Source organism: Clostridium sp. C8-1-8 (assembly GCF_009928445.1).
Classification (GTDB): Bacteria; Bacillota; Clostridia; order Clostridiales; family Clostridiaceae; genus Clostridium_AR.
This window is the reverse complement of sequence record NZ_JAABNO010000034.1, coordinates 1-54,623: the sequence shown is the minus strand read 5'-3', so window position 1 is coordinate 54,623 and position 54,623 is coordinate 1. Positions and strand designations below refer to the sequence as shown.

50 protein-coding genes are annotated in these 54,623 nt (G+C 31.5%); 12 read left to right on the top strand and 38 right to left on the bottom strand.

Annotation, left to right across the window (positions count from 1 at the left end; all coding sequences use genetic code 11):
• Positions 1-549: 549 nt before the first annotated feature.
• Positions 550-720 carry a hypothetical protein gene (locus GXK57_RS22950; RefSeq protein WP_160680340.1) on the bottom strand — a complete coding sequence of 57 codons (171 nt, stop codon included), beginning with the start codon at positions 718-720 and terminating at the stop codon, positions 550-552.
• 232 nt (positions 721-952) lie between these two features.
• Positions 953-1,318 carry a CoA-binding protein gene (locus tag GXK57_RS22945; RefSeq protein ID WP_160680339.1) on the bottom strand — a complete coding sequence of 122 codons (366 nt, stop codon included), beginning with the start codon at positions 1,316-1,318 and terminating at the stop codon, positions 953-955.
• Positions 1,319-1,963: 645 nt separating this feature from the next.
• Here GXK57_RS22945 and GXK57_RS22940 point away from each other — a divergent pair.
• Positions 1,964-3,223 (top strand): NAD(P)/FAD-dependent oxidoreductase, encoded by a 1,260-nt coding sequence (locus GXK57_RS22940; protein ID WP_160680338.1) that lies wholly within the window; start codon positions 1,964-1,966, stop codon positions 3,221-3,223.
• Positions 3,224-3,486: 263 nt separating this feature from the next.
• Here the strand turns inward: GXK57_RS22940 and GXK57_RS22935 are convergent, their stop codons facing one another.
• From GXK57_RS22935 to glpK, 8 genes are all read right to left on the bottom strand, one after another.
• Entirely contained in the window at positions 3,487-4,227 is a 741-nt protein-coding gene (locus GXK57_RS22935; RefSeq protein ID WP_160680337.1) for an acyl-ACP thioesterase domain-containing protein, read from the bottom strand.
• A gap of 238 nt (positions 4,228-4,465) precedes the next feature.
• Positions 4,466-4,648, bottom strand: a complete 183-nt coding sequence (locus GXK57_RS22930; protein WP_128210889.1) for a DUF1858 domain-containing protein — start codon at positions 4,646-4,648, stop codon at positions 4,466-4,468.
• A gap of 427 nt (positions 4,649-5,075) precedes the next feature.
• Positions 5,076-6,362: an adenylosuccinate synthase gene (locus tag GXK57_RS22925; RefSeq protein ID WP_160680336.1), complete on the bottom strand. Its 1,287-nt coding sequence runs from the start codon at positions 6,360-6,362 to the stop codon at positions 5,076-5,078.
• Positions 6,363-7,015: 653 nt separating this feature from the next.
• Positions 7,016-7,522, bottom strand: coding sequence for a hypothetical protein (locus GXK57_RS22920; RefSeq protein WP_160680335.1), 507 nt, complete (start codon positions 7,520-7,522; stop codon positions 7,016-7,018).
• 113 nt (positions 7,523-7,635) lie between these two features.
• Positions 7,636-7,776, bottom strand: a complete 141-nt coding sequence (locus tag GXK57_RS26420; RefSeq protein WP_202127773.1) for a hypothetical protein — start codon at positions 7,774-7,776, stop codon at positions 7,636-7,638.
• A 1,020-nt stretch (positions 7,777-8,796) separates the two neighbouring features.
• The gene (locus GXK57_RS22915; RefSeq protein WP_202127772.1) at positions 8,797-9,798 is read right to left on the bottom strand and encodes a rhodanese-related sulfurtransferase; all 1,002 of its coding nucleotides are present in this window, start codon (positions 9,796-9,798) and stop codon (positions 8,797-8,799) included.
• A 650-nt stretch (positions 9,799-10,448) separates the two neighbouring features.
• Positions 10,449-11,249 carry a pyrroline-5-carboxylate reductase gene (proC, locus tag GXK57_RS22910; RefSeq protein WP_160680334.1) on the bottom strand — a complete coding sequence of 267 codons (801 nt, stop codon included), beginning with the start codon at positions 11,247-11,249 and terminating at the stop codon, positions 10,449-10,451.
• A gap of 99 nt (positions 11,250-11,348) precedes the next feature.
• Positions 11,349-12,845: a glycerol kinase GlpK gene (glpK, locus tag GXK57_RS22905; protein WP_160680333.1), complete on the bottom strand. Its 1,497-nt coding sequence runs from the start codon at positions 12,843-12,845 to the stop codon at positions 11,349-11,351.
• A gap of 638 nt (positions 12,846-13,483) precedes the next feature.
• Here glpK and GXK57_RS22900 point away from each other — a divergent pair.
• Positions 13,484-13,882, top strand: coding sequence for an Hsp20/alpha crystallin family protein (locus tag GXK57_RS22900; RefSeq protein ID WP_160680332.1), 399 nt, complete (start codon positions 13,484-13,486; stop codon positions 13,880-13,882).
• 141 nt (positions 13,883-14,023) lie between these two features.
• Here GXK57_RS22900 and mgtE read toward each other — a convergent pair whose 3' ends face one another.
• From mgtE to GXK57_RS22825, 15 genes are all read right to left on the bottom strand, one after another.
• Complete coding sequence (gene mgtE, locus GXK57_RS22895) at positions 14,024-15,364, bottom strand: magnesium transporter (RefSeq protein WP_160680331.1); 1,341 nt, start codon at positions 15,362-15,364, stop codon at positions 14,024-14,026.
• A gap of 246 nt (positions 15,365-15,610) precedes the next feature.
• On the bottom strand, positions 15,611-16,948 hold the full coding sequence (locus GXK57_RS22890) for a replicative DNA helicase (RefSeq protein WP_160680330.1): 1,338 nt from the start codon (positions 16,946-16,948) through the stop codon (positions 15,611-15,613).
• A 161-nt stretch (positions 16,949-17,109) separates the two neighbouring features.
• On the bottom strand, positions 17,110-19,011 hold the full coding sequence (gene lonC, locus GXK57_RS22885) for a Lon family ATP-dependent protease (protein ID WP_160680329.1): 1,902 nt from the start codon (positions 19,009-19,011) through the stop codon (positions 17,110-17,112).
• A 14-nt stretch (positions 19,012-19,025) separates the two neighbouring features.
• Entirely contained in the window at positions 19,026-19,472 is a 447-nt protein-coding gene (gene rplI, locus GXK57_RS22880) for a 50S ribosomal protein L9 (RefSeq protein ID WP_128210880.1), read from the bottom strand.
• A gap of 1 nt (position 19,473) precedes the next feature.
• Complete coding sequence (locus GXK57_RS22875) at positions 19,474-21,432, bottom strand: DHH family phosphoesterase (RefSeq protein ID WP_243156494.1); 1,959 nt, start codon at positions 21,430-21,432, stop codon at positions 19,474-19,476.
• 33 nt (positions 21,433-21,465) lie between these two features.
• Entirely contained in the window at positions 21,466-22,461 is a 996-nt protein-coding gene (locus GXK57_RS22870) for a YybS family protein (RefSeq protein ID WP_160680328.1), read from the bottom strand.
• 15 nt (positions 22,462-22,476) lie between these two features.
• A complete protein-coding gene (locus GXK57_RS22865) occupies positions 22,477-22,794 on the bottom strand; it encodes a MazG-like family protein (RefSeq protein WP_128215879.1) in 318 nt (105 codons plus the stop codon).
• 526 nt (positions 22,795-23,320) lie between these two features.
• Positions 23,321-25,126, bottom strand: a complete 1,806-nt coding sequence (locus GXK57_RS22860; protein ID WP_160680327.1) for an LTA synthase family protein — start codon at positions 25,124-25,126, stop codon at positions 23,321-23,323.
• A complete protein-coding gene (locus GXK57_RS22855) occupies positions 25,089-26,909 on the bottom strand; it encodes a GtrA family protein (RefSeq protein WP_160680326.1) in 1,821 nt (606 codons plus the stop codon). The genes GXK57_RS22860 and GXK57_RS22855 overlap by 38 nt, the downstream gene beginning before the upstream one ends.
• Before the next feature lie 340 nt (positions 26,910-27,249).
• Positions 27,250-27,486 carry a 30S ribosomal protein S18 gene (rpsR, locus tag GXK57_RS22850; protein WP_202127775.1) on the bottom strand — a complete coding sequence of 79 codons (237 nt, stop codon included), beginning with the start codon at positions 27,484-27,486 and terminating at the stop codon, positions 27,250-27,252.
• Positions 27,487-27,538: 52 nt separating this feature from the next.
• Positions 27,539-27,988 carry a single-stranded DNA-binding protein gene (gene ssb, locus GXK57_RS22845; protein ID WP_160680325.1) on the bottom strand — a complete coding sequence of 150 codons (450 nt, stop codon included), beginning with the start codon at positions 27,986-27,988 and terminating at the stop codon, positions 27,539-27,541.
• A 15-nt stretch (positions 27,989-28,003) separates the two neighbouring features.
• Positions 28,004-28,291, bottom strand: a complete 288-nt coding sequence (gene rpsF, locus GXK57_RS22840; protein ID WP_160680324.1) for a 30S ribosomal protein S6 — start codon at positions 28,289-28,291, stop codon at positions 28,004-28,006.
• Between the two features lie 108 nt (positions 28,292-28,399).
• Positions 28,400-28,594 (bottom strand): DUF951 domain-containing protein, encoded by a 195-nt coding sequence (locus GXK57_RS22835; RefSeq protein ID WP_128210873.1) that lies wholly within the window; start codon positions 28,592-28,594, stop codon positions 28,400-28,402.
• Between the two features lie 40 nt (positions 28,595-28,634).
• On the bottom strand, positions 28,635-29,531 hold the full coding sequence (locus GXK57_RS22830; protein ID WP_160680323.1) for a mechanosensitive ion channel family protein: 897 nt from the start codon (positions 29,529-29,531) through the stop codon (positions 28,635-28,637).
• A gap of 13 nt (positions 29,532-29,544) precedes the next feature.
• Entirely contained in the window at positions 29,545-29,787 is a 243-nt protein-coding gene (locus tag GXK57_RS22825; RefSeq protein WP_160680322.1) for a DUF3343 domain-containing protein, read from the bottom strand.
• Between the two features lie 583 nt (positions 29,788-30,370).
• On the opposite strand from GXK57_RS22825, the gene GXK57_RS22820 reads away from it, so the two are divergent.
• From GXK57_RS22820 to yyaC, 3 genes are read left to right on the top strand one after another with little or no spacing between them, the layout of a single operon-like run.
• The gene (locus GXK57_RS22820; protein ID WP_160680321.1) at positions 30,371-31,528 is read left to right on the top strand and encodes an aminotransferase class V-fold PLP-dependent enzyme; all 1,158 of its coding nucleotides are present in this window, start codon (positions 30,371-30,373) and stop codon (positions 31,526-31,528) included.
• Positions 31,528-32,586, top strand: coding sequence for a sporulation integral membrane protein YtvI (gene ytvI / locus GXK57_RS22815; RefSeq protein ID WP_160680320.1), 1,059 nt, complete (start codon positions 31,528-31,530; stop codon positions 32,584-32,586). Before GXK57_RS22820 ends, ytvI begins: the two co-directional genes overlap by 1 nt.
• Positions 32,587-32,635: 49 nt before the next feature.
• The gene (yyaC, locus tag GXK57_RS22810) at positions 32,636-33,232 is read left to right on the top strand and encodes a spore protease YyaC (protein WP_160680319.1); all 597 of its coding nucleotides are present in this window, start codon (positions 32,636-32,638) and stop codon (positions 33,230-33,232) included.
• A gap of 4 nt (positions 33,233-33,236) precedes the next feature.
• Here the strand turns inward: yyaC and GXK57_RS22805 are convergent, their stop codons facing one another.
• The 13 genes from GXK57_RS22805 to rpmH form a co-directional block, all read right to left on the bottom strand.
• Positions 33,237-33,485, bottom strand: a complete 249-nt coding sequence (locus GXK57_RS22805; RefSeq protein WP_128210867.1) for a YkuS family protein — start codon at positions 33,483-33,485, stop codon at positions 33,237-33,239.
• Positions 33,486-33,849: 364 nt separating this feature from the next.
• Positions 33,850-34,359, bottom strand: coding sequence for a DUF4446 family protein (locus tag GXK57_RS22800; protein WP_160680318.1), 510 nt, complete (start codon positions 34,357-34,359; stop codon positions 33,850-33,852).
• Between the two features lie 50 nt (positions 34,360-34,409).
• A complete protein-coding gene (locus tag GXK57_RS22795; RefSeq protein ID WP_160680317.1) occupies positions 34,410-35,276 on the bottom strand; it encodes a ParB/RepB/Spo0J family partition protein in 867 nt (288 codons plus the stop codon).
• 4 nt (positions 35,277-35,280) lie between these two features.
• On the bottom strand, positions 35,281-36,048 hold the full coding sequence (locus GXK57_RS22790; RefSeq protein WP_160680316.1) for a ParA family protein: 768 nt from the start codon (positions 36,046-36,048) through the stop codon (positions 35,281-35,283).
• Between the two features lie 794 nt (positions 36,049-36,842).
• Positions 36,843-37,628 (bottom strand): nucleoid occlusion protein, encoded by a 786-nt coding sequence (noc, locus tag GXK57_RS22785; RefSeq protein ID WP_160680315.1) that lies wholly within the window; start codon positions 37,626-37,628, stop codon positions 36,843-36,845.
• A gap of 156 nt (positions 37,629-37,784) precedes the next feature.
• Entirely contained in the window at positions 37,785-38,504 is a 720-nt protein-coding gene (gene rsmG / locus GXK57_RS22780; RefSeq protein ID WP_160680314.1) for a 16S rRNA (guanine(527)-N(7))-methyltransferase RsmG, read from the bottom strand.
• A 2-nt stretch (positions 38,505-38,506) separates the two neighbouring features.
• The gene (gene mnmG, locus GXK57_RS22775; RefSeq protein WP_160680313.1) at positions 38,507-40,405 is read right to left on the bottom strand and encodes a tRNA uridine-5-carboxymethylaminomethyl(34) synthesis enzyme MnmG; all 1,899 of its coding nucleotides are present in this window, start codon (positions 40,403-40,405) and stop codon (positions 38,507-38,509) included.
• 10 nt (positions 40,406-40,415) lie between these two features.
• Positions 40,416-41,792, bottom strand: a complete 1,377-nt coding sequence (gene mnmE, locus GXK57_RS22770) for a tRNA uridine-5-carboxymethylaminomethyl(34) synthesis GTPase MnmE (protein WP_160680312.1) — start codon at positions 41,790-41,792, stop codon at positions 40,416-40,418.
• Between the two features lie 560 nt (positions 41,793-42,352).
• Positions 42,353-42,985, bottom strand: coding sequence for an RNA-binding cell elongation regulator Jag/EloR (jag, locus tag GXK57_RS22765; RefSeq protein WP_128210859.1), 633 nt, complete (start codon positions 42,983-42,985; stop codon positions 42,353-42,355).
• Between the two features lie 58 nt (positions 42,986-43,043).
• Positions 43,044-43,724, bottom strand: coding sequence for a membrane protein insertase YidC (gene yidC / locus GXK57_RS22760; protein ID WP_160680311.1), 681 nt, complete (start codon positions 43,722-43,724; stop codon positions 43,044-43,046).
• 22 nt (positions 43,725-43,746) lie between these two features.
• Entirely contained in the window at positions 43,747-43,956 is a 210-nt protein-coding gene (gene yidD, locus GXK57_RS22755; RefSeq protein WP_160680310.1) for a membrane protein insertion efficiency factor YidD, read from the bottom strand.
• Positions 43,919-44,308, bottom strand: coding sequence for a ribonuclease P protein component (gene rnpA, locus GXK57_RS22750; protein ID WP_128210856.1), 390 nt, complete (start codon positions 44,306-44,308; stop codon positions 43,919-43,921). The genes yidD and rnpA overlap by 38 nt, the downstream gene beginning before the upstream one ends.
• Before the next feature lie 57 nt (positions 44,309-44,365).
• Positions 44,366-44,500, bottom strand: a complete 135-nt coding sequence (gene rpmH / locus GXK57_RS22745) for a 50S ribosomal protein L34 (protein ID WP_128210855.1) — start codon at positions 44,498-44,500, stop codon at positions 44,366-44,368.
• Positions 44,501-45,040: 540 nt separating this feature from the next.
• On the opposite strand from rpmH, the gene dnaA reads away from it, so the two are divergent.
• From dnaA to gyrA, 7 genes are all read left to right on the top strand, one after another.
• A complete protein-coding gene (gene dnaA / locus GXK57_RS22740; RefSeq protein ID WP_160680309.1) occupies positions 45,041-46,402 on the top strand; it encodes a chromosomal replication initiator protein DnaA in 1,362 nt (453 codons plus the stop codon).
• 271 nt (positions 46,403-46,673) lie between these two features.
• Positions 46,674-47,774, top strand: a complete 1,101-nt coding sequence (gene dnaN / locus GXK57_RS22735; RefSeq protein ID WP_160680308.1) for a DNA polymerase III subunit beta — start codon at positions 46,674-46,676, stop codon at positions 47,772-47,774.
• 80 nt (positions 47,775-47,854) lie between these two features.
• On the top strand, positions 47,855-48,061 hold the full coding sequence (gene yaaA / locus GXK57_RS22730) for a S4 domain-containing protein YaaA (protein ID WP_160680307.1): 207 nt from the start codon (positions 47,855-47,857) through the stop codon (positions 48,059-48,061).
• Positions 48,062-48,118: 57 nt separating this feature from the next.
• Positions 48,119-49,204 (top strand): DNA replication/repair protein RecF, encoded by a 1,086-nt coding sequence (recF, locus tag GXK57_RS22725; protein ID WP_160680306.1) that lies wholly within the window; start codon positions 48,119-48,121, stop codon positions 49,202-49,204.
• Positions 49,205-49,219: 15 nt separating this feature from the next.
• A complete protein-coding gene (locus tag GXK57_RS22720) occupies positions 49,220-49,480 on the top strand; it encodes an extracellular matrix/biofilm biosynthesis regulator RemA family protein (RefSeq protein WP_128210850.1) in 261 nt (86 codons plus the stop codon).
• Between the two features lie 58 nt (positions 49,481-49,538).
• Positions 49,539-51,449: a DNA topoisomerase (ATP-hydrolyzing) subunit B gene (gyrB, locus tag GXK57_RS22715; RefSeq protein WP_160680305.1), complete on the top strand. Its 1,911-nt coding sequence runs from the start codon at positions 49,539-49,541 to the stop codon at positions 51,447-51,449.
• Positions 51,450-51,469: 20 nt separating this feature from the next.
• Complete coding sequence (gene gyrA / locus GXK57_RS22710; RefSeq protein WP_160680304.1) at positions 51,470-54,037, top strand: DNA gyrase subunit A; 2,568 nt, start codon at positions 51,470-51,472, stop codon at positions 54,035-54,037.
• Positions 54,038-54,623 lie beyond the last annotated feature (586 nt).

Genomic DNA, 54,623 nt, shown 5'->3' with positions numbered 1-54,623 from the left:
GAACCCCTGTTACCACCGTGAAAGGGTGGTGTCTTGACCGCTTGACCAAGGAGCCATATTAAGTTTTAATCATTAATTTATTTGTCGTTTTCACGACCCAACAATAGATATATTACAAAAAATAAGACTAAGTGTCAACACTTTTTTAAAAAAATTTAAATTTATCTTTTAAATTTAATTACGCATATTTATCAAATGATTGCTTAGGATTACTTTTTATAGCTTTATTTTTATAGTCAAATTGCTGTTTTACAGCCACTTTATACCATATTAAATCAGTTTAATTTATGAAAACATCAACTTCAGTATCTAATTTGTATTTTAAAAATTTTAGTTTTATGTCTTTAAGTTTCACTCTCCAAATATAGAAGAGTTTTAAAGTAGTTTTCAGATTAAAGTGGTCCATCTTTATATAGACGTACCACTTCATATTAAAATTTACATTTTTAATTCTCCTCTCAGAATCCAGAGGAGCTTTAAAAATACTTTTCAAGTTGAAGTGGTTCATCTTTAGACGTACCACTTCATATTAAAATCTATATATTAAAATTAATATTGACCACTATGATCTTTATGTCTATCCTGGAAGTCTCCCTTGCCCTTATTTTTCTCCCCTATATATGCTCCTTCTTTTGGAAACATTTTTCTTAGCTCTGCATTGCTTTTTGGTCTATCTTTTTGTCTGTGCTTATTATCATCCATAAATATACCGTTATGCAAAACTTATAGAGCTCCATAAGAGCTTTGTTTGCTTCCTTCTTCACTGTGCCCGATAATTAATTAGTAATTCTTATCGTTTGGCCCGGCACTCCAAAGGCGTAAATTCGGATATGCTTTACCCTACATATTAACATCATTCTCTTAAAGAAATCAGTTAATCAACGGTTATTCAACTCCTTATTTTTTATTTGGCCATTTTAAGAGTATATTGCCCTGGATATGCTTTTATATACTAGCTTAAAGCTACCAACGCACATCCCTCAACTGCTTCGATACCATTATCCTTGCAATAATTTAATATTTCAGGACTTTCTGCTCCTGGTTGAATTAAAACATGCTTTATACCAAGGTCTTTTGCCTCTTTTATTACCTCAATTCCACTCTTAGGATTTATGCACAAATCAATAGCCTCAACTTCATAAGGAACTTCTTTTATACTCTTATAGCCATATTCAACTGTAGATCTAGGATTTACACCGCTGACATTATATCCATGGTCGCTAAACTTAGCTAAGATCTTAGATGCATACTTATCATTATTTTCAACATCCCCAACTACTACCCAGTTATCATAATCCATAAAATCCTTTGCATCCATTTTATCCACTCCTTATCTCATATAGTATATAATATATAAATATTCACACTAAGTCCCTTAGGACTATATAAAAATAATCAATAAGCTTTTAAAGACTTTTAATATATATCTGCTATTAGCCATAAATAAGACTACAAAACTAATGACTTTATAGTAAGCTTATTAATCTAGTAACATATATAGGTTATCCTCAACTCTTAATTTTTATAATTAATCAAAATAGTAAAAGTAGTTTAAAAATGATTTAATAACCTATAATTAAAATAAAATCTTTTTTTGATTACAGTATGAAAAACTTTAAAATATATATTACTATGGTAGAATTTATTTATGTCCTAATGTTACCTTAATATGAGGTTAAACTTTAGTCAGTATATATTTTTTCACTGCATATGAAATTATAATCTATTACATATGCAAAATTATTCATTTCAAGGTTTTAGTAGAAACTTATAGGATATGAAAAAATAAAACTTAGTTGCATGACGGCTTTTCCTCATATGGATTTATGAAAGGCTTCAGGGGCTTTTTGTATTTAAAATTTATAAGTATTTTTTACTTAAGCAATATTAAAGTGCATGTTGAAACATAGCATATATTTAAAAATAGTACGGCTTAATAATCATAAACAAAGGAGATAATAAAATGACTCAAAAGCATCATGAAGTAGTTGTAATAGGTGGTGGCGCATCTGGTCTTATAGCTGCTATAGCTGCAAAGGATTATGGAGCTGATGTAGCTATTGTTGAAGGTACTGATAGAGTTGGAAAGAAAATCTTAACTACTGGAAATGGACGTTGTAATATAACAAACTCACTCATCGGTTTTCCATTTGAAAATTATCATAGTGAAAATCCTGGTTTCTTTAATTATTGCCTCAATAACTTTTCTATAGAGGAAACAAAGAATCTTTTTCTTTCATTAGGCCTTCCTATTGTGGAACTAGAAAAAGGAAAAATGTATCCACAGTCACTTCAAGCCTCATCGGTTGTGGATATTTTAAGATTTGCAGTTGAAGATAGAAATATCCCTGTGTATAACTCATTTAAAGTAAAAAAAATTATCCACAGTGGAAACATCTTTAAGTTATCCACACAAGATGCTTCTTTAGATAATATAAGCTGTGGAAAAGTTATTTTAGCCTGTGGAGGAAAATCAGCGCAAAAAACTGGATCTGATGGTTCAGGTTATAACTTAGCCGCTAACTTAGGTCACAAAATAATTGAACCTATTCCTGCATTAATTCAACTTAAGTTAGAACATAAAAGCTTAAAAGGACTTTCTGGTATCAAGTTTGACGGCTTTGGCGAAGTTATAGTAAACGGCACTTCTATGAGAAAGGAATTTGGAGAGATATTGTTCACTGACTATGGCATATCTGGTCCTCCTATTCTACAATTATCAAGGATAGCTTCTTATGAATTATCTAAATATAAAAATGTAGCTATATCCATTGATATGATGCCTGGAAGATCAATTGATGATTTACATAATTTCTTTGAAGCTCATTGGGCCATGGTATCACATAGAACTGTACTAGAATCCTTTATAGGGGTTATAAACAAGAAGCTAGCTCCTATTTTACTAAAGGAAGCAGGCATACAAGATATTCATAAACCTTGTTATAGCTTAGAATGGAAAGAAAAAAGTAATATAATCAATCTTCTAAAAAATTGGACCTTCAAATGCGTAGGTACTAATGGCTTCGACGGTGCTCAAGTAACTGCAGGCGGTGTCAATACTAAGGATGTAGATCATAAGACTCTCCAATCTAATCTAGTTAAGAACTTATACTTCTGTGGAGAAATATTAGACGTAGATGGAGATTGTGGAGGCTATAATCTTCAATGGGCATGGAGTTCTGGCTTTTTAGCAGGTAAGAGCGCAGCCTCAGCTGATAGATAATTATTGTTTTTTGGACCTATGCACTTTTTATTAATATAAGGAAAATCCATCAGGAGATGTAATTTTTCTTTTTTATCGCCTGTCCCATATACACATTTAAAACATCAAAACATAGTTATAAAAAACTTTATCTAAAATATACTTGCCAAAAAACAAAAAATGTTCGCTGAATAAACCTTCTCCAGCGAACTTTTTTTACTGTAACTATTCCTCTCAAAGCTCAGAATAGTTTGCAGAATAAACTTCAATTTTAGCTCCCAACCTTAATCCCATATACATTTAACTGTAGCTAGAACCTTCCCCTCTTCATCAGATATCTTATGTGAAGTTTCTATTTCATTGCTATTATTATTTATACTACTTGATGATGTTATCTCATGTCCAAATGTGGTTTCCTTAAGGAAGTTTACAATAATTCTTTTCATTGTTCGACTCTTTATCACTTCCATTGGTAAGCTTTCTACTGCCCACTCTATATATTTAACATTATTCACATGAAGATTAGAGTCTATATCCCCATATCTTACTCTAAAGGTTTTATCAAATTCATACTCCTTAAGAGGTTTTATATCTTCAATATCTACAGAATATTTTAGATCTTCTTCTACACCATATAGCTTATATTGCTCTTCAGGTATTCTAATTGCACGCCTTCTTTCTAGATCAATAAAGAAAAATATGCTCTTTCCTTCAATTATCACATTTCCTTCACTATCTAATACAATATACTTTCTATATGCATAAAACTTTCTAAACCCTATAGGTTCTGTAATTACCTTTATTTTTTCTTCTATATCAGGATATCTGTAAACCTCTATATCGTATTTGTAAAAGACCCAGGACTGCTTATCTTCCATCATGTCCTTAATGCCAGATCCTAAGCTCTGAGACTGTCTAAATCCTATATCACATAATAAGTTTACAATAGTTGAAATAGATGCTTTTAGATTCCATGCTACATCATGATAGTTTATTTCGTATTCCTTCTCAAATTTCTCCAGCATAAACTCCTCCTGTTACGTAAATATTTATATAACGATTTTCACTTAGTATAATTTTACCACTTCATTGTATGTTTGAAATATAACAATTTTGTTAACAGTGAAAAAGTCACTAAATCTCCCCTACATTTGAATATTCATAGACAATAAAAAATTCGATGAAGCGGACTTCTTATTTCCTAAACAATAAAAAATAAAGACGCCACAAAATCCGGCGTCTTTTCAAAGTTTCTAAAATATATTACTTATTTAAAGCAACAACTAATTCGTCAAGGTTTAATCCATGTACTAAAGCAGCTTCTTCAATAGTTTCTGCTTGAGCTGATGGGCATCCTACACAACCCATTCCGAAGCTCATTAAAACTTCTGCTTTTTCTGGATATGTTCTAACAACTTCACCTATAGTCATGTCCTTAGTAACCATTACTATCACCCTCACTTTTTTAATTATTTTATGTTACAAGCTTACTTTAATTATTATACTAAATTATTTATATAAATTCAACCAAAATGGTCGGATTTAAATGTAAGCTTAGCCAATTCATTACTTAAAGTGATTTTTTAATCACCCTGTAACTACATTTTATAATAAAAAATTTATAAATTCAGTAACCAATGTTACCATCTATAAATTAATAATATTTTATAATTTTTTTACTATAACTAGCAAACTCACTGATATATAACCATGTTAGATAGCTGTTTACCGCTTCAATAATATTGCTACAAAAATATGTTTACTAGAAGCTAACCTAAACAATCAGTTGATATATTGCATAGAGAAATAGAGGACTATAAAACCATTATTCAATGGATTTACACTCCTCTTACTATTATATATAATTCTAATCTTATAGTTCAGCGATTCTCATTGTTTGATCTCTTCTAGGACCAACAGAAACTATTGATATCTTAGTATCAGTTATTTCTTCTATTCTCTTAAGATATTTCTTTGCATTTTCAGGTATTTCGTCGTAGCTTCTAGCATCAGCAACAGATTCATCCCATCCATCAAACTCTTCATAAACTGGCTCACACTTAGCTAAGTCTTCAAGGCTAGCTGGGAAGTAATCAATGATTGTGCCATTGAATTTATAACCAACACAAACCTTTATTTTTTCTAAACCTGCTAAAGTATCTATCTTTGTTACTGCTAAAGATGTTAAACCACAAACTCTTACTGTTGTCTTTAGGATGACTAAGTCTAACCAACCACATCTTCTAGCTCTACCAGTAGTTACTCCAAACTCACGGCCTTTTTCTCTTATCCAATCACCAGTTTCATTTTCCAACTCAGTTGGGAATGGTCCCTTACCAACTCTTGTTGTGTAAGCCTTAGCAATACCTACAGCATTAGTTATCATTGTAGGCCCTACACCAACTCCGTTTGATACTCCTCCTGCAGTTGTATTTGATGATGTAACATATGGATATGTTCCATAATCAATATCAAGAAGCATACCTTGTGCACCTTCAAATAGTACTTGCTTATTGCTCTTTATAGCCTCATACACCTTTACTGATGTATCTTGTACATAAGGTCTTAACCTTTCTTCATAAGCAATATAATCATTGTATATTTCTTCAAAACTTAAAGCTTCGCCATGAAGTACATTTGTAATATACTCATTCTTTGCTTCAACATTTACCTTTAGCTTTTCTATAAATACTTCTTTATGAAGAAGATCGCAAACTCTTATTCCACTTCTCTCAAATTTATCTGTATAGCAAGGTCCTATACCCTTACCAGTTGTACCTATATCATTCTTACCTCTTGCTTGTTCCTTTAACTTATCTAAAACTCTATGATATGGCATTATAAGATGAGCTCTATCACTTATCATAAGCTTTTCTGGAGTCACTTTTACGCCTAAACCTTCAAGATAATCTATTTCTTCAAATAAAGCCTTTGGATCAACAACAACACCATTACCAATTATATTTAACTTTGTATCATAAAGCACACCTGATGGTATTAGATGTAACTTATATTGTTTATCTTCAACCTCAACTGTATGACCTGCGTTATTTCCACCTTGAAATCTAACTACAACATCAGCTTCTTCAGCCAAATAATCAGTCATCTTTCCTTTTCCTTCATCGCCCCATTGAGCTCCTAAAACTATAAATGCTGACATAACCCTTCCTCCTTAAATACATCAGTTTACTTGGTTACACTCATTCATTATTGTCATGTCTTATATGTCTAAAACTTAATTTAACTTCAAACATAGGAAATTAAATATAATTTAAATTCCCACCTAACATAGTATCAAAGTAAATATGCTAGGTCAATGGAAGTTACGAATATTTTAAAATATTATAATTTTATAATTCGTATTTATTGCTTTAATATTTTTATATTATCTATAAAAAATTATAAAACTAAACTCATAATCTTTGATGATAGACTCACAGCTTACTAATAAAATTATATTTATCAAAATCTATCTCTCTATATATTGGTCAATAATATAAGCTAATATAATAAAAAACTTTTTATAAAGTAAAAAAGTCTCTGATGCCACCTTGCCCATTAGCCTTTTTAATCATCTATCTTTGCCAATCCATATGAGAAAAATGTGGCCGGCTAATACTACTTCTCTTTTACTATGCCACTAAATAACTGTGATAAACTCTTGATATTAGTAGGTTTAGCTATCAAGAAAATCCTCACTTTTTTAGAAATAAAAAATAGGCCTATTCATAATCTGCATTTAGCAATTATGAACAAACCTATAATTAATATCCAATAATAAAATAAATCAAATACTTATTTATAAAATTATAGCTACTTGGTCACAACTATATCCTTAAGACTCATGTCCAAATTCTTTGCAAGGTCATTGAGCTTTTTCCCCTCTTCACCTGCTTGTTTAGCTGTGCTATATCCCTTACACCCAAGTATGATTCCATCAAAAGTATTTATATATCTTTCATGGAACCCATTTAACTCACTGCTATGATTTAGTGTACTAGCCTTAGTCTTTAATTCTGATAGCTTGTTTATATTTTGATCAATATTTTTATTTGCTTCAATATCATTAATTGCTTGCTTTGCCTCAGATGATATATCTTTGACATTATTAAAATACGAATAATCTGTTTTATATCTGTTTACCTCATCAGCAACAGATTTCTTTGCTATAAATATGTTGTAGGCACTTACTCCCAAGGTAAGAATTAAAATAATAACGATAATAGTTTTTATTACGCCCTTTATAAACTTGAATACTAAATACAAAAGTACTACTGCAACCAATAACAATATTATATTATCAGCAGTAATTCCACCCATAATAACACCTCCTGTTTTTTATATTATAGCATAAATATGGATTTATAGAAGGCATAGTAAAAAAGTCACTGAAGTTACCTTCAGTGACTTTTCTGTCCATATTCCTTAGTATACTATCTTTTATTTTTAGTATTCTGATTTTCCTGATTTAACCCGCTATTTCCTCTATTCAAAAATCCTGTTTGAGAGGATCTAGATTGCTCACTTTTATCAGCCATACTTTGATTTTTAGACTTTTGACTGTTTTTACTCATATTATCAGCTCCTTTAATATTAGTTTAATAATAGTTTTTTTGAGGATCTTCAAAAAGGTTCAGACAGTATACTACTTTTTGCTATCTTACTCTTGATTAAAACCGTCCAAACCTTTTACTTTAATCTTAAGCAGCTCATGTTAAATATAATCTGCTAGCTAATAAAAAAATATTCATAAGCAATCCACTAAATCAAATTACTTTATTCCATTGCCTATACATCTGCCTCTTCTGAGATATGATTATAAAACAGCTAAAAACTTAATAAATATAAGAAACGCAAAAGAGGCTATCCAATTAAGGATAGCCTCTCCGCAGTCATCAAATAATATTAAGAGGAGTCTATTTGGTTAATGCTATGTGTGTGTTTGCCTTCGAAAACCAGTCTCAACTAATTTGTAACTTTGATGCAATTATTTTGCCCAGTAAATGCATCTATCTTACTAAGAAGTTTTCTTTGAGAATGATTATCACTATCTATAGTTTATATCTTAAAACAGCTTTTGTCAATATAGTTTTTAAACTTTTTTAAGCTTTTTATATTTTAATATTCTATATAAAATTATTAACACAAATTTTAATATAATTTCTTAATAAGGAGTCCCTATATCCAAACTTAATTTGTACCTGCTAGAAAATCGTGGCTTTTGCTGATTTTCGCGCATGTATAAATTAATAGTTGAGTTAAAAACTCTATATAGGATTACAATATCAAGCTTTAAGTTATGATTTTTTACTTACAATAGATTTTACAAGACTTTATCGATGAGTATAACTTAAACTTCGAGCTGTGAACCCTATATACTCCTTAAAACTATAATTTTAAGCTATTCTTAAATCTGAAACTTTATAAGAGCTACTGCTCTGCCACCTTATGCAGTCTTGATACCCGGTAGTTTAATGTAGACTAAAAAAACTGCTTATAACAAATCCTACAAGTTAAGTTTTACTTTTCTCCCCCTATAATAAAGTACTAAAGCCCTACCCATACAAATGGATAAGGCTTTAATAGTATTCTTTTTATATTATATTATTTTTCTGAAGCTTATTTATAACTTCTTTTGACTTTTCGTGATTTTGATTATATCTTTCATACATCTTAGCTTTTTCCTTAAGTCTAAGTCTTGCATCTCTTTCAGGGTGCTCTATTATATACTGTCTGCAACTATCAGAACAGAATCCTTCCTGCTCAACTTCACACTTCTCACAACATATATGCTGCTTATGACAGTCGTCATTTGTACAATTTATATATCTATAAGACTCTTCTCCACAGTGATCACATTTAGATATAACAGTATCCTCTTCTGTATTATTTATCTTAACAGAAATTCTCTCATCAAACACATAGCATCTACCATCCCAAAGTCTTCCCTTTACTTCAGGATCCTTACCGTAAGTTACAATACCACCTTCAAGATGATATACATCATCAAAGCCATGCTCTAAAAATACACCAGTAAGCTTTTCACATCTTATTCCACCTGTACAGTAAGTAAGGATCTTCTTGTCCTTATACTCTGATAGATTTTCATCTATCCACTCTGGGAATTCCTTGAAATTATTTACTTCTGGTCTTATAGCTCCTCTAAAGTGTCCGATATCATATTCATAATCATTTCTTCCATCCACAACTATAACGTCATCTCTTTGAAGCATTTCATAGAATTCCTTTGGCTTTAAGTACTTTCCTACCTTCTCATTAGGATTAACATCATCTTCAGGAAGTAATGTTATTATGCTGTTTTTATGTCTAACATACATCTTCTTAAAGGCATGTTCATCTACTTCGTCTATCTTGTACACCATATCTTCAAATCTAGGGTCAGCTTTTAAAGCATTCATGTATGCTTCTGTCTGCCCTACCGTTCCTGAAACAGTACCATTGATTCCCTCGTCAGCAATAAGTATTCTTCCCTTAAGCCCAATGCTTTTACATAGCTTCAGATGCTCTTTAGTATAATCCTCACTATTTTCGATATTTACAAATTTATAATATAGAAGAACTCTATACTTACTCAAATAAATCACCTCATTATAATTAAAACTTTTGACTGTCTTTAAAAGAGCCAAACCTTTTCAACAAACACATATTTTTTACTTGATCTTATATGTAAGTGTAGGAGTTATTTTCATATTGATAACCACCTATACTGAATAAACTAATTTTTTAGTTGTTTTTCTCTAATTATGATATATCAAAATTCACTTATTGTAAATGATAATTTATATCAACTAATACTATTTATTAACTTATTCCTATAATAACTACCAAGGTAGCACTTTTTAATGATGCCTCACAGTTTATCCTCAAGTTTTACAGATTAATAGTTTTTACTTTTTACTGCATATAATAAAAAGCTGACCTACAATCTTAAGGTTACCTGGGATAGCCAGAAAAAATTGTACTTTCTTAAAGAGTCAGGAACACACCCTTAGCAGGTGATTTTCTTTAAATGCTAAAGTAATAAAAAAGCCCGAAGTACAAAATAGCATACTTCAGGCTTTTCAAATATTAATCATTATTTTTCGATTATGTTTAATAATATTGTTGAAATTAAGTGGTCATGAAAGAGGTGCTATATGAGTGAGTAATTAGCGCAAGCTCATCTAAGCATCAGATGACTGACCACTTAATTTCAACACAGTACTTTAACAGAGCTTTTTTAATATTACATATTCTTAGACTTTTCTTCACACTTTTCCATAGCTTTTATTATAGACGATCTCATCCCACTCTTTTCAAGCTCTATTACCGCCTCTATTGTCGTACCTCTTGGTGAACAAACCATATCTTTAAGTTCCCCAGGATGTTTTTCTGTCTCTAATACCATCTTAGCTGAACCTAAAACCGCTTGAGCTGCAAGCCTATAGGCCTTCTTTCTTGGTATTCCCATCTTAACTGCAGCATCCCCCATGGCTTCTATAAACATAAATACATAGGCTGGAGATGATCCACAAAGAGCTATGAATCCATGAAAATCACTTTCTCCTAGAATTTCAGTTTTTCCAAAGGAATTGAATATGCTTATTATGTATTCAAGTTCCTCCTGTGGTACATTATCAGATGGGCATATAGCACTCATTCCTTCTCCTACCAAAGCAGGTGTATTAGGCATAGTTTTTATAAGCTTTATGTCTCTGTTAAACCAAGCTTTAACCTTATCTATCTCGATTCCTGCAGCAATTGTAACTACTATAGCATCCTTTTTAATTAAATCTCTTATTTCTTCAATTACAGCCTCATACATGAATGGCTTTACAGCTAAGAATATTATATCTGCCTCTTCAGCTATTTTCTTATTATCAGTGGTAGTTCTTATACCAAACTTACTTTCTAGAGCTTCAGAGGAGCTCTTAGTTTTAGTTGAAGCTATTATATTCTCCTTTGAGACAATTCCAGAATTAATAATGCCACCAACCATTGCTGCTCCCATGTTGCCACAACCAATAAATCCTAACTTTTTATCCATATGCCTTCACCTCATTAAATATAAATTAAACCTTATTTTATCACTCAATGCTTCATTGTAGTTGAAATTAAATCATAGCTTATGCTTATAATCAATTAGCTATTCGCCACAATTTTCAGTTAAGGCCTTCTTAACCGCTTTATTCCAGCCCTTTAAAAAGCTTTCTCTTCTTTCTTCACTCATACATGGATTGAATTCCTTGCCTACCTTCCAATTAGTTTTTATATCTTCTATATCTCTCCAGTAGCCAACGGAAAGTCCTGCTAAGTATGCAGCGCCTAAGGCTGTAGTTTCTATTACCTTTGGTCTATATACCTTAGTATCTATTAAATCAGCTTGGAACTGCATTAAAAAGTTATTAGAAGATGCACCTCCATCAACCTTTAAAGCTCTTAGTTTTATATTTGAGTCTTCTTCCATTGCTTTTAGTATATCATAGGTTTGATAAGCTATAGACTCTAATACTGATCGTATTATATGCTCCTTTTTAGCGCCTCTAGTCAAGCCTGTTATCATACCTCTAGCATACTGATCCCAATATGGAGCTCCTAAGCCCACAAAGGCAGGAATAAAATAAACTCCATTTGTATCCTCTACTACCCATGCATAGTCCTCAGATTCCTTAGATGAATTTATAAGCTTCATCTCATCCCTAAGCCATTGCACTGCCGCTCCAGCTACAAAAACGCTTCCTTCTAAAGCATAGGTTACCTCTCCGTCAATTCCCCAAGCTATGGTAGTAAGCAGTCCCTTCTGTGACTTCACTGGCTTCTTTCCAGTGTTCATAAGCATAAAGCACCCTGTTCCATAAGTATTCTTTACTGTTCCTTCTTCATAGCAAGTTTGTCCAAATAAAGCTGATTGCTGATCTCCTGCTACTCCGCATATTGGAATCTCACCACCAAACAGTCTCTCACTTGTAGTGGCAAACAATCCACTTGAGCTTCTTACCTCAGGCATCATACTTTTAGGGATATTAAACAACTCTAGAAGCTCCTTATCCCAACATAAGTCATATATATTATATAGTAAGGTTCTTGATGCATTTGAATAGTCTGTTACGTGTACAGCTCCATTTGTAAGCTTCCATATAAGCCAAGAATCCACTGTTCCAAAAAGTAAATTGCCCTCTTCAGCCTTTTCTCTAGCGCCTTCTACATTGTCCAGTATCCATGCAATCTTAGAAGCTGAAAAGTAGGAATCCACCTTGAGACCAGTTTTACTTATTATCTTATCTTCGTAACCTCTAAACTTAATTTCATCGCAATACTCTGCAGTTCTTTTACACTGCCATACTATGGCATTATATATAGGAACTCCAGTATTTTTATCCCATACTATAGTCGTCTCTCTTTGATTCGTTATCCCTATCGCAGCAACTTGAGAAGCCTGTATACCTATTTTAGCCATAGCCTCAATAGCCACTCCATATTGGGTAGACCATATTTCCATAGGATCATGTTCCACCCATCCAGCCTTGGGATATATTTGCTTAAACTCTTTCTGACCTATTGATTGTATATTTCCTTCTTTATCAAATATGATGCACCTAGAACTAGTAGTTCCTTGATCTAATGACATAATATATTTATCCACTTTATCACCTCTCATATTTCTAATGTAGTTATCCAACTTCAACTATTAAGTTTTAATAAAGTATTCCTATCGAAAGTTAAAGCTCAATTGAAACTTCTATACATTACATAAAAGCATAATCACATATATACAAAATTTCTTAAGTAACTTCTTCACTGAATCCTATAGTTATGGATCTTTACCCTTGAATATTAGTAAAATCTAAGCTTTATTATTTTATAAGAATAGCACAGTTGCTTATATATAATTTTATATAAAATTTTAGTTTTGAAAAAATATTTTATAATTCTTATTATACTAATTATACCCAATAACAAAATTATAATAAATCTCTATAATTCTATATTTATAAGTTGAAATCAACTTAATCTATACTACCCATATTAGAAATATTATGCTCGGCTTATATTATCTATATACTTGCCCAACAATCCTTCAATATATAATTTTATATTAATCATAAACTAATCAAAGATGAATCCCTTGCTTTATAAACAATATACATTTTCAGAATTTACTTTTAAAAAATCTGGCAGGTGATATAATTTATCTTTTTTATACTTTGTATGCTTTTAAGAAGTCCATAGCTCAATGTAAACCACATTTTTTTACACAACAAAAATAAGGAGGCGAGCTCTTTGACAAGTTTGAACTTTATAGACTCCGGTCAGTTCATGGAAAGCAACACCTTCTTTAAAATTCTCTTTGATGAAGTTTTTAATAAAAATTCTATTAATTTAGTACCTACAAGTCACTGTATTGATTTAGACGTATATGAGAATGGTGAATTCTATTTTGTTTCTGCTTATCTGCCCGGTGTAAAAAAGAAAAATATAAAATTGGAGTATATAGCAAATGTGCTTACTATAAATGTGAAGAAACTTAAATTTATTCCTAAAGAGCTCAGGACCAATTGCAATAATAGTCATTGGGATTATTTTAGACGAGGCGTTTACATACGAGAGGCTAGTGCTAATATAAGTTTTATGGATTTTTCAAAATCCTGTTTGAAAATTAAAATATCTAAATATCAATAATTTAATAATGAGGCTCTGTAAAGCAGCATTTCTAAACATAGTAAAAAGACACCCTACTTTATCTAAAATAGGATGTCTTTTTTATAAATCTATATAATATAAAGTTTTACTATAAACAACATTCTTAAATATATCTAAAAACTACATCAAGTACTTAAGGAACATTGTAGCCAATCCTAAGAAGAAGAAGAATCCGCAAACATCAGTAAAGGTTGTAACAAATACAGCTGAAGCAAGTGCTGGATCTACATTTAGCTTCTTTAGCGTAACAGGAACTAAATATCCTACTATGGTTGCTAAAGACATATTTAATATCATAGCTACTCCCACAACTAAACCGAATATTGGCTTGTTAGCCCAGATTAAACCAAGTATAGCTACTACAACTCCAATAGCAATACCATTGATCAAGCCTGCTATAACTTCTTTCAAAAATACTCGCTTAGCATTTTCCTTACTAAGTTCTCCTAAAGCTATACCTCTAACTATAAGAGTAAGACTCTGAGTTCCCGCATTACCACCCATACCTGCTATTATTGGATTAAAGGTAGCTAGTATTACTAACTTGTCAATAGTAGAACTGAATAGTCCTACTGTAGCACCTGCTATTATAGCGGTAACTAGGTTTACTAGAAGCCATGGAAGTCTGCTCTTTACTGAGTCAATTACTGGACCATCTACTGCTTCCCCTTCACTAAGACCTCCTAGACGATAAATATCTTCATTATCCTCTTCTCTTACTATATCTATGATATCATCAAAGGTTATTACTCCAAGCATCTCTCCTAGGCTATCAACAACTGGCATAGCTTGGAATCCGTACTTTTGAAATATATTAGCAACTTCCTCCTGGTCCATATTAACCGGTATGCTCTTTACACTGGTTGTCATTATATCGCTTATCCTTGTGTCAAAGGTAGCTGTAACTAAGTCTCTTAAAGATAATATCCCAGTCAATACTTCATTACTGTCTAATACATATAAATAATAAACAGTCTCAGCATCCAGTCCAGTGGTTTGTAGATAGCCTAAGGTATCTATTACTGTCATTCCTTCTTTTATTGCTATAAACTCTGTGGCCATGATACCACCAGCGGTATCTTCTTCATAGGTAAGTAGTTCCTTAACCTCTTCAGCCTCTTCTTTGTCTATATTACCTAAGAATCTATCTACCCTATCTGGCTCTAGATTACCAAGAAGGTCCGTTATTTCATCGGAGCTCATCTCATTTATTATCTTAAACTGATCTATTTCCGAGAAAATATTTAAGGCTTCTTGTTGTTCATCCTCATCCATTTCCTCAAATATATCTGCAACAAGCCAGTTTGGAAGCTTTTTTAATATAATATATTTATCATCCTCTAAGTCTCTTAAGGCATCTAATATATCTACTGGATGTATTTCTTCAAATATTTCCTCTAAAGTATTAGGTTCTTGTGTTAATAATAATTCCTTTAATTCTTCCTTGTTGAAAGTCTTCATTTTTACCTTTCCTCCTCATGTAGAAGGAAGGCATATAAGTTAATAACATTTATTAGTGACTTATAGCTGTACCACTGCATATTTGAAACCTTAATTGTTCAAACAGAAGTTGTACACCTTTAGTTGCTTCCTTCTACTTCTTAGTATTTAGTTTTTTAATGTGTTTTAAGCAACTATGCCCGTCACATTCCATAATTGTTATTCACCTCTCGTTTTTATTTACCATAAAACTCTTCATATTTCTCATTAATGTACCACATCAAGATTACCAAACTTACTGTATTGTCCTAACCATGCTAGCTTAACTGTACCAACTTCACCATTTCTGTGCTTAGCAATTATACATTCACCAATATTTTTATCTTCAGTCTCCTTGTTATAGTATTCATCTCTATACAAGAACATAACTAAGTCAGCATCCTGCTCTATAGAACCTGATTCTCTAAGGTCAGATAGCATAGGTCTATGGTCAGCTCTTTGCTCAGGGGCACGGGACAACTGAGATAATGCTATAACAGGACATTGCATTTCCTTTGCTAAAGCCTTTATACTTCTAGATATTTCAGAAACTTCTTGTTGTCTGTTTCCATCTGATGAACTGCTACCACTCATAAGTTGAAGGTAATCTATCATTATTAAGTCTATACCATATTCCATCTTAAGTCTTCTACACTTAGATCTCATTTCCATTACAGTTACACCAGCAGTATCATCTATATATATCTTAGCTGCAGACAATGGACCAGCTGCTCTAGCGATGTTCTCCCAGTCCTTATCTTCTAGATTACCTGTTCTAAGACTAACCATATCTACGTTTGCTTCAGAACATAAAAGCTTATAAGCTAACTGCTCCTTAGGCATTTCTAGAGAAAATATTACTACACTTTTACCTTCTCTAAGCGCAGCATTTTCACAGATGTTAAGTGCAAAGGTAGTCTTTCCCATTGATGGTCTTGCTGCTATTAGAACCATGTCTCCTCTTTGGAAACCTGAAGTTTTAGTATCTAGATCTACGAAGCCTGATGGAACTCCAGTTAAAGAGCCCTTATTGTTGAAAAGTCTTTCAATCTCTGCGAAACCTCTTTCAAGAATTGCACTTAACGATTCAAAGTCTCCAGTATTTCTTTTTTCCCCTATTTCAAATACTCTCTTTTCAGCGGAATCTACTACTTTTTCCACATCATCTTGGCTGTTATAGCAGTCTTCTATTATTTCAGTAGAAGATCTTATTAATTTTCTTAAAGTAGCCTTCTCTGATACTATCTTTATATAAGAGCTCAGATTAGCAGTAGTCGGAACAGACCCACTTATTTCAGTTACATAAGTCATTCCTCCTGCTTTTTCTAATCTATCTGTTGCCTTCAAATATTCTAACAGAGTCACCAAATCAACAGGTTGATCTTTTTGAATCATCTCAGATATGCTTAAAAATATAACCTTATGAGCTTCTCTATAAAAGTCATCTGGTGTCAATGCTTCTGCTGCCTGAGCAATTGCTTGCCTATCGATTATCATAGAGCCAAGAACTGATTGTTCAGCTTCTATACTCTGTGGTAAACTCCTCATGATAGGTGTATTTTCCATATGATTCGCTCCTTCTCCATTATATTTGCATATAATATTATGAAATCTTTTTTATAATTAATCAATAGATTTATGAAAAAAACAAAAACCTGTTTTCATAAACTAAAATGAGGCTGACCATAATGCATTCTTATATACATTATGGACAGCCTCTTGGCTTCTTATGCTTCAAACACTATTTCCATAAGTGATTCAATAGTTTCTACAGCTTTAACCTCTATATCAGTTAATCCCATAGGAACTTCTTTTTCATTATCCTTAGGAACTACAACTAGCTTAATACCTTTTCTTCTAGCTCCATATACCTTTTCAAAGATTCCTCCTACAGGCTTTACCTTTCCTCTAAGAGATATTTCTCCAGTAACGGCTACATCTTGTCTAATAGGCTTATTTAAAAGAGCACTTATTATACATACTGTTATAGCTGCACCTGCTGAAGGTCCATCAATGTTTCCTCCACCAATTACATTAACATGTATGTCATAATCTTTAATGTCTTTATCAGTTAGCTTTCTTATTACAGAAGCTGCATTAAATACTGAATCCTTAGCCATTGAACCAGCAGTTTCGTTAAATCTAACCTGTCCAGCTCCTTTATCCTTAGCTTCAAAAACAGTGGCTTCTATTTCTAAAGTTGAGCCTAGGAATCCAGAAACCCCTAGTCCATAAATATGACCTACTTCTGCTTTTAATTGATTGTCTACTCTTTCATAAGGTATGTATCTACCTATTGAGATTACCTCTTCCACATCTTTCAGTGAAACAGTTACTCTCTCAGGTACATTATCCTTGAAGTTGTACAATGCATATCCATAAGCGTCTGCAAGTATGTTTACAGCTTTTCTACCTTCTATAGTATATCTTGATATTAATTCCTCTACTCCAGCTTCAAGCTCAACCTGAAGCTTTTCAGCAGCATCTAATATTATCTTCTTTATATCAGTTACAGTAAGAGGTTCAAAATATACCTCTGTACATCTTGATCTAAGTGCAGGATTAATCTCACCTGGATCTCTTGTAGTTGCACCAATAAGAACAAAATCTGCTGGAGCTCCATTCTCAAACAAGTACTTTATATACTTTGGTGTGTTTTCATCATCAGGATCATAGTATGAAGAAGAGAACTCTACTCTCTTATCTTCTAGTACCTTCAAAAGCTTATTCTGAAGTATATCATCTAGTTCTCCTATTTCGTCGATGAACAATACTCCACCGTGTGCATCAGTAACTAAACCTGGTTTTGGTTCTGGAACACCAACCTCAGCTAAGTCTCTTTTGCTTCCTTGATATATTGGGTCATGAACTGATCCAAGCAAAGGATTAGTTATTTCTCTAGGATCCCATCTTAAGGTTGTACCATCAACTTCTATGAAATTAGACTTATCATTGAATGGTGTAAAACTAAGCTTCTTAGCTTCTTCTAGAGCTAATCTAGCAGCAGTAGTTTTACCTACACCTGGAGGTCCATATAGAATTATGTGTTGAGGATATGGTGATGCTAACTTAGAAATTAGTGATTTTATAGCTCTTTCCTGTCCTATAACCTCTTCAAAAGAAGAAGGTCTAACTAAACTCATTATGTTTTTATTAGGAACCTTAGCATCTAACATTTCAAACTGAGCATATTTTTTTAAGGTCTTTGCATTTTCAGGACCCTTTTGCTTTCTGATTATTCCTAGCTTCATTTCATCTATATATTTATCTTGCTTTTCCATTATAGCATCTTGGACTTGCTCCTCGATCCTATTTTGTATATACTTTCTTGCTAGCTCTTCTGATAACCAACCATAAGTATCTTCCAAGGCTTCATGAAGATTAGCTTCAGATGGTACAGCCTTTAAGCCTTTACCATCTGAAACTATTTTATTAAGTGCGTATAGTCTTTCATAAACATTATTAGACTTAACATACTTATTTAACTTATGTCTTACAGTTCTAGCTCTAACAGCACCTTCATCAAGGACATTTTTAGCAACCTCAAAAAGTACACTGACTTGAGAATCTAAAGTCATTCCACTTTTAAAAATATCTTCTAAAACATCTATATTATTTTGTGATTTCAAACTATGACTCCTCCTTATTCTTGTGGAGCAATAACAACCTTCATCTTAGTGCTAACTTCTGGATACAACTTAACTTCTATATCATAAGATCCTGCTAGCTTCAATGTATCCATTACAATCTTTTTCTTATCGATTGTCACATTGTATTGTTTCTTTATAAGCTCAGCTACGTCTTTACTAGTTATAGCTCCAAATAATCTACCACTATCACCTGTTTTTGCTACTATTTTTATTTCTTTATTTTTAAGCTCATCTGCTAACTTTTGAGCTTCCTCTATCTCAGCTAGTTTTTTTCTTCTCTCAGTTTCTTTTTTAGCATTTAATACATGTAGATTTGAATCATTTGCTTGTTCTGCTAGATTCCTAGGAAATAAATAATTTCTAGCATATCCATCTGATGCCTCTATAACATCACCCTTCTTACCTAACTTCTTAACATCTTGTAATAAAATAACTTTCATTCTATTCACCTTCCCTTAAATTTTCTGATATAGCTTTCTGTAATAGGTTTTTAGCGTCTTCTATAGCTACATCTGTTAGTTTAGCTCCTGCCATAGTCATATGACCACCGCCTCCAAGGGATTCTAAAATAATTTGGACATTGACTTCACCTAAGGATCTTCCGCTTATGTGAATGTCTCTATCTATTTTAACAAAAACAAAGGAGGCTTGAATACCTGTAATATTTAGTAGATCATCCGCAACCTGTGCAGCTATGACAGTTTGTGTTACATTTGGTGGACATACGGCAATAGCTATATTATTTACCACCTCAGCAGATCTTATAGTTTCTGCTTTTTGTATATGACTTTCTAGATCATTACTAAAGAATCTTTTTATATCTACTGTGTCTGCCCCAACCCTTCTCAAGAACGAGGCAGCTTCAAAGGTTCTTACACCTGTTTTAAACACAAAGTTTTTCGTATCCATAGCTATTCCAGCAAGAAGTGATTCAGATTCAAGCTGATATAGCTTTGGTTTATCCAGCATATACTGAACCATTTCAGTTACAAGTTCTGATGTAGATGAAGCATATACCTCTATATAGGTTAGCAGCGCCCCCTCTATAAAGTCAGGACTTCTTCTATGATGATCAATTATAACAATCTTTTTACTTTTCTCAAATACATTCTTATCTAAAACATATCCATTACTATGGACATCAACTATTATAAGTAAAGTATCATCATCTATATTTTCAGCAGCTTCTTCCGAATCTATGAACACACCTTCATACTCTTTAATCAATTTTATTTTATCTAAAAAGCCATCTATAGCTCTAGTATCATTGTTAAGTACTATATTGCACTGCTTTCCTAGCTGCCTTACAACCGCTGCTATACCTACTGCTGCACCAAAGCAATCCATATCCGGGTTCTTATGCCCCATTATATATACCTTACTGCTCTCGTATATCAAGTCTTTAAGTGCATGACTAACAACTCTAGCTCTTACTCTTGTTCTTTTCTCAAGCTCTTTCTTGTTACCACCAAAGAAGAATATCTTTTCTCCTTTTTTCACTACCGCCTGATCACCGCCTCTTCCAAGAGCCAGTTCTTTAGCAGTAATTGCATAGCCATGGTTTTGAGACGGAGAACTTCCACCTCTTCCAACTCCTATGCTTAGGGTAACTTCCATCTTATTGCCTAAGTTTATTTCTCTAACCTTATCTAGTATATCAAATTTAGTTGAGATTTGAGAGTCTATACCATAATCAGGAACAGAAAGCACATATTTATTGTTATCATACTTTCTTATCATTGCATTCAAAGCTTGTGCATATAAGTTAATAGTTTTCTCAACTTCTGCGATAAGGAATGGACCATTGTTTTCTTCTGTCATTTTTACCACTTCGCTGAGATTATCAACTTCTATAAGCATTATACTTTCTTTTGTAGCTTCTGTTATGTTAGTTATATCATTAAAATAAACTAAATGTATATCATCAAAATCTCTTATTTTTATATTTCTCGAATAAACCTCATAAATCCTCTTATTTAACTTTAATTTATGAGATATCTTACTTGAAGACCTTATTACCTCTTCTACTTCTAACCCTCTAACTATTGAGGATATTAGTTCACCGTTATAGTTAATGGATTCAAAGGTATCCTCAAACATCTTATTATGCCAGATCAGTTCTCCATCTTCTTTTATTATAGCTAGAGCATATATCTGAATCAGCATAGTTTCCCTTACAAAGTCTTCAATTAAATAAGTTATATCTATGTTTTTAGGCTTTGTATTTTCATCATTGCTATTTTTTTCAGTATCATATAGGTAAACTATAATAGCTATAGGTATCAATAATATTAGATATGCAATATCTTTATATCCCTGAAATAACATAATCAATGATATTATTATACAAATAATTATTATAATCATATAAGTCGATTTTTTTGTCTTAGAATTTTTCATACTATGGGCTCCCCCTTAAAGCTACTCTCAAGGCTATTTATTAAAAAACTTTCTCCTCAAGGCATTTCCAAGACTATTTGGGTCCAATCCTCTAATATCAATCAATAAGTCTATTAAGCCAACATAAAGGAGGAAGACTTGAAATCCTGAAATAACAAAGAAACCACATATAACACCAGCCAGCGCCTTTTTCACATTAAACTTCTCAGTTAGATAGTAAAAAGTCACAGCGGCCCCCACTATAACGAAGGCATAATTAAATATATACATAGAACTTGAATAGATATAATTGCCTATGTATATTTTTTTAGATTGCAATACTATTCCAATACAAACAAAAACAATTATTAATGCTCCAACTCTATTATCCAAATACCACTCTTTAAAGCCTCTTATTGGACTAAGTTTAATATTGAAGTTCTTTAGAAGCTTCTGCGCTACTATATAGTTTAATATCGCCGTAATTATAGCTACCATTATAACAGTACCAGGAATGATAAACAGAAAGAAGTTTACATCTAAGTTTTTAATCTGATCATATAATGGATTATTAGCAGAGTTCACTCCCATACTCTTAGACATCTCAGCACTTTGCTTAAAAAGATCTATAATTTGTTGAATCATCTTTGTCAAATTTATATTCATAATAACATATATGGTTATATACCAACTTATAAGATATCCTATTAAGTTAGTTATACTTGTTATTACCATAGTAAAGGTAGCTTTAAATCCCCTAGACACAGAGAATCCTAATGCTAATCCTGATAGGCCATAAACCGCTACTGATGATATAGCACTCATAGGATCAACAAACATGCTTATCAATATAGTACTTACTACTATACACAATATAGCAACAACTCTGTTATGTCTTATATACAGTAAAGCTATAGGTATTGGAAGTATGAAGCTTCCTAGAGATCCTATACCAGGAATGTATGCTGTAATTAGAAACAATATAAATACTAATACAGACATTAGTCCAGCTTCTACCGTAGATCTTGCAGTATGTTTATTATTATTCATCTTTTCCTCCAAATGTTAGGTTCTTTCTTTAAGATGACTATGCAGCCTACTTAAATTTTTACCATCCCGTTCTATATTATCCCCCTCTACGATGCCAATTTTTATTTTTTTCTTCATATCCTCATCTACTTCGATAAAAGAATAGCCTAATTTATCTGCTAGTAGATACAAAATTATTATTGCCCCGGAAATACACTCCAATATAGCATCATGTGCCACATTGCTTCCTTTAGTCAATAATCTAAAGAATTCAGCTATTACTCCTAAGAGCTGAGCTTTTAGATCTTCTATAATTTTTATATCAGACATAATATTGAAATTATCCTTTTTCATCATATCAACCTCATATCCCTTTAATATATTATATATTTTAGTTTTTTTCCGATGGTATTTCAACCAAATATATCTAAAATACTTTATTTATATGCTATTTTCTAAATTATTTTTATATTTCAACTAAATACGTTAATTTACTTCATTAATAATACTACATTTCCTACTTTTATTATATCTTATAAATTCTTTAACTGCATAAGTATTTATTATATAAAGAAAAAGCATTCATATTAGGAATATTAATTCCTTTCTATAAATGCTTTCTATATGTTTCCCAGATCAACTTTTAATTTATACTTGCCTAGTAATCATCATAAGCCATGATTATGAAACAAGTATAAATTTAGTTTCCATACGTTAACCCTATTTACATATACCAGTTCAAAGTAAAATATATAAATCAATAAAGCTACACTTAATAGTTAAAACTATTTCTAGTATTTTTCAAGACTGTAGAACTTCAATATCTATTCCACTGAAAAGGAATAGTAATTCATACTAAATTTTATATTCTCAAATTCTCCTACTTAACTTTACTCTGACTCTTATAATATTCATTCAATATATATTTTCTACCTATGGAGTAGCTATCTTCTACATGCTTCTTTTCTGCATCATTTGATGGCGTTCCTTTTATATCACCAGTCTTAACAATAGTTGAATTTCTATTAGTGTTAACCAGTACTCTGCCCATTGCATAATCCATATAGGATTTATCTTCATTTCCTATAAGGTATGATATTGTTGGCATAAAATCAACCTGTCCCCCATAAGAATGTATTACATTTCCTGACATGCCTTTGGAATAGATTATAAGAGGAATTCTTCTATCATATCCCTGCCACCAGTTACCATCGTAATTTAAGTCCTTTATCTTATCATTATAGTACTTATGAACACCACAATGATCTCCATAAATAACAAGTACAGTGTTGTCTAGTAGCCCTTCGTTTTGTAACTTATCTACAAACATACCTATTTGTTTATCTGAATAATTAAGGCTCTGAAAATATCCACCCAAAAAGTTTTTATCTATGTTTTCAGGCAAACTCAAATATCTATGATCCTTATCAATATTAAAAGGTCCATGACTAGACTCTGTAGCAGCCATGAGATAGAATGGTTTAGGTAATGACTTTATCTTATCAGAAAGCTGAGTTAAAAAGGTTTTATCCGACAATCCAAATCCAACATACTCATCATGTTTGAATTTTGTATAATCCCATTTCTGATCAAAACCTAAAAGCTTGTGTGTCTCTCCCCAGTTCCAATCTCCACCTTGATCCACCTTCGCAGAAACTGTATAATATCCGTTTTTCTTTAAAAGCCTTGGTAAAGAGTAGTAGTTTACTTGTCCTTCATCTAAAAAGGTAATTCTATCTCCTAAGGTGAATACAGATGTATTTACAAGCATATCGCAATCTATACTATTGCCTCCATTATTTTGCTCAAAAATATTATCAAAATACAAACTATTATTAAGCATCTTATTTAAATTAGGAGTAATCTCCTGTCCACCAGCTTTTTTGTTAACAACAAAGTTTTCCATAGACTCGATCTGAAGGAAAATAATATTTTTGCCCTTAAATATTCCCTTATAATCATTGTCTGGTAGACTCTCCTTATTATCCTTTATCCATTGCTTAACTTGATTAATTTCTTTATCATCTTTTTTTCTTTCTAACTTATTAATAGTGTCATAAGCTTCAAAAACATGGTAGCCTACAGGCCCTAAACTCATCATATTAATCTTATAGGACCATTGCCTCTTAAAAAGCTTTATATCCCCATTGGTTATATCTTTTACATCAACCAAATACTCTATAGTAATGATTGATAAAAGACTCACTAGTAACATTCCCAAAAAAACTTTCTTTCTGCTTTGTATATTTGAAGAACTTCCTCTCAATAGGAACATTACTATAAATATAACAATATCAACAATGAATATTAAGTCTATAGGTTTAAAGTTTATTAAGGCACTGCCATATGGGTTAAATAGATCCTTATAAAATATAAACCTTATTCCCCAAAAAGAGAAGTTTCCCCTATAATACCATAAGTCCAATATCATAATTAATGTATATATTATATTTAAAGAAAAGCAGTAAACAACTGCTTTTCTTTCTTTCATAACGTATGATATAGAAATCAGTAAGGTTATGATGCATATCTTGTAAATAAGTATTATGTAGTCACGATTAAAGCCACCTATGCTAGATGCATCCTGGGAATAAAATAAAGATGTAAATAATATGGTTTTTATAATTATTGATATTATATTTAACTCTCTAAACCAATTCTTTAGGTTTATCAACCTGCTTTTCATGCTTTTCTTCTCTCCTTTTCATCCAGAATTGCTGCACTAGATAGTTTATTAATGCCGCTAATATAATGATCGGTATAGGCGCAGCCTTTTTACTTGCAATACCATTGTATACAACTACATATACAACTAGTATTCCTGCTACTATAGAAAAAATAGAGCTTATAGAAAGCTTTATCAAAACCCCAAAATTAACCTTGTTCTTGAATATATCTTTTCTATAAAGTATGAAAGTTATTATTGCCGCTATTATATAGCCTATAAATATACTAATAACATAATTCACTTTAAAGGCAGTCAACGAATAATAGCAAATTGTAGGAACAATTACATTTGCTACTCCTATAGATATATCCTCTCGTCTATCTTTTATGTTAATAGTTTCTTCCGAGTTATTTAAAGCCATAAATATCATAAGCCAGCAGGCTATAAAAGAATATCTATCCTGTGATTCAGTTATAAGGTATAACATTGAATAGCCACAGAAAATTATATAAAACATCATTACTAAAGGATTCTTTAAAACACCCTTCTTATTATATAAGCTTAGATAGCTTAATATAAGAAGTATTACATAGAATAATTGGAATGATAAAGCTCCTCTATCCTCTACGTTTACTACCATCTTATCTGGATCTGTACCTCTAACAGCCCAATAAGAAGCACTGAAATCCCCTTCTCTCCATTGGAAGGAAAACTTTCTAAGATAGAAAACTACCAATCTACTTACAGGAGTGTTTGTAAGCCTCTTTTTAATCTCTTCCTTGCAAGCTCTTGCTAAAGCTTCATTATCGTTTTCATACTTATCAAACATCACCGCATCTTCATGATTCCATCTTCCCCAACTATTCTGATTAGTGCCCTTCAAAACTGATGTCCACGCACTTTCACTGCCCTTCCATAGATCAAACTGGGTTATCCCAACAGCCTTTAGTGTACTGTTTATTCCTACAAAAGGAATTATAAATGCCAATAGTATGCAAATGCTTTTCTTCACCTTTATTACTAAACTATCCTTACTATAAATAAATAAAGTCATAAGATAAGCTATAAGCATGACTTGTCCAACAGCCCTAAATAGGTGTCCCATCATCAATATAAATCCCGCTGCAACCATATACTTCTTACTTTTACTAAGTCCTGATATAAATAAATACACACTCAATAAATAGAAAGGTATAGCCAGGTTTTCTGTGCAGTATACCCCTGTATAGATTAATAGCGGAGGGTATAAAGCAGTTATAAAAGCTCCATAATAAGCTTTCTTAACATTATCCTTAAATATCTTCCTACATGTTCCATATACAATTAATATATTTGAAGAGGATAAAATAACATTAATTATTTTTAAAACTATTAGTGGATATGAAAAGAATTTTCTTATAAAAGCAAAATATAATACTAAGCCTGTTAGATGTGGAAATCTAGCTATATAGCTTGTACCTCTAAATCCAGATAAATCTCCATTTAGGAAATCTCCAGCAACTATATATGCTCTATTAAAATCAGAAATAGGTCTATTGTCTATGGAAAGCACCCATACCAATCTCAATAAAAAACCTACAGTTAATAAAAATAACAAAACATTTTTACTGCTGCACTGTTTTTTAATCATATAGTAAAGCGTTATTCCAATACCTATTATTAGAAAAATAGCTATTATGGTGAATAAGAACATGTCCTTCGTCATATACATCGCAAGTTCTACAGATGATACTACTAGTATTGTAAAAAACAACACCCTAAGAACATATAATACAAAATTATTAAATTTGTTACTATTCATCAATTATATACCTCATGTTATATTATTTTACAGATGTATATAATATTATCACATATTTGAACACTTGTTTACATTTTTAAGTTTTTTTAATCTTATTGTAATATATTTTTAACACATTTGTTTAAGTTATTCAATTTATTACCTATATATCTCATTACTTAAAATATTAAGTATTAATTCATAACCTAGATAAATTAATATTTAACATTTCAAAACGAAAGTCTCTTTAATATACTTGATTATTTGTAATCTTAATTCCATTAAATAAAGTTTTTTCCTTTTAAGACCTCTTTTGTAGCAAAATTAAAATCCCACAATATAAATTGTGGGATTTGACTACTTATTCTGTAGTGAATGGTAATAATGCTATGTTTCTTGATCTCTTTATAGCATCTGTTAATTGTCTTTGATGCTTAGCGCATGTTCCTGAAATTCTTCTTGGAAGTATCTTTCCTCTTTCAGTAACATACTTTCTTAGCTTATTTATATCTTTGTAATCGATAGAAGTAGCTTTTTCAACACAAAATGCGCAAACCTTTCTCTTAGATCTTCTCATTTTGCCGCCGTTTCTCTTCATTCCACCGTTGTTATTATCTCTGCTCACTTTTTTCCCTCCTTACCTTTTAGAATTAGAATGGGATATCTCCATCATCTACAGGAGTCATATCCTCATCAAAGCTCATACCACCAAATGGATCATTTGACGGAGCTCCATATTCAGAACCGCCACCAAAACTGTTATTTCCAGCTTGTGAGTTTCCAGCTCCTTTTCCAAGGAATTGAACCTCATCAGCCACTACTTCAGTGACATATCTTTTTGAACCATCTTTGGCGTCATAAGTTCTAGTTTGAATTCTACCGCTTATAGCCATTTGGCTACCTTTACTCATGTAATTAGCTGTAGATTCAGCTTGCTTTCCCCATACCACTACTGATATGAAGTCTGCTTCTCTTTGACCTGATTGACGATTAAACTTGTCAACGGCAAGAGTAAGAGTAGTAACCGCAGTTCCTGCTCCTGGAGTAAATCTTAGTTCAGGATCTTTTGTAAGTCTACCTATAAGAATAACTCTATTCATTTCTTATACCACCTCTTACTTTTCTTCCTTTACTATTATGTGTCTTAATACGCCATCAGTAATTCTGAATATTCTGTCTAACTCTCTTGGTAATTCTGGACCAGCAGTAAAGTTTATTAAAGTGTAGTAACCATCATTAACCTTTGATATTTCGTAAGCAAGCTTTCTCTTACCCCAAAAATCAACGTTATCTATAGTTCCTCCACCATTTTCGATTACACCTTTAAATTTTTCGATTGAAGACTTAACAACCTCTTCTTCAAGTGTTGGATGTAATATAAATATAGTTTCGTACTTTCTCATCACATTCACCTCCTCCCTTTGGACTAGCGGCAATGCATCGCATTGCAGGGATCCACAATGAGTTATTATATCATTTTAAATCAAATTATGCAAGTTTTATATTCTGTCTTAAGATATTTCATTTGACTTAACTATTTTCTTTATTCCTTTTTGAAACTTTTGTCTCGAAAGCATAACTATTCTTTCGCACCCTACACACTTTATCTTTATGTCAGCTCCTAGCCTTATGATCTCCCATTCGTAACTTCCACAAGGATGCTGTTTCCTCATCTCAACAATATCTCCTAAATTAAATACCTGCATATATATATTTCCTCCATATATCTATCATTAATGTATAATACTATGCTTCTTTGTTTTTATTGATAGTAGTAGCTTGAGGGGTCACATGTGGAATCCTTATTTGATATTTATCAAACTCAACTTTAATCTTCTTCCTCAAGTCCCTCTCAATAGCCCATTGCATCATAGGCTTTGCCGATCCTGATAACCTTATGACTATTCCAGTTTGACTAAAGGAGGTCACCCCTACTACTTGAGGCTTATCAATTATATCATTATTATCCTCTGAGTAACTATCACAAACTCTATTTATTAAATCAATTGCTTTATCTACATTTTCTTCATAGTCTATTTCAATATCAATCATAACCCTCATATTTCCTCTTGAATGGTTAGTAACTGTAACTATACTTCCATTAGGAATTAGGTGTATATCTCCGGAGAAATCTCTAAGCTTAGTAGTCCTTATTCCTATACTCTCCACAATGCCGCTAAACTGCCCTATAGTCACATAATCACTTACAGCGTATTGATCCTCAAATAATATAAACACACCGTTTATAAGGTCTTTAACGATGCTCTGAGCACCAAATCCAACAGCTACTCCGCCTATACTTGCAAAAGTAAGAGATATTCCATTAAACAATCCAGACAGTATGCCAACTATACCAAAGAAATATACTGTATACCTTAGTATACTCTTAAGCAATTCACCAATAGTGCTAGCTTTTTTTTCATCCATGGTAAATCTATGTTCGCTTTCAATCTGCTTCTTAACAAACTTATCTATTATGGAATTACCTATTCTTATAGCTAAATACATAATAAAAACTATAACTAAGATAATAAATAATCTCCATAAGATATCATTAATAGTTTGAAACTTTATTGGTATGCTTCCAATAATCAATTGTTCCTTGTCAAAATCTATAGAGAAAATCTTATTAATTTCTGCCATTTACTATCCCCCATTACTTATAAATTGTCAATCCAGTTTGGCCAATTAGATATATATTTTTGAAGTTTATGTCTTTATCAAAATTCTCTTCAATATTATTTAAAACCTCATCGTTAAATCTTATACATATACCACAGCTCTGAGTTATGTATGTTGGTGTAGGCATAACCATTATATTTAATCCCTTGTTTTTTATAAACTTCTCTGTACCTATAGCATCATGTGTATTCTTAAAAACCATTATGTATTCTTTCATAAAAATTAGCTTTATATAAGCCTTTCCCTCCTATTATATATAATTATAATTCTCTAAAGAGTAAAATATATTAATATTAATGCACTAATATTACTTAGCTGTGGACTTTTCATTAGTGAATTTAATATTACAATCAATTATAATAAATATTATAACCAATTGAGTACTAGTTTTCCTTATTTTTATTAAAGATTACTAGCTGTGTAATACTAATTTTATCACAGTATTAACTTAATTCTTAACAATAGTTTTCATACACTTACTTAATTTGCATTAATTATATATATATTGTCTAGAATTATATTAGGATCTACTAGCTACTCATCTAAGAAATATATACAATTTCATAAAAAGTGCTCATTTTTAGTTTATATTTTATTCATTATATATGGTTAAACTTAGATATATAAATTAATTTATATACAAATATTTTTCCATTTTATTACAATTAATATTTTAGTATATAATTTATTTTCAATATATTACCATATGAGTTAATGTCAAATATTATAATTATTATGAGCATTGATAAAATAAAGCAACATCTTCAACATACAATTGTTTAGAGTAAAGGATGATTTTTATGAGTATTTATTTAGATAACGCTTCTACTAGCTTTCCAAAACCATTGTCAGTAAGCCAATCGGTTTATGACTTTATGATTAATAATGGTGGCAATGCCGGAAGAGGTGCATCTGCATCATCACTTAAGAGCAGTGAGTTAGTATATGAATGCAGAGAAGCTTTATGTAACTTCTTCAATTTTGATAAAACAGAAAATGTTATATTTACACAGAACATAACCCATTCTTTAAATATACTTCTACTTAGTATCATAAAAGATGGTTGGCATGTTATAACATCATCTATGGAACATAATTCTGTTTTGAGACCGCTGACCTTATTAAAAAATCAAGGAAAGATAGAGCTTGATATTGTACAATGCAATTCAGAGGGTCTTATAGATGTGCACTCTGTTGAAAAGCTAATAAGACCTAATACTAAGCTTGTAGTTTTATCTCATGCATCTAATGTGGTTGGCACTATTCAACCATTGGAACAGATAGGAGACCTGTGTAAACAAAATAACCTATTTTTTATCGTGGATACTGCTCAGTCAGCTGGTAGCACCTTAGTAGACTTTAAAAAATTAAACTGTGACGCTCTTGCTTTTACTGGACACAAAAGTCTCTTAGGACCTCAAGGCATTGGCGGTTTTTTAATAAATGATAAGCTGAATGAAATAGCATCTGTGATATTTTCCGGAGGAAGCGGAAGCATGTCGAGCTCTCTTATTCATCCAGATTATCTTCCGGATAAATTTGAATATGGAACCCTTAACTTGCCAGGCATAGTTGGACTCAAAGCCGGTATAGAATTTATAAATAAAGAAGGTCTATCTTCAATCAGTTCAAAAGAAAGACTCTTGACTAATAAAATCTTAGATATTTTTTCTGACTTTAAAGAAATTGATGTGCTAGGCTATAAATCAACAGATCAAAAAAGAACTTCAGTTATATCCTTTAACGTTATAAATAGAGATCCATCTGAAATTGCTTATTTATTAGACAACCAGTATGGAGTAATCACAAGAACTGGCTTACACTGTGCACCTCTAGCTCATAAAACTATTGGAACATATCCAACAGGCACTATTAGATTAAGTCCTGGATACTTTAATAGCTTAGATGAGGTAGATATCCTATTTAAAGCACTAATAAATATTATAGGAGGTAATTGATGGACAAATTGCAACAACGGATTGAACGACTAGGTGTATTCTTTATTATTTACACCTTATTTTTCTACCTATTTTTTTCTACACTAAAATATACTATTCCCTTTGTATTAGCTATCTTATCAGCTTTACTACTAAGGTATCCTACAAGACTTATGATCGAAAAATTAAAATTTAATGATTGGCTAGCATCTCTATTGAGTACTCTAGTGTTCTTTGGTTTTTTTATCTCATTAAACATAATCATATGGACATCTATAGTTAATGAATTAATAGGACTTATAAGGTATCTCCAAAAGCTTATAGCTAATAATTCATCAGATATATATAACTATTTTATGTCCTTACAAGATTATCTTTCTCACTTGAATATTGATCCTAGTATAGTTGATACAGTTCAGAAGAATCTTTCATCTTCAGCAACTAGGATTATAAATCTAACCATAGGAGCTGGCTCATCTTTAGTTCAATCTATATTAACAGTCTTGAGTTATGTACCTTATATTGGTATGGTTGTAATATTCACTCTTATTACGACTTACTTCTTTACTAAAAAGGTAGCCATATCCACAACCTCAACCTTATTAAGTTTTATACCAATTGGAAATGAAAAAATATTACTAGTAATAAATCATGTAAGGAAAATGTTAAAGAATTATATATTATCCTATCTGTTAATAATATTTATAACATTCATTTTTACCTTTATTGGTTTTACCATATTTAGAGTAAAGTATAGTTTAATCCTAAGTATTTTATGTGCTGTGTTAGATTTACTTCCTGTACTAGGAATTCCATTGGTATATATACCATTAGCTATAATGAATGTTTTATCAAAAAATTATGTAACTGGTTTTGGAATATTAATACTATATGCAATTGTTTTTTTTGTTAGGCAAATAATTGAACCTAAGATTATGTCTACTTCCTTAGGGCTAAATCCATTAGCCGTTCTTGCTGCAATCTTTATAGGAATACAAGCAGGTGGAATAATAGGAATGTTATTTTGCATGTTCCTAGTAGTATTCTATGAAATCTTTAGAAAAGTTGATGTGCTATAGTATAAACGCCTCCTCTATTGGTAATAATTCCATTAGAGGAGGTGTCTTTATGTCAAAAAGATTTACAACAGACTCAACAAATATTAGTTCTCCATTTCTAATAAGAGATTATTTATATGATGAACTTACTCCTATTTTAAAGCAAAAAAGACCTGTTGTATGTATATGTATAGGGACTGATAGATCCACTGGAGATGCTCTTGGCCCCTTAGTTGGAGAAAAATTAAAATATATGATTCAAAGTGAAGTATATATTTATGGAAATCTTAAAGATCCGGTACACGCGAAAAATCTTAGTTCTGTTTTAGATGAAATTCAATGCAAGTTTAATAATCCCTTTATTATCGCTATAGACGCTTGTCTTGGTGATATTGATAACGTAGGTAAAATTTATATTGAAAAGAAGCCACTTTTACCTGGAATGGCTGTAAATAAAAATCTTCCTCCTGTAGGAGATATAAGCATATTAGGTGTTGTAAACATCTCAGGTAACTTAGAGTTCATGGTACTTCAGAATACTAGATTGTATACCGTTATGACTATTGCAGATGCTATATCTAGGGGTATATATCATTGTATTCTAAAATCTATAGGTTTCAAGAAAAATCCTGTTGAAGCGAAAATAGAGAGTATACTTTCCAAGTAATACTTCAAATTATAGTTGAGTATACTCTATTTATTAATATATTTTCTATATCATCTATGTCTTTACTTCCACTATCTATAATAAGTACACCTTCTGATTTATAGCTTTTACACGAAGGCAGGTGTGAAATATCTTCCTCTTTTAGATTACATATAATCGCATCATATTGCTCGTTACAAGATACAATGTTGTAACCTCTTTCTTCTAGTCCATTTTTAATATTTTTTAATTCATCAGAGACGTATAAATTCATATTTATTCCTCCTTTGAATACTAGTTTACCTTTATATAAGTATTTTATTCTATGTATACCTAAAAGTCGCTAATGTTTTCTACATTAGTGATTTTTAAAGCCCTTCTATCTGAAACAAATCATTTAATCCTACTTCATCACTCATATAACCTATTCTCCATAACCACTTAATTTCAATAATATCATTAAAAACAGCCTTTTCTTTATAATTAATGTAGATTTAGTGCTATATGTTTTTAAATATAAAAAGATGGCATCACTTATATGCCATCTTTTTATATTTAATTATTATATTAACCTTCATTTAATAATGTTATTAAAATGGTGTGGAAATATTATTCCGATCTTAGGATTAAGATATTAATTAATGTATATTTACTTTATTTATAGCCTGATTTAATACAGTAATTTCTTCTTCAGATAGGTCATATCTTGATATTCCCTTATCAATTGGTTTAGCATATGTAGTACTATCATTTCTACTATAGATACCCGTTAAAATAACTCCATCATTGTTGTCATCTAATATAGCTACTGAGAAGCTTAAATCACTTCCTACGTCTTCAAATGCTTTATATCTTACCATCGATATCTTTTGAACACAGCCCTTCATTTTTTCTTCTATAGTAGCACAATTATCTAATGCAGCTTGTGAGTTTTTATTAGCTTCATCTATTTTATCTAAGTAACTTGAAACCAATTCTTCTAAATTCTTATTATTTACGCCTCTCATCATTCTTCTATACTTCTTTTCAACCTTACCTAATGAATTAAAAAGAACAATAATTAATATAAAAAACAGTATAACTATTGCTGCAAGTGCTATTACTATATATGGCATAAGACTTTGTATGATACTAATTATATCCTCCATATTTACGTCCCTTTCTAAGATAAAATTATAAATGTTTCACGTGGAACATTTTAAGGCTTCATTATTTCAATTATTCTCTGTAAATCTTCTTCTGAATAATACTCAATTTCAATCTTTCCTTTGTTTTTCTTAGAGTTTATGTTCACCTTGGTACCGAAAAAGTTTTGAAGTTGATTTTGTATATCTTTATAATATGGATTCTGTATTTCAACTTCTTTCTTATCATCGGTAACTTTATCATTACTTAAGTATGATTTTATTATTCTTTCTATGTCTCTTACAGATAAGTTCTCATCAATAACCTTTTGGGCAAACTCATATTGTTTGTCTTTGTCACTAACAGCTAAAATAGCTCTTCCGTGCCCTTCACTAATTATCCCTTCAATAATATAGCTCTGCACTCTTTTATCTAAATTAAGTAATCTTATTGTGTTTGAAATAGCTGTTCTTGACTTACCAATTCTCTCACTTAACTTTTCTTGAGTAAGCGAAAATTCTCCAAGTAGCTTTTCATATGCTTGAGCTTCTTCTATTGCATTTAAATCTTCTCTTTGTATATTCTCAATTAAGGATATCTCTAATACTTCTTTATCATCTATATCCATTATGATTGCAGGCACTTCCTTTAGTGCAACTTGTTTCGCTGCTCTCCATCTTCTTTCACCGGCAATTATAATATAACTATCATTTTCTTTTTTTAAAATTAATGGTTGTATAATCCCATGATTTCTTATAGATTCAGATAGTTCGTTTATCTTATCATTGTCAAAATATCTTCTTGGCTGTTTATCATTAGCCTTTATACTATTCAGCGGAATCATAGTAGTTGATTTATTGTTGACTTCATCATTGTCTACATTATCATCTTCAGGAATTAAAGCTCCTAATCCTTTTCCTAATCCAAACTTCTTACTCACCTAATCACCCCTTCTGACGATCGATAAATTCATTAGTTAATTGCTCATAAGCCTCTGCACCTTTACACTTTTCATCATAAAGCATTATTGGTAAACCAAATGAAGGAGCTTCCGCTAATCTTATATTTCTCGGTATTGTAGTTTTGTATACTTTATCTTTAAAATATTTTTCTACTTCTTTATAAACCTCATTACTAAGATTTGTTCTCGAATCATACATGGTCATTATAACACCCTCTATATCGAGATCCTTATTCAATGATTTTTTCACTAATTGTATCGTATTGATAAGTTGTCCAACACCTTCTAGTGCATAGAACTCACATTGTATTGGTATCAAAACAGAATCACATGATGTTAGCGCATTTATAGTTAGAAATCCTAACGAAGGAGGACAATCTATAAAAATAAAATCAAAATCATTTTCAACTTCTTTAATCTTTTCCTGCAGTATTAATTCTCTTTTCTCTTTATTAATTATTTCAACTTCTGCACCTGCTAGTTCCATTTTCGCTGGAGCTATATACAAATTAGATACTAATTCGCTTTGTTTAATTATCTCACTTAATGCTATGTCGTTTGTTATAACATCATACATAGACTTTTCTAATTTTCTCTTATCAATTCCTAATCCGCTTGTAGTATTTCCCTGTGGATCTATATCAATAGCTAAAACCTTATATCCAAGCATTGATATATACGAACACAAATTAATATTTGTGGTTGTTTTTCCAACTCCGCCTTTTTGGTTAAATATACATATCTTTTTCATATTCAACTCCAAGTTATAATAACTTTGAGTCATCCACCTCCTTTCGTCATATATAAATATTATATATTTATATATGAAATATTTAAAGTGATTAATTATTAATTTTACTGTTTCACGTGAAACAATTAATACTTTTTTCTGGAATTCTTACATTCTTAGCTTATTTACTATTTTTTTATAATAAACATGCTTTATTATATTACTTTCCATGGAAACTTATATCTGTATAAAACAATTTATTTTACTTTAAAAAATATCACAGCGCTGTTGAATAATAAATGTTTTTCTCATATTACCTTTTTATTTATATAAAATAATTCTGTTAAACTATTCTATTGAAATTAAGTAGTAAGTTATTCAATACTTTAATGATCAATAAACCACTTTAAACCTTAAACACAAAATGACACTTTATATGAATTTATAAAGTGTCATTTTGATAAATTCCAATATGAGTAGTTTATTATAACTTGAGCAATTAATTAATATAGCTTAAGTATAATTACTAGCTCATATAGTATCTCTTTCTTAACCTCTTAATTTTAACAATATTATTAAACTAATGCAAACCTTACAGGTTCTTATATAGGAAAGGTGACTGAAGCAACCTTCTTCAATGACTTTTTGTCCATCTACCTTTCCTGTCCCATATGAGGAAGATCTTAAAGACGAATAAGGGCCTTTTTGTGTTTATCCGAAATAGCTGTTATAACCACTTGATATAACTAAACTTAGATCAAAAGAAATTAATTTTCTAGACGAAAAAAAGGCTACTACTAGAGTAACCTTTCTATCTACTTTGCCGCGTTCTTAGGTATATTAACTGTTATTTGAACATACTCACCACAGTCTTTTGACTTATATTCAGCTGGTATCTTAAACTTATCAAATACTTGCTTTATAGAATTAACATAAATCTTTGCTGAGAAAACTCCTGTTATTCTTTTCTTGCCTTCTTTAGATAGACTTTCCCCAGCTAGTTTTAAAAGTTCTTTGTTTATCAAGTCTTCAGTATTCTTTACATTAAGACCTTGTTTTATAACTTTATTAATAACCTTCAACTGCAATTCTTCGTTAGGTAAAGAAAGTAATGCTCTTGCATGTCTTTCAGTTAAATTATTTGATATGCAAATATTTCTTACTTCATCTCCTAGCTTAAGAAGTCTTAATTTATTTGCTATTGTAGATTGCTTTTTTCCTAATCTTTCTGCCAATTGTTCCTGTGTAAAATGATGATCCTGAATTAGATTATAGTAAGCTTCAGCCTCTTCCATAAAGTTCAAGTCTTCTCTTTGTAGGTTTTCCAGTAAAGCAATCTCTGCTGACTCAGAATCAGTTATGTCCACAATGGTACAAGGTACCTCTTCTAGATTGGCAAGTCTAGCTGCTCTCCATCTACGCTCTCCTGCAACTAGCTCAAATATCTCTCCTCTTACCCTTACAGTAAGTGGTTGAATTATCCCATGTTCTTTTATAGATTGAGATAGTTCATCAAGAGCCTCTTCATTAAAAAATTTTCTTGGTTGATAAGTATTAGGAATTATTTTATCAATATTGACATGAACAATTTCTTTATGCATTTCCCATCCATCCTTACGAAAAAAGTTAAAACACATCTTATTCCATTATTTAACAAATTCTTTATAAAATAGAATTTTCCTTCTTTTTACATCGAAAAATATTACGACAATATATATTATATTACTTATATTTCTATTATAAAACTACATATACTTCTATTTTATAGGTTTTTTTGTAATACTTCCAGCTTTTCTTGGATAAGTTTTTGGTGTTTCTTTCATTTTTTTGACAACAACTAAATTATGCTTTAAATCAGTATCTTCTATATTAACCTGGATTACTTCTAAAAGTCTTCCTCCTAAAGTGGCCACCGCATTTTTAGACTCTTCTAGTTCTTCCTCTATAGCCGGCCCCTTGAGAGCTATAAAGTGACCATTTACTTTCACGTACGGTATACAAAGTTCTGATAACACACACATATTAGCAACAGCTCTTGAAGTAGCAATATCAAAACCTTCTCTTAACTCACTTGTCCTTGCACCATCCTCGGCTCTTGAGTGAATTGTCTTTACATTGTTCAATCCTAACTTATTTATAACTTCGTTCAAAAAGTTGACTCTTTTATTAAGCGAATCTAGCAAAGTAACCTTTAAATCTTCTCTTATTATAGCTATAGGTATGCCTGGAAATCCAGCTCCAGTTCCTACATCTATTAGATTGTTTGCAGATTTAAATAATGGGGAATTAAACGCCTTTATTGAATCTACAAAATGTTTTTTTATTATTTGTTCATCTTCAGTAATAGCTGTAAGGTTAATCTTCTCATTCCATTCCTTAAGCAGCTCCATATATGTAATAAACTTATTATACTTATCTTCATTAAATTCTACATCAACAGAGCTACAAGCTTCTTCTAGTATATCATAATATTTCATTACTACACTTCCTCCATCGTATTACTATTTTTTCTGAAATAACCTTCTAGATATATAAGTAATACTGAAATATCTGCTGGCGAAACTCCAGATATTCTAGATGCCTGCCCTATACTTATAGGACGGATCTTTGACAACTTTTGTACAGCTTCAATTCTTAAACTATTAACATTACTATATTCAATGTCCTCAGGAATACGTCTATTCTCAAACTTCTTAAACTGAGCTACTTGTTCTAGTTGCTTTTCTATATATCCTTCATACTTAGCAACTATATCAACTTGTTCACCTATATCATATGGCAATTCTGGTCTATCTTTATCTAATTCTGCTACTGAGAAATAACTTAACTCAGGTCTCTTTATAAGCTCATACATGCTAATAGGTTTTCTAAGCTCTGCTGATCCTAATGATTCTAAGAATTGATTAACTTCTTGCTTGTTAGTAATCTGGAGATTTTTAAGTCTCTCTAACTCTGAATCTATATTGTTCTTTCTTGTCATGAATCTTTCATATCTTTCTTCAGTAACTAATCCAGATTTGTAACCAATAGGTGTTAGTCTTAAGTCAGCGTTGTCTTGTCTTAATAACAGTCTATATTCAGCTCTAGAAGTCATCATTCTATAAGGTTCATTAGTTCCTTTTGTAACTAAGTCATCAATTAGAACGCCTATATATCCATCACTTCTAGTTAATATCATAGGTTCTCTTTCCTTAACCTTTAAAGCAGCATTAATTCCTGCAACAATTCCTTGTGCAGCAGCTTCCTCATATCCTGAGCTACCATTTAATTGTCCTGCTCCGAATAATCCTTCAATGTTCTTAAACTCTAATGAAGGTTTAAGTTGAGTAGGATCTATACAGTCATATTCAATAGCATAAGCTGTTCTCATCATTTCAACATCTTCAAGGCCAGCTATTGTCTTAAGCATCTCAACCTGAACATCTTCTGGTAATGATGAACTCATGCCCCCAACATACATTTCAGAAGTATCTTCTCCTTCTGGTTCTATGAAAATTTGATGTTGGTTCTTATCTTGGAATCTCATAACTTTATCTTCAATAGATGGACAATATCTAGGTCCTACACCTTCTATTGATCCGTTGTACATAGGTGATCTATGTATGTTCTGTTTTATTATGTCATGAGTTTTATCATTAGTATAGGTTAGCCAACAAGAAACCTGTTCTCTATCTATGTTATCACTCATAAATGAGAATGGTATTATTCTTACATCTCCAGGCTGTTCAACCATTTTGGTGAAATCTACAGATCTTTTATTTATTCTAGCTGGAGTCCCTGTCTTAAATCTTCTAAGCGAGATTCCTAAATCCAAAAGACTTTTTGAGAACTCATTCGCAGGGAATAACCCATTTGGCCCTCCATTATAACTTACATCACCAATTATAATTCTGGACTTAAGATATGTTCCTGTACAAACAACGACAGCCTTAGTCTTAAAGTAAGCTCCATTTTTTGTTTGAACCCCTACTACTTTTCCGTCCTCTACATCTAATTCTATAACCTCAATCTGTCTTATATATAGGTTTTCTTGATTTTCAAGTACCCTCTTCATCCTTTGTTGATATTTCTTTTTATCAGCTTGTGCTCTAAGTGAGTGAACAGCTGGCCCCTTGGATGTATTAAGCATTCTTGATTGAATAAAAGTATTATCTATATTAATACCCATTTCTCCACCAAGTGCATCAACTTCTCTAACTAAGTGTCCTTTTGCTGTACCACCTATATTAGGATTACAAGGCATTAAAGCTATACTATCAAGATTCATAGTACATACCAGTGTCTTACACCCTATTCTAGCAGAAGCTAGTGCTGCTTCACAGCCAGCATGCCCAGCCCCTATAACAATTACATCATATTCTCCCGCTAAGTATTTCATATTAATTCTCCTATTTTCCAACACAGAATTCTGAAAATAATTTATTTACTAAGTCCTCTTCAAGTTCCGATCCAGTAATTTCTCCAAGTGCTCTTAACCCAGTTGTTACATATATAGAAATTAAATCTAAATACTCATGATTTTCAACCTGCTTTAAGGCAACATCACAGTTTTCTTTAGCTCTATAAAGAGCCTGCTTATGTCTTGTATTAGTTATTATTAAGCTCTCTTTATCTATGTTACCACTGAAGAATAACTGTTTTATCATATCCTTTAGATTATCTATTCCATACCCAGTAACTGTTGAGATATCTATCTTATTATTAAGTTCATCTATTTCATTACTTCTTATACTTCTATCTAAATCAACCTTATTACATAAAGTTATATACTTTTTATCTTTAATGAAGCTTAATATTTCTCTATCTTCTTGATCTAGTTCTCTGCTAACGTCAATCATAAATATTATTATATCAGCCTCATCAATCTTTTGTTTTGACTTTTCAACACCGATTTTTTCTACTTCGTCTTCAGTTTCTCTTATTCCAGCCGTATCAATAATTCTAACAGGTATTCCATCTAAATTTATATATTCTTCTATAACATCTCTAGTAGTACCTGGTATATTGGTAACTATAGCTCTCTTTTCTTTTAATAAAGCATTCAACAGCGATGATTTACCAACATTTGGCTTACCCACTATAACCATACTAAGTCCATCTCTTATTATCTTTCCCTCATCAGCACTAGATAATAACCTATTAATCTCACTTATTACAGATCTAAGGTTTTCCCCAACTCTTAAAGGTATGGTTTCATCTGGTTCTTCATCATCCTCTGTAAAGTCTACTGCGAATTCTATAAGAGCCAATACATTCAATAGCTTTTCTCTTAAAGCATTTATTTCCCGGGAAAGGGTTCCTTGACTCTGCATCATAGCAGCCTTCATAGATAAATCTGTTTTAGCTCTTATTATATCTATAACCGCTTCAGCCTGAGTCAGGTCTATTCTGCCATTTAAAAATGCTCTTTTTGTAAACTCACCTGGCTCAGCAAGTCTCGCTCCAGCCTTTATAACTTCTTGAAGAACGCTATTTGTAGATGTAACTCCTCCGTGGCAATTGATCTCTACAGTATCCTCAGCTGTAAAGCTTTTTGGACCCTTCATATAACTTATAATAACTTCATCAACTATTTCTTCTTTTGAATCTACTATCTTACCGTACCTCATAGTATAAGGCTTCATTTCTAATATGCTTGCATTGCTCTTTCCTCTAAAAATCTTAGATACTATATCTAGTGATTCATTGCCAGAAATCCTTATAATAGAAATTCCACCTTCACCTAGTGCAGTTGCAACAGCAGCTATTGTATCAAATTCTCTCATGCTGTCCTCCTTAATATAAAATTTAAATTTATAGTATCTCCTCTTAATATATGTACTGATAAAAAGGTCGCTAAAGTGTGATTATCTAATGAACTTTTTCACATCTGCCTTTCCCAATGTATATGTGAAAAACTGAGCAGCCAATAACTTTATCCAAAACTTTAGCTTCATATAAGCGTTTTTATATAATAACAGGTCATCAAACCCTCATAAACACTATATATTTATATAAATATAACAATTTATAAATATATAAATTTATCATCTTAAGAAGATTTATTTTAAATCTTTTCCATGATTGATAATAATCCCAACAGATTACTCTAACTGAAACTAAGATTAAAATATTCATTATTATTATCATAACCTTATATGATCTTTCTTAATATAACCTAACCTCTAAATACATCTTTAAAACTAATATCCATTTTACAAAAATAAGCCTTATTAGTCAAAGATTATTGATGAAAAATTGCTAATAGGCTTTTCTAAATTCATTGAGTACATTTTCTTATATATTTATGATAAATAGTCAAAAGGAAAGCCTAAAAGGCTTTCCTCTACTTTTCTTTTCTTATATCGACCACTATTCTTCTATATGGCTCTTCTCCCTCACTATAGGTATATACAGTGGAGTTACCTTGAAGAGCTGAATGTATAACTCTTCTCTCATATGGATTCATAGGTTCAAGCTTAAATGGTCTTCCAGACTTTCTAACCTTATATGCTGTTTTATCAGCTAATCTCTTTAAGGTTTCTTCTCTTTTACCTCTGTAGTTTTCTGTGTCTAAAACAACTCTTTTATAAGGTATATCATGACCTTTATTAACAACTAGGCTCACAAGATATTGAAGCGAATCAAGTGTTTCTCCTCTATAACCTATTATAACCCCCATTTTAGGTCCTAATAGATTAATATTTAAAACATTATCTTCTTCTACTATTCTTATCTCAGCCTTTATGTCCATAGAATCTAATACACTTCTTAAAAATGTCTTAGCCTCAAGAACATAGTCTCTTTTAACTGTCACAACAATTTTTGCAGGTTTTGACCCAATAAGATTAAATAAACCTCTACTACCTTCTTCAACAACGTTATATTCAACTTTATCTTCCGTAACATTTAATTCTTTTAGAGCATTCTTTAGAGCTTCCTCTACAGTCTTTCCCGTAACTTCTAAAGTTTTTTGCATACCCTAGTCACCCACCTTATTATACTAAAAAGCTTAGTACTTAAAATATATCTATATATTAACTTGCTAATGCTTTTTTCTTAGCTGGTACCACTACTAAAAAATAAGTTTGAACTACTTGTATTAAGTTACCCATTATCCAATAAAGAACTAATGCAGATCTAAAGTTAATAGCCATAACACCCATCATTATTGCCATACCTATATTCATAGATCCCATATTCATACCACCAGCTTGTTGAGTTGTAGCAGCTGTTGATTTTGTTGCTAAGTATGAAGATAAATAAGTTGTAATTGCAGATACTACAGGTAAAACATACCATGGGTCTTTAGCATATAAATTAGGAATCCATAAGAAAGAAGCCCCCTGTACATTTATCTTTGAAAATACGCCGTATAATGCGAATAGAATTGGCATTTGTATTAATAATGGTAAGCATCCGCTGAAAGGACTAACATTATTTTCTTTATATATTCTCATCATTTCCATCTGTGCTTTTTGAGGATCATTTTTATGTTTTTTTTGCATTTCTTGGACTATTGGTTGAACCTCTTGCATCTTAGCCTGTGATCTTATCTGTTTAATATTTAACGGTAATAATATTAACCTAACAATTACGGTCAATATAAAAATAGCCAATACATAAGATGTACCAACGTGAGTAATACCTATGCTGACTACCATATTATGAAGTGCCGTAAAAACATCAGTTAAGAAATTAATTATTGGTTGTAACAAAACTCTAACCTCCTACACTCTCTTATTTCACAGGGTCATATCCACCCTCATGAAATGGATGGCATCTTAATATTCGTTTTATTGACATGAAACCACCTTTTAAGGCTCCATATTTTTGTATAGCTTCAATTGCGTACTGAGAACAAGTAGGATAATATATACAAGAAGGTCTCTTTAAAGGCGATATAAACTTTCTATAGAACTTTATTAGAAGAATTAAAATCCTTTTCATTTTTTATTAATCCTGCCTTATTAAATAAATTGATCATAGCTTTTTGGACTTCCCAATAGGTTTTGTCATTTATAGCTACTCTTGCAATAAATACTAAATCATTTCCTCTTTTTATATTCTCATTATTCAATCTATAACTTTCACTTATCAATCTCTTAGCTCTACTTCTTATTACACTAATTCCAACTTTTTTACTTACAGAAATACCTACCCTATTATAAGGTAGACCTTTCTCGTCTCTATTTCTTCTATTATTATATATATATAATACAAGCAAATCATTAGCAAAGGATTTCCCTCGTCTATACACATTTCTAAATTCCATGTTTTTTCTTAGTTTTTGATCTGCCATAGCTTCGATATTCTCCTTTATTTCTGCAGTTGCAGAAAAAGGCCACAAAAGCGGCCCTTATGCTGTCAATCTCTTTCTACCTTTTTGTCTTCTTCTCTTAAGAACTGTTCTACCTGATGCAGTAGCCATTCTCTTTCTGAAGCCATGCTCTCTTTTTCTTTGTTTCTTTTTAGGTTGGTATGTCATGAACATGTAAAATACACCCCCTTTAGTTAATTATGTTTTATAGTGAAAAACTATTCTGTCACTGAATCTTATGCGTTTTAAGATTTACTTTTTAATTATATATTTCAAGTGCTTTTATGTCAAGAAAATCAATAGTTGTTGATAATTTTATGATCACATATATTTTTTGTGGATAAGTTATTGAACAGGCCTCTTTCTTTATGATATTATTATGTAGTGGCTGTGTATAAATTGTTAATCCACTAATACTTATCCACAACTGTTGATAAGTCTGTGCATAACTTGTTACTTTGTGTATATAAGTGGCTTTTACATTATATATTTTTAGCCTTTTTTCTATTATTATACCAATGTTGATAGTGTTATCTAATATCTATTGACATATGTTGATAAGTTTAAATCTATAAATTTATCAACATAGTTATCAACATGTGAATAATTTTATTTACATAGTCAATCATCTTAAGAGGGTGTTTATATTTTTGTGAACAAACTGTTATTATCGAAAAATCAACTAATAAATTTTTTTTGACTGGAGGATAGGAAATGGATGCCCAACTAAACCAAATATGGGATAAAACATTAAATATAATGAAGGGTGAGATGTCTGAAGTCAGTTTTAATACTTGGATAAAAAGCTGTGAACCTATATATATGGACTCAGATACTATAAAATTTAGTGTTCCTAACGATTTTACCAAGGATATAATCGAGAAGCGTTACAAGACCCTTTTCGTTCAGGCAATTAAGCTAGTTTCTTCAAAAAAATATAATATAGAATTCCTAATCCAATCCGAGCTTCAGCAAGAAAACGAGATTTCAACTAGACCAAATAAAGAAGAATCTTCTAATATATCAGTGGTTAGTGTTAATGATGAAATGTCTGCTACGTTAAATCCCAAATATACCTTTGACTCCTTCGTAATAGGAAATAGCAATAGGTTCGCCCATGCTGCTTCGCTTGCAGTAGCTGAATCTCCTGCAAAAGCATATAATCCTTTATTTATATACGGTGGAGTTGGTCTTGGAAAAACACACTTAATGCATGCAATTGGGCATTATATATTAAAAAACAATCCTAAGGCCAAGGTAGTTTATGTATCATCAGAAAAATTTACTAACGAATTAATAAATGCAATAAAGGATGATACAAATGAAGAATTTAGAAATAAGTATAGAAATGTAGATGTACTTTTAATAGATGATATTCAATTTATTGCTGGAAAAGAAAGAACTCAAGAAGAATTCTTCCATACATTTAATACCTTACATGAAGCAAACAAACAAATCATTTTATCTTCAGATAGACCGCCTAAAGAAATTCCTACATTAGAAGATAGATTAAGATCAAGATTTGAATGGGGCCTTATTGCTGATACTCAAGCGCCAGACTTTGAAACTAGAATGGCTATATTGAAGAAAAAGGCGGATGTAGAAAAATTAAATGTTGCAAATGAGGTTATGGTGTATATAGCTACAAAAATAAAGTCTAATATAAGAGAGCTTGAGGGCGCTCTTATAAGAATAGTAGCATATTCTTCACTTACAAATAGAGAAATCACTGTAGATCTTGCTTCGGAGGCATTAAAGGATATCATATCAAATAAACAAGGAAATCATGTAACTATAGAACTTATCCAGGAGACAGTTGCAAACTACTTCAATCTAAGAGTAGAAGATTTAAAATCTCAAAGAAGAACTAGAAATGTAGCTTATCCTAGACAAATCGCAATGTACCTTTCAAGAAAGCTTACAGATATGTCTCTTCCTAAAATAGGAGAAGAATTTGGAGGGAGAGATCATACTACCGTAATACATGCTTACGAGAAAATATCAGATGGATTAAATTCTGATGAAGTGCTACAGAACACAGTAAACGACATAACAAAGAAGGTAACTCAAAAGTAATTAACAGCTGTACATAATAACTTGCTAATATGCTGTGGATAACTAAAATAACATCAGTGCTTGGTTAATAATGTGGATAAGTTCAAGAATCCATTACAACTTATCCACAGTATTTTTTTACTGTTTTTTGGCTTATTATAAGGGTTACAAGTACTTTTCAACAAATCCCCAGCCCCTACTACTATTATTACTGTATTTAAATATATATTTATCTATATATTTATGTAATTTTTTTAAATATAACTTGTTGATAAATAAGGAGGTTTTTATTTTGATTTTTATATGTGATAAAAGTAAACTTCAAGATTCAATTTCAATAGTTCAAAAAGCAATAACTGGTAGATCAACTATGCCAATATTAGAAGGCGTATATATTAATGCAAGCAACAACTCTTTAACATTAATTGGTTCAGATAAAGACGTAAGTATAGAAACAAAGTTAGAAGCAGATGTTTTAGAAAAAGGTGCTCTTGTTGTAGATGCTAAAATTTTTGGAGAGATAATTAGAAAACTACCAAATGATGAAGTAAAGATTGAAACTCTAGATAATAACGGAATACAGATAACTTGCCAAAAATCTGAGTTCAATCTTATATATATGAATGCAGATGATTTTCCTAGCTTGCCTAACATAAATGAAAATATGATCTTTTCAGTTCCACAAAATCAGTTAAAAAATATGATAAAAGGTACATCTTTCGCTATAGCTCAAGATGAAATAAGACCTATACTACAAGGTATCTTGTTTGAAGTAAAAGAAAGTTATCTAAATTTAGTTGCATTGGATGGATATAGATTAGCTTTAAGAAGAGAGTTAATAGATACTCAAAACACAATAAATGCAGTAATTCCAGGAAAGACTTTAAACGAAGTGGCTAAGATTCTTGAAGATACTGACAATCAGGTAAATATAACATTTACTCCAAATCATATACTTTTTAATCTAGGTGAAACAAAGGTTATTTCAAGATTGCTGGAAGGAGAATTTATTCAATACAATTCAATTCTTCCTCAAGAACATAAGATGTCTGTTACCGTAAAAAAACAGCACCTTCAAAATAGTATTGAGAGAGCTTCCCTAATGGCTAAGGAAGGAAATAGCAATTTAATAAAACTGGATATCCAAGATGACGCTATGGTTATCACATCCAATTCTCAATTGGGAAAGGTTAGAGAAGAGATTGCTGTGAATATGCAAGGTGAAGGAATACAAATTGCATTTAACTCTAAATATTTATTGGATGTATTAAAAAATATGGAAGAGGATGAAGTTGTTCTTGAGCTTACTAGTGGCGTATCTCCTTGTGTTATAAAAAATAAAATAAATGAAAATAGCAAATACTTAGTAGTGCCAGTTAGATTAGTTAAATAAGAAAAAAGGAGTGGATTTGCTATAATTCTATTTTTAGACTTACGAATGAAAGTAGAAATAGTTAAAATCTTAACAATTACATGGAAGAAGTTAAAATAAGTACTGAATTTATAAAATTAGATGCGTTCCTAAAGTGGTGTGGTGCAGTTGGTTCAGGATCAGACGCTAAGATGCTTATTCAAGAAGGTGAAGTAATTGTAAATGGTGAAGTATGCCTTCAAAGAGGAAAAAAACTTAGAGTTAATGATGTCGTAACGTTCGATGGCCAAGACTACAAAATAATTTAGTAATATTTAAATAATATATGCTATTAATAATTGTGGTATAATTAAATAGGTGCTTATATGTATATAAAAAAGATTATGTTACTTGATTACAGAAATTATAGAAATATAACTATTAATCTTGGCAGAAACGTTAATGTTTTTATGGGAGACAATGCCCAAGGGAAAACTAATGTTTTAGAAGCTATGTATTATTGTGGTTTCGGAAAGTCTCATAGGACTAATAGAGATAAGGAGCTTGTAAATTGGGATACTGAAAAGGCGTTTATAAGCTTAAGTGTAGGTAAAGAAAGAATAGATAAGAGAATAGATGTAAATATATTTAAAGATGGCAAGAAAGCTATTAAGGTTAACTCTATTAAGATAAATAAGATTGGGGAACTAGTAGGTATATTTAATGTGGTTATGTTCTCTCCTGAAGACTTGAAGATTGTAAAAGAGAGTCCTGGGATAAGAAGAAAATTTATAGATATGGAATTGTCTCAGTTAAATAAAAAGTATTATTATAGCTTGGTTCAGTATAACAAGATACTTAATGAGAGAAACACAGTTCTGAAGCAAAGAAATGTTGATTTATCTATGCTAGACATATATGACTTGCAACTTAGTGAGTTTGCAGAATACATAGTTAAAGAACGTATAAAGTATATAGATAAGCTCAACGAGCACGGAAAATTAGTACATGGTGAAATCACATCTGGTAAAGAAATTATAGAATTTAAATATATCTCAAGCATAAAAGATCTAAATAATATTAAACAATCCTTTTTATTAGGTCTAGAAAAAAATCGAAATAAGGATATCGAAAAAAGGATCACGTCTGTTGGTCCTCATAGAGACGATTTCTTAATCTTGATTAATGATATAGACGCTAAAAGCTATGGTTCTCAAGGTCAGCAAAGAACAGCAGTATTGACAATGAAATTTGCATCACTAAGAATAATTAAGGAGTTAACAGGGGAATACCCTGTCCTCCTTTTAGATGATGTGCTTTCTGAATTAGACTTTAATAGAAAAAGATATATTTTAACTTCTATAGGACAGATACAAACGGTTATTACGTGTACAGGAATTGAAGACCTTACAGGCTATTTAGATGAAAAAGCTAAGGTGTTTAAGGTTAAGGATGGAATAATTCTAACTTAGAGGGAGGCGTTTTCAGTGTTTTTACACTTAGGGGAAAATGTTGTAGTTCCAATTAAGGACGTGATTGGTATCTTTGATATACAAACAACGATGTATAGCAGTGATACTAGTCAATTCTTAAGAATGGCAGAAGAAGATGGCTTTGTAGAAAGGATAACCAATGACAAACCTAAATCTTTTGTTATTGCAGAAGTTGATAAAAAGAGTAAGATATACCTTTCGCCAATATCTTCATCCACACTTACAAAAAGAACGGATATAGATTATACGCCATAAATCGTCCGATATCTAATTTTTGTATTGTATTAATATATTAATTTTTAGGAGGAACTAAATGGTGGAACATAAAAAAGATTCTTATGATGAAAGTCAAATTCAAGTGCTAGAAGGTCTTGAGGCTGTCAGAAAAAGACCGGGAATGTACATCGGTAGCACTAGTTCAAGAGGACTTCATCATCTAGTGTATGAAATTGTTGATAATAGTATTGATGAGGCACTTGCAGGGTTCTGCAAAAATATAGAAGTTTATATTCATGAGGATAATTCTATAACTGTAATAGATGACGGAAGAGGAATGCCTGTAGGAATACATCCTAAGATGGGAAAGTCTACTGTTGAAGTAATTATGACGGTTCTTCATGCTGGAGGTAAGTTTGGCGGTGGAGGCTATAAGGTATCTGGTGGTCTACATGGTGTTGGTGCATCAGTTGTTAATGCATTATCAGAACTATGTGAAGTTACAGTTACTAGAGAAGGAAGTGTGTGGAAACAAACTTACTCTAAGGGAAATGTTACTAGTGAACTTACTAAAATAGGTGAAGACGATGGTCAAGGGACTAAAACTCACTTTAAACCAGACTCAGAAATATTTGAAGAGACTACATTTGATTTTGAGATATTGTCTCAAAGATTAAGAGAACTAGCTTTCTTAAATAAGGGAATTAGTATACAGCTTACTGATGAGAGAGATGGGAAAAGTGACAACTACTTCTATGAAGGTGGTATAAAGTCTTTCGTAAGCTATTTAAACAGAAATAAAGAAGTATTACATCCAGAACCAATATATGTTGAAGGAACTAAGGATGGCATAGCCGTAGAAGTTTCTTTACAATACAATGATGGATACAATGAAAATATATTCTCCTTTGCCAATAATATTGACACTGTTGAAGGTGGAACTCACCTTATAGGTTTTAAGGCTGCTTTAACAAGAGTGTTCAATGATTATGGCAAGAAGTTTGGATACCTTAAGGAAAATGAGAAAAATCTTTCTGGTGATGATATAAGAGAAGGATTAACCGCTGTAGTTTCTGTAAAAATATCAGAACCGCAATTTGAAGGGCAAACTAAAACTAAGCTTGGTAATAGTGAAGTAAGAGGCATAGTTGATACTGTAGCTGGAGAAGGCATAAGCGAATTCTTAGAGGAGAATCCTGCAGTAGGAAAGATTATTATAGAAAAGTCGTTGCTAGCTCAAAGAGCAAGAGACGCAGCTAGAAAGGCGAGAGAGCTTACAAGAAAGTCAGTGCTTGAGAGATCAGCTTTGCCAGGTAAACTTGCAGATTGTTCATCTAAGGATCCTCTAGAATGTGAAATATACATAGTTGAGGGAGATTCCGCAGGTGGATCAGCTAAACAAGGAAGAAACAGAAGGTTCCAGGCTATTTTACCTTTAAGAGGTAAAATAATGAATGTAGAAAAGCAAAGACTTGATAAGATATTAGGATCTGATACTATACGTTCTATGGTTACTGCCTTTGGTGGTGGAATAGGAAAAGATTTTGATGTTGAAAAGCTAAGATACAATAGAATTATAATAATGACTGATGCCGATGTTGATGGAGCTCACATTAGAACATTATTATTGACATTCTTCTACAGATACATGAGAGAGCTTGTAGATCAAGGGCATGTATATATTGCTCAGCCACCACTTTATAAGGTTTCAAAAGCTAAAAAAGACTATTATGTTTACTCTGATAAAGAGTTAGAAGAAAAGATGACAGAGATTGGTGGTAAAGACAATACTGTAGGTATACAAAGATACAAGGGTCTTGGTGAGATGAATGCTAGTCAGTTATGGGATACAACTATGGATCCTGAAAAGAGAATATTATTAAAGGTTTCTATAGAAGATGCTATGGCTGCCGATGAGATATTTACAATACTTATGGGAGATAAGGTTGAGCCAAGAAGAGATTTTATCCAAAAGAATGCTAAATTGGTAAGTAATCTAGATGTTTAGCACTAAAAGAGGTGAAGTACATGGATTTTAATGAGGGAAAAGTTCTACCAGTTGACATAAAAAATGAAATGAAGAAGTGTTATATAGACTATGCCATGAGTGTAATAGTAGGTAGAGCACTTCCAGACGTAAGAGATGGTTTAAAGCCAGTGCATAGAAGAATACTTTATTCTATGCATGAACTTGGTTTAGCGCCAGATAAGGGATACAGAAAGTGTGCAAGAATAGTCGGAGAAGTTTTAGGTAAGTACCATCCACATGGTGATTCATCAGTATATGATGCACTTGTAAGAATGGCACAGGATTTCTCTATGAGATATATGCTTGTAGATGGTCACGGAAACTTTGGATCTGTTGACGGAGACTCAGCAGCTGCTATGAGATATACTGAAGCAAAGATGAACAAAATAGCTGTTGAAATGTTGAGAGACATAAATAAAAATACTGTTGATTTCATGGATAACTTCGATGGAGAAGAACAAGAACCTATTGTTATACCATCTAGATTTCCAAACTTATTAGTAAATGGATCATCAGGTATTGCTGTTGGTATGGCTACTAACATACCACCACATAACTTAGGGGAAGTTATTGATGGTACTATAATGCTTATGGATGACCCTGAGACTTCTGTACTACAACTTATGGCACATATTAAGGGGCCAGATTTTCCTACTGCAGGAACTATAATGGGAACCTCAGGAATAAGAGAGGCCTATGAAACTGGTAAGGGAAGAGTTGTTGTAAGAGCTAAGGCTGATATTGAAGAAGAAAAAGGCAGACATAAAATCATTGTTACAGAACTACCATATCAGGTTAATAAGGCTAAGCTTATAGAGAACATAGCCGACTTAGTAAAAGATAAGAAGATAAGTGGAATATCAGACTTAAGAGATGAATCTGACAGAGATGGTATGAGAATAGTAATAGAGCTTAAGAGAGATGCAAACCCAAATGTTGTTCTTAATCTATTGTATAAACATACTAAGATGCAAGATACTTTTGGTGTGATAATGTTAGCTCTAGTAGACAATCAACCACAAGTACTTAATTTAAAGCAAGTGTTAACTCACTATATACAGTTCCAAAAGGAAGTAGTTACAAGAAGAACTGTATTTGAACTTAACAAAGCTCAAGAAAGAGCTCATATTCTAGAAGGTTTAAGAATTGCTTTAGACAACATAGATGAAGTTATAAATATTATAAGAAACTCAAAAACTACTGAAATTGCTAGAACTACTTTAAAAGAGAAGTTCGGATTGAGTGACGCTCAAACTCAAGCAATCATGGATATGAGACTTAGAAGACTTACTGGTTTAGAAAGAGATAAGATTGAGGAAGAGTTTAATGAGATCATGCAACTTATCAATTACTTAAATGAGATATTAGGTAGTGAAGAAAAGCTACTTTCAGTAATAAAAGAAGAGCTTATAGACATCAAAGCTAGATACTCTGATGAAAGAAGAACTGAAATTACTAAGAATGCAAATGAAATAGACTACGAAGATCTAATTCAAGAGCAAGAAGTAGTTATCACATTGACTCATAGTGGGTATATAAAGAGAATAGCTGCTGATACTTACTCTGCACAAAGAAGAGGGGGAAAGGGAATACAGGCTATGACTACGAAGGAAGATGACTTTGTAGAGCATGTATTTATAACATCAACTCATACTAACTTAATGTTCTTTACTAATAGGGGTAAGGTGTTTAAGCTTAAGGCATATGAGATACCAGATGCAGGAAGAGCTGCTAAGGGAACTAATCTTATAAATATTCTACCTTTAGAACAGGATGAAAGAATTTATACTGTTCTAACAATAAAAGATATGAATCAAGATGGATTCTTATTCATGGCTACAAAGAAGGGATTAGTTAAGAAGACACCACTTAGTGAATTCCAAAACATAAGAAAGAATGGATTAATAGCAATTAATCTAAGAGATGAAGATGAACTTCTAAAGGCAAAGGTAACTTATGGTGATGCAAACATAATGATAGTAACTCAAAATGGATACGCTATAAGATTCAATGAAAAAGATGTAAGGCCTATGGGAAGAACAGCTTCTGGTGTTAAGGCTATGAACCTACGCGAAGATGATATAGCTGTTTGTATGGATATAGCTGTAGATGGTGAAGATGTTCTAGTTATAAGTGAAAATGGATTTGGTAAGAGAACACCTGTATCTGAATATAAAGTTCAAAATAGAGGTGGAATGGGATTAATAACTTATAAATTAGCTGAAAAGACTGGTAAGGTTGTTGGTGCTACTATATGTAAGATCGATGACGAATTAATGCTTATAAACAGCAGTGGTGTTGCTATAAGAATTAATGTTTCAGACATTTCAGTTACTAGTAGATCAACTATGGGAGTTACTCTAATGAGAACCATTGAGGAAGAAAAGGTAGTTGCAATAGCAAAAATACCATATACTGAAAAGTCTTCTGAAGATGATGATAATGGTAGCGATGTGGCTGCAGAGTTAGAAGGAAATCCTGTTTCTGTAGAGCATGATAATAGTTTAGATGAATTATTAGAGAGAGCAGAAAATGAAGATCCTATTGAAGAAGATCCAATAGAATAATATTCACAAACAATAAAGAGACTATTTCTAGTTTTATATACTAGAGTAGTCTCTTTATTATTTTAATATATGATCTTAGATATGTTTATTAAATAAAACATCATTAATATCTAAGTTTGATTCTAATGTAATTTAATTATATAAGTGAAAAATATAAAAATCTTATCACTTTGCAATATAATTTATATATTTAGAATCTATTTTTTTAAGCTAGATTAGCTTTGAAAACATAGTTTTAATATATTATCACCTCTATATAACAGGTTATTAACCAATAAATTGTTAAAAACAAATGAAAACACTACCAGGTGTATCTATATGCAAAAAAGTTAATAATTAAGAGAATTTAATAGAAAAGTTAAAATAATTTCTTATAGTTAACAAAATTTATACAAATATATCACTTTTAAAATGTTAAGATAAACATCGTCACAGCGATACTAAATCGAAAGCAAACAAAAAAACATTTTAAAAAAGATGTTGACAATAAAGTTTGTAAGTGATAAGATAAGGAAGTCGCCAATAAGCGACAACAACAAACTTGGTCTTTGAAAATTAAACAGAGTAAAATAAACAAAGTCTAAAA

Bases quoted from the DNA above. Each gene is read 5' to 3' on its own strand.
- GXK57_RS22830 (WP_160680323.1), bottom strand. From the start codon at position 29,531: ATGGCAGAAATTAATAAGATTTTCTCTATAGATTTTGACAAGGAACAA.
- mnmG (WP_160680313.1), bottom strand. From the start codon at position 40,405: ATGAAATACTTAGCGGGAGAATATGATGTAATTGTTATAGGGGCTGGG.
- proC (WP_160680334.1), bottom strand. From the start codon at position 11,249: ATGGATAAAAAGTTAGGATTTATTGGTTGTGGCAACATGGGAGCAGCA.
- GXK57_RS22920 (WP_160680335.1), bottom strand. From the start codon at position 7,522: ATGGGTGGAATTACTGCTGATAATATAATATTGTTATTGGTTGCAGTA.
- rpsR (WP_202127775.1), bottom strand. From the start codon at position 27,486: ATGAAGAGAAACGGCGGCAAAATGAGAAGATCTAAGAGAAAGGTTTGC.
- GXK57_RS22875 (WP_243156494.1), bottom strand. From the start codon at position 21,432: ATGAAAAATTCTAAGACAAAAAAATCGACTTATATGATTATAATAATT.
- gyrB (WP_160680305.1), top strand. From the start codon at position 49,539: ATGGTGGAACATAAAAAAGATTCTTATGATGAAAGTCAAATTCAAGTG.
- noc (WP_160680315.1), bottom strand. From the start codon at position 37,628: ATGCATAAAGAAATTGTTCATGTCAATATTGATAAAATAATTCCTAAT.
- rnpA (WP_128210856.1), bottom strand. From the start codon at position 44,308: ATGGCAGATCAAAAACTAAGAAAAAACATGGAATTTAGAAATGTGTAT.
- recF (WP_160680306.1), top strand. From the start codon at position 48,119: ATGTATATAAAAAAGATTATGTTACTTGATTACAGAAATTATAGAAAT.
- mgtE (WP_160680331.1), bottom strand. From the start codon at position 15,364: ATGAAGACTTTCAACAAGGAAGAATTAAAGGAATTATTATTAACACAA.
- GXK57_RS22860 (WP_160680327.1), bottom strand. From the start codon at position 25,126: ATGAAAAGCAGGTTGATAAACCTAAAGAATTGGTTTAGAGAGTTAAAT.
- GXK57_RS22935 (WP_160680337.1), bottom strand. From the start codon at position 4,227: ATGCTGGAGAAATTTGAGAAGGAATACGAAATAAACTATCATGATGTA.
- GXK57_RS22925 (WP_160680336.1), bottom strand. From the start codon at position 6,362: ATGTCAGCATTTATAGTTTTAGGAGCTCAATGGGGCGATGAAGGAAAA.
- rplI (WP_128210880.1), bottom strand. From the start codon at position 19,472: ATGAAAGTTATTTTATTACAAGATGTTAAGAAGTTAGGTAAGAAGGGT.
- GXK57_RS22825 (WP_160680322.1), bottom strand. From the start codon at position 29,787: ATGAAAGAATACATAATGGTTTTTAAGAATACACATGATGCTATAGGT.
- GXK57_RS22930 (WP_128210889.1), bottom strand. From the start codon at position 4,648: ATGGTTACTAAGGACATGACTATAGGTGAAGTTGTTAGAACATATCCA.
- dnaA (WP_160680309.1), top strand. From the start codon at position 45,041: ATGGATGCCCAACTAAACCAAATATGGGATAAAACATTAAATATAATG.
- rpsF (WP_160680324.1), bottom strand. From the start codon at position 28,291: ATGAGAAAGTACGAAACTATATTTATATTACATCCAACACTTGAAGAA.
- GXK57_RS22940 (WP_160680338.1), top strand. From the start codon at position 1,964: ATGACTCAAAAGCATCATGAAGTAGTTGTAATAGGTGGTGGCGCATCT.
- rpmH (WP_128210855.1), bottom strand. From the start codon at position 44,500: ATGTTCATGACATACCAACCTAAAAAGAAACAAAGAAAAAGAGAGCAT.
- jag (WP_128210859.1), bottom strand. From the start codon at position 42,985: ATGCAAAAAACTTTAGAAGTTACGGGAAAGACTGTAGAGGAAGCTCTA.
- ssb (WP_160680325.1), bottom strand. From the start codon at position 27,988: ATGAATAGAGTTATTCTTATAGGTAGACTTACAAAAGATCCTGAACTA.
- GXK57_RS22870 (WP_160680328.1), bottom strand. From the start codon at position 22,461: ATGAATAATAATAAACATACTGCAAGATCTACGGTAGAAGCTGGACTA.
- yyaC (WP_160680319.1), top strand. From the start codon at position 32,636: ATGTCAAAAAGATTTACAACAGACTCAACAAATATTAGTTCTCCATTT.
- GXK57_RS22855 (WP_160680326.1), bottom strand. From the start codon at position 26,909: ATGAATAGTAACAAATTTAATAATTTTGTATTATATGTTCTTAGGGTG.
- GXK57_RS22890 (WP_160680330.1), bottom strand. From the start codon at position 16,948: ATGGAAAATACACCTATCATGAGGAGTTTACCACAGAGTATAGAAGCT.
- GXK57_RS22835 (WP_128210873.1), bottom strand. From the start codon at position 28,594: ATGCAGGTATTTAATTTAGGAGATATTGTTGAGATGAGGAAACAGCAT.
- ytvI (WP_160680320.1), top strand. From the start codon at position 31,528: ATGGACAAATTGCAACAACGGATTGAACGACTAGGTGTATTCTTTATT.
- yaaA (WP_160680307.1), top strand. From the start codon at position 47,855: ATGGAAGAAGTTAAAATAAGTACTGAATTTATAAAATTAGATGCGTTC.
- GXK57_RS22865 (WP_128215879.1), bottom strand. From the start codon at position 22,794: ATGAAAAAGGATAATTTCAATATTATGTCTGATATAAAAATTATAGAA.
- GXK57_RS26420 (WP_202127773.1), bottom strand. From the start codon at position 7,776: ATGAGTAAAAACAGTCAAAAGTCTAAAAATCAAAGTATGGCTGATAAA.
- GXK57_RS22805 (WP_128210867.1), bottom strand. From the start codon at position 33,485: ATGAATTTATACGTCTCTGATGAATTAAAAAATATTAAAAATGGACTA.
- GXK57_RS22790 (WP_160680316.1), bottom strand. From the start codon at position 36,048: ATGAAAAAGATATGTATATTTAACCAAAAAGGCGGAGTTGGAAAAACA.
- yidD (WP_160680310.1), bottom strand. From the start codon at position 43,956: ATGAAAAGGATTTTAATTCTTCTAATAAAGTTCTATAGAAAGTTTATA.
- GXK57_RS22820 (WP_160680321.1), top strand. From the start codon at position 30,371: ATGAGTATTTATTTAGATAACGCTTCTACTAGCTTTCCAAAACCATTG.
- GXK57_RS22945 (WP_160680339.1), bottom strand. From the start codon at position 1,318: ATGGATGCAAAGGATTTTATGGATTATGATAACTGGGTAGTAGTTGGG.
- gyrA (WP_160680304.1), top strand. From the start codon at position 51,470: ATGGATTTTAATGAGGGAAAAGTTCTACCAGTTGACATAAAAAATGAA.
- mnmE (WP_160680312.1), bottom strand. From the start codon at position 41,792: ATGAGAGAATTTGATACAATAGCTGCTGTTGCAACTGCACTAGGTGAA.
- GXK57_RS22800 (WP_160680318.1), bottom strand. From the start codon at position 34,359: ATGGAGGATATAATTAGTATCATACAAAGTCTTATGCCATATATAGTA.
- rsmG (WP_160680314.1), bottom strand. From the start codon at position 38,504: ATGAAATATTATGATATACTAGAAGAAGCTTGTAGCTCTGTTGATGTA.